56 protein-coding genes, 1 tRNA gene and 1 pseudogene (1 of these 58 running past the window's edge) are annotated in these 57671 nt (G+C 33.4%); 55 read left to right on the top strand and 3 right to left on the bottom strand.

The genetic code is table 11. From position 1 onward, the window contains the following. From J2Z80_RS04240 to thiI, 6 genes are all read left to right on the top strand, one after another. Positions 1-14 carry the 3' end of a (2Fe-2S) ferredoxin domain-containing protein gene (locus J2Z80_RS04240; protein WP_132775476.1) on the top strand. 232 nt of this gene lie to the left of the window's left edge, so the window shows 14 of its 246 coding nt (coding positions 233-246); its start codon lies off the left edge, out of view; the stop codon is at positions 12-14. Continuing rightward, positions 11-1729 (top strand): [Fe-Fe] hydrogenase large subunit C-terminal domain-containing protein, encoded by a 1719-nt coding sequence (locus tag J2Z80_RS04235; protein ID WP_209453282.1) that lies wholly within the window; start codon positions 11-13, stop codon positions 1727-1729. Before J2Z80_RS04240 ends, J2Z80_RS04235 begins: the two co-directional genes overlap by 4 nt. Beyond that, positions 1726-2886: a SpoIIE family protein phosphatase gene (locus J2Z80_RS04230; protein ID WP_209453281.1), complete on the top strand. Its 1161-nt coding sequence runs from the start codon at positions 1726-1728 to the stop codon at positions 2884-2886. Before J2Z80_RS04235 ends, J2Z80_RS04230 begins: the two co-directional genes overlap by 4 nt. Before the next feature lie 15 nt (positions 2887-2901). Next, positions 2902-4416: a 4Fe-4S dicluster domain-containing protein gene (locus J2Z80_RS04225; RefSeq protein ID WP_209453280.1), complete on the top strand. Its 1515-nt coding sequence runs from the start codon at positions 2902-2904 to the stop codon at positions 4414-4416. 118 nt (positions 4417-4534) lie between these two features. After that, positions 4535-5689: a cysteine desulfurase family protein gene (locus J2Z80_RS04220; protein ID WP_209453279.1), complete on the top strand. Its 1155-nt coding sequence runs from the start codon at positions 4535-4537 to the stop codon at positions 5687-5689. Between the two features lie 2 nt (positions 5690-5691). Continuing rightward, a complete protein-coding gene (thiI, locus tag J2Z80_RS04215; protein ID WP_209453278.1) occupies positions 5692-6843 on the top strand; it encodes a tRNA uracil 4-sulfurtransferase ThiI in 1152 nt (383 codons plus the stop codon). 35 nt (positions 6844-6878) lie between these two features. On the opposite strand, the gene ychF is transcribed toward thiI, so the two are convergent. Continuing rightward, positions 6879-7970 (bottom strand): redox-regulated ATPase YchF, encoded by a 1092-nt coding sequence (gene ychF / locus J2Z80_RS04210; protein ID WP_209453277.1) that lies wholly within the window; start codon positions 7968-7970, stop codon positions 6879-6881. Between the two features lie 177 nt (positions 7971-8147). Here ychF and J2Z80_RS04205 point away from each other — a divergent pair, with 177 nt between their 5' ends. From J2Z80_RS04205 to J2Z80_RS04005, 41 genes are all read left to right on the top strand, one after another. Beyond that, positions 8148-8690, top strand: a complete 543-nt coding sequence (locus J2Z80_RS04205) for a YhcN/YlaJ family sporulation lipoprotein (protein ID WP_209453276.1) — start codon at positions 8148-8150, stop codon at positions 8688-8690. Between the two features lie 100 nt (positions 8691-8790). Then, positions 8791-10047, top strand: coding sequence for an EF-P 5-aminopentanol modification-associated protein YfmF (gene yfmF, locus J2Z80_RS04200; protein ID WP_209453275.1), 1257 nt, complete (start codon positions 8791-8793; stop codon positions 10045-10047). Positions 10048-10060: 13 nt separating this feature from the next. Further along, positions 10061-11329 carry an EF-P 5-aminopentanol modification-associated protein YfmH gene (yfmH, locus tag J2Z80_RS04195; RefSeq protein ID WP_209453274.1) on the top strand — a complete coding sequence of 423 codons (1269 nt, stop codon included), beginning with the start codon at positions 10061-10063 and terminating at the stop codon, positions 11327-11329. 161 nt (positions 11330-11490) lie between these two features. Next, positions 11491-11922: a division/cell wall cluster transcriptional repressor MraZ gene (gene mraZ, locus J2Z80_RS04190; protein ID WP_209453319.1), complete on the top strand. Its 432-nt coding sequence runs from the start codon at positions 11491-11493 to the stop codon at positions 11920-11922. Positions 11923-11931: 9 nt separating this feature from the next. After that, on the top strand, positions 11932-12864 hold the full coding sequence (gene rsmH, locus J2Z80_RS04185; protein WP_209453273.1) for a 16S rRNA (cytosine(1402)-N(4))-methyltransferase RsmH: 933 nt from the start codon (positions 11932-11934) through the stop codon (positions 12862-12864). Positions 12865-12885: 21 nt separating this feature from the next. Beyond that, positions 12886-13317 carry a septum formation initiator family protein gene (locus J2Z80_RS04180; RefSeq protein WP_209453272.1) on the top strand — a complete coding sequence of 144 codons (432 nt, stop codon included), beginning with the start codon at positions 12886-12888 and terminating at the stop codon, positions 13315-13317. An 11-nt stretch (positions 13318-13328) separates the two neighbouring features. Continuing rightward, complete coding sequence (locus tag J2Z80_RS04175; RefSeq protein ID WP_489884377.1) at positions 13329-15404, top strand: stage V sporulation protein D; 2076 nt, start codon at positions 13329-13331, stop codon at positions 15402-15404. An 87-nt stretch (positions 15405-15491) separates the two neighbouring features. Beyond that, the gene (locus J2Z80_RS04170; RefSeq protein ID WP_209453270.1) at positions 15492-16946 is read left to right on the top strand and encodes a UDP-N-acetylmuramoyl-L-alanyl-D-glutamate--2,6-diaminopimelate ligase; all 1455 of its coding nucleotides are present in this window, start codon (positions 15492-15494) and stop codon (positions 16944-16946) included. Further along, positions 16943-18316: a UDP-N-acetylmuramoyl-tripeptide--D-alanyl-D-alanine ligase gene (locus J2Z80_RS04165; RefSeq protein WP_209453269.1), complete on the top strand. Its 1374-nt coding sequence runs from the start codon at positions 16943-16945 to the stop codon at positions 18314-18316. The genes J2Z80_RS04170 and J2Z80_RS04165 overlap by 4 nt, the downstream gene beginning before the upstream one ends. Next, positions 18313-19263: a phospho-N-acetylmuramoyl-pentapeptide-transferase gene (gene mraY / locus J2Z80_RS04160; RefSeq protein WP_209453268.1), complete on the top strand. Its 951-nt coding sequence runs from the start codon at positions 18313-18315 to the stop codon at positions 19261-19263. The genes J2Z80_RS04165 and mraY overlap by 4 nt, the downstream gene beginning before the upstream one ends. Positions 19264-19316: 53 nt before the next feature. Beyond that, positions 19317-20681 (top strand): UDP-N-acetylmuramoyl-L-alanine--D-glutamate ligase, encoded by a 1365-nt coding sequence (murD, locus tag J2Z80_RS04155; RefSeq protein WP_192401838.1) that lies wholly within the window; start codon positions 19317-19319, stop codon positions 20679-20681. A gap of 7 nt (positions 20682-20688) precedes the next feature. After that, positions 20689-21795, top strand: a complete 1107-nt coding sequence (gene spoVE, locus J2Z80_RS04150) for a stage V sporulation protein E (RefSeq protein ID WP_192401836.1) — start codon at positions 20689-20691, stop codon at positions 21793-21795. A 4-nt stretch (positions 21796-21799) separates the two neighbouring features. Further along, complete coding sequence (gene murG, locus J2Z80_RS04145) at positions 21800-22894, top strand: undecaprenyldiphospho-muramoylpentapeptide beta-N-acetylglucosaminyltransferase (RefSeq protein ID WP_192401834.1); 1095 nt, start codon at positions 21800-21802, stop codon at positions 22892-22894. A 71-nt stretch (positions 22895-22965) separates the two neighbouring features. Then, positions 22966-24216 (top strand): UDP-N-acetylglucosamine 1-carboxyvinyltransferase, encoded by a 1251-nt coding sequence (murA, locus tag J2Z80_RS04140; protein ID WP_209453267.1) that lies wholly within the window; start codon positions 22966-22968, stop codon positions 24214-24216. A 63-nt stretch (positions 24217-24279) separates the two neighbouring features. Then, the gene (locus J2Z80_RS04135; protein ID WP_209453266.1) at positions 24280-24999 is read left to right on the top strand and encodes a cell division protein FtsQ/DivIB; all 720 of its coding nucleotides are present in this window, start codon (positions 24280-24282) and stop codon (positions 24997-24999) included. Positions 25000-25016: 17 nt separating this feature from the next. Continuing rightward, a complete protein-coding gene (locus tag J2Z80_RS04130) occupies positions 25017-25736 on the top strand; it encodes a DUF881 domain-containing protein (RefSeq protein ID WP_209453265.1) in 720 nt (239 codons plus the stop codon). Continuing rightward, the gene (locus J2Z80_RS04125; protein ID WP_192401826.1) at positions 25736-26080 is read left to right on the top strand and encodes a small basic family protein; all 345 of its coding nucleotides are present in this window, start codon (positions 25736-25738) and stop codon (positions 26078-26080) included. The genes J2Z80_RS04130 and J2Z80_RS04125 overlap by 1 nt, the downstream gene beginning before the upstream one ends. A 22-nt stretch (positions 26081-26102) precedes the next feature. After that, a complete protein-coding gene (ftsA, locus tag J2Z80_RS04120; protein WP_192401824.1) occupies positions 26103-27332 on the top strand; it encodes a cell division protein FtsA in 1230 nt (409 codons plus the stop codon). A 12-nt stretch (positions 27333-27344) separates the two neighbouring features. Further along, on the top strand, positions 27345-28433 hold the full coding sequence (gene ftsZ, locus J2Z80_RS04115; RefSeq protein WP_192401822.1) for a cell division protein FtsZ: 1089 nt from the start codon (positions 27345-27347) through the stop codon (positions 28431-28433). Between the two features lie 216 nt (positions 28434-28649). Then, positions 28650-29507: a sigma-E processing peptidase SpoIIGA gene (spoIIGA, locus tag J2Z80_RS04110; protein WP_245301136.1), complete on the top strand. Its 858-nt coding sequence runs from the start codon at positions 28650-28652 to the stop codon at positions 29505-29507. A 14-nt stretch (positions 29508-29521) separates the two neighbouring features. Then, on the top strand, positions 29522-30247 hold the full coding sequence (sigE, locus tag J2Z80_RS04105) for an RNA polymerase sporulation sigma factor SigE (RefSeq protein ID WP_209453264.1): 726 nt from the start codon (positions 29522-29524) through the stop codon (positions 30245-30247). A 65-nt stretch (positions 30248-30312) separates the two neighbouring features. After that, on the top strand, positions 30313-31083 hold the full coding sequence (gene sigG / locus J2Z80_RS04100) for an RNA polymerase sporulation sigma factor SigG (protein ID WP_209453263.1): 771 nt from the start codon (positions 30313-30315) through the stop codon (positions 31081-31083). Between the two features lie 91 nt (positions 31084-31174). Next, positions 31175-31426, top strand: a complete 252-nt coding sequence (locus tag J2Z80_RS04095) for a YlmC/YmxH family sporulation protein (RefSeq protein ID WP_209453262.1) — start codon at positions 31175-31177, stop codon at positions 31424-31426. An 88-nt stretch (positions 31427-31514) separates the two neighbouring features. Beyond that, the gene (gene nrdR, locus J2Z80_RS04090; RefSeq protein ID WP_209453261.1) at positions 31515-31982 is read left to right on the top strand and encodes a transcriptional regulator NrdR; all 468 of its coding nucleotides are present in this window, start codon (positions 31515-31517) and stop codon (positions 31980-31982) included. Between the two features lie 42 nt (positions 31983-32024). Continuing rightward, entirely contained in the window at positions 32025-32732 is a 708-nt protein-coding gene (locus J2Z80_RS04085; protein ID WP_209453260.1) for a response regulator, read from the top strand. Continuing rightward, complete coding sequence (pnpS, locus tag J2Z80_RS04080; protein WP_209453259.1) at positions 32725-34086, top strand: two-component system histidine kinase PnpS; 1362 nt, start codon at positions 32725-32727, stop codon at positions 34084-34086. Before J2Z80_RS04085 ends, pnpS begins: the two co-directional genes overlap by 8 nt. A 93-nt stretch (positions 34087-34179) precedes the next feature. Beyond that, positions 34180-35085, top strand: a complete 906-nt coding sequence (locus J2Z80_RS04075) for a phosphate ABC transporter substrate-binding protein (protein ID WP_209453258.1) — start codon at positions 34180-34182, stop codon at positions 35083-35085. Between the two features lie 185 nt (positions 35086-35270). Then, the gene (pstC, locus tag J2Z80_RS04070) at positions 35271-36176 is read left to right on the top strand and encodes a phosphate ABC transporter permease subunit PstC (protein ID WP_209453257.1); all 906 of its coding nucleotides are present in this window, start codon (positions 35271-35273) and stop codon (positions 36174-36176) included. After that, complete coding sequence (gene pstA, locus J2Z80_RS04065) at positions 36173-37060, top strand: phosphate ABC transporter permease PstA (RefSeq protein ID WP_209453256.1); 888 nt, start codon at positions 36173-36175, stop codon at positions 37058-37060. Before pstC ends, pstA begins: the two co-directional genes overlap by 4 nt. Positions 37061-37099: 39 nt before the next feature. After that, positions 37100-37849 (top strand): phosphate ABC transporter ATP-binding protein PstB, encoded by a 750-nt coding sequence (pstB, locus tag J2Z80_RS04060; protein WP_209453255.1) that lies wholly within the window; start codon positions 37100-37102, stop codon positions 37847-37849. Positions 37850-37861: 12 nt separating this feature from the next. Then, positions 37862-38518 (top strand): phosphate signaling complex protein PhoU, encoded by a 657-nt coding sequence (gene phoU, locus J2Z80_RS04055; RefSeq protein ID WP_209453254.1) that lies wholly within the window; start codon positions 37862-37864, stop codon positions 38516-38518. A gap of 93 nt (positions 38519-38611) precedes the next feature. Beyond that, the gene (locus J2Z80_RS04050) at positions 38612-39325 is read left to right on the top strand and encodes a DUF1614 domain-containing protein (RefSeq protein WP_209453253.1); all 714 of its coding nucleotides are present in this window, start codon (positions 38612-38614) and stop codon (positions 39323-39325) included. Further along, complete coding sequence (gene spoIIP, locus J2Z80_RS04045; RefSeq protein ID WP_209453252.1) at positions 39309-40436, top strand: stage II sporulation protein P; 1128 nt, start codon at positions 39309-39311, stop codon at positions 40434-40436. The genes J2Z80_RS04050 and spoIIP overlap by 17 nt, the downstream gene beginning before the upstream one ends. A 47-nt stretch (positions 40437-40483) precedes the next feature. Next, the gene (locus J2Z80_RS04040) at positions 40484-40933 is read left to right on the top strand and encodes a DUF3189 family protein (RefSeq protein WP_349292574.1); all 450 of its coding nucleotides are present in this window, start codon (positions 40484-40486) and stop codon (positions 40931-40933) included. A gap of 8 nt (positions 40934-40941) precedes the next feature. After that, a complete protein-coding gene (locus J2Z80_RS04035) occupies positions 40942-41406 on the top strand; it encodes a DUF3189 family protein (RefSeq protein ID WP_209453250.1) in 465 nt (154 codons plus the stop codon). A 51-nt stretch (positions 41407-41457) separates the two neighbouring features. Next, complete coding sequence (locus J2Z80_RS04030; RefSeq protein WP_209453249.1) at positions 41458-42762, top strand: DUF512 domain-containing protein; 1305 nt, start codon at positions 41458-41460, stop codon at positions 42760-42762. Between the two features lie 4 nt (positions 42763-42766). After that, entirely contained in the window at positions 42767-44086 is a 1320-nt protein-coding gene (gene der / locus J2Z80_RS04025; RefSeq protein WP_209453248.1) for a ribosome biogenesis GTPase Der, read from the top strand. A gap of 12 nt (positions 44087-44098) precedes the next feature. Next, positions 44099-44698 carry a glycerol-3-phosphate 1-O-acyltransferase PlsY gene (gene plsY / locus J2Z80_RS04020; RefSeq protein ID WP_209453247.1) on the top strand — a complete coding sequence of 200 codons (600 nt, stop codon included), beginning with the start codon at positions 44099-44101 and terminating at the stop codon, positions 44696-44698. Positions 44699-44713: 15 nt separating this feature from the next. Next, on the top strand, positions 44714-45706 hold the full coding sequence (locus J2Z80_RS04015; RefSeq protein WP_209453246.1) for an NAD(P)H-dependent glycerol-3-phosphate dehydrogenase: 993 nt from the start codon (positions 44714-44716) through the stop codon (positions 45704-45706). Positions 45707-45809: 103 nt separating this feature from the next. Next, positions 45810-47288 carry a stage IV sporulation protein A gene (spoIVA, locus tag J2Z80_RS04010; protein WP_209453245.1) on the top strand — a complete coding sequence of 493 codons (1479 nt, stop codon included), beginning with the start codon at positions 45810-45812 and terminating at the stop codon, positions 47286-47288. Positions 47289-47336: 48 nt separating this feature from the next. Next, positions 47337-47412: transfer RNA gene (locus J2Z80_RS04005), tRNA-Pro, on the top strand. Between the two features lie 81 nt (positions 47413-47493). On the opposite strand, the gene J2Z80_RS04000 is transcribed toward J2Z80_RS04005, so the two are convergent. Together J2Z80_RS04000 and J2Z80_RS03995 are read right to left on the bottom strand one after the other, a co-directional pair. Further along, the gene (locus J2Z80_RS04000) at positions 47494-48651 is read right to left on the bottom strand and encodes an MFS transporter (protein WP_245301135.1); all 1158 of its coding nucleotides are present in this window, start codon (positions 48649-48651) and stop codon (positions 47494-47496) included. 88 nt (positions 48652-48739) lie between these two features. Next, the gene (locus tag J2Z80_RS03995) at positions 48740-49186 is read right to left on the bottom strand and encodes a MarR family winged helix-turn-helix transcriptional regulator (protein WP_209453243.1); all 447 of its coding nucleotides are present in this window, start codon (positions 49184-49186) and stop codon (positions 48740-48742) included. A 228-nt stretch (positions 49187-49414) separates the two neighbouring features. On the opposite strand from J2Z80_RS03995, the gene J2Z80_RS03990 reads away from it, so the two are divergent. The 8 genes and pseudogenes from J2Z80_RS03990 to J2Z80_RS03955 all read left to right on the top strand — a co-directional run bounded on the left by J2Z80_RS03990 (position 49415) and on the right by J2Z80_RS03955 (position 57457). Next, positions 49415-49987 carry a TetR/AcrR family transcriptional regulator gene (locus tag J2Z80_RS03990; RefSeq protein WP_209453242.1) on the top strand — a complete coding sequence of 191 codons (573 nt, stop codon included), beginning with the start codon at positions 49415-49417 and terminating at the stop codon, positions 49985-49987. Positions 49988-50007: 20 nt separating this feature from the next. Then, positions 50008-50619: a lysophospholipid acyltransferase family protein gene (locus tag J2Z80_RS03985; protein WP_209453241.1), complete on the top strand. Its 612-nt coding sequence runs from the start codon at positions 50008-50010 to the stop codon at positions 50617-50619. Next, on the top strand, positions 50616-51530 hold the full coding sequence (locus J2Z80_RS03980; protein ID WP_209453240.1) for a patatin-like phospholipase family protein: 915 nt from the start codon (positions 50616-50618) through the stop codon (positions 51528-51530). Before J2Z80_RS03985 ends, J2Z80_RS03980 begins: the two co-directional genes overlap by 4 nt. Positions 51531-51777: 247 nt before the next feature. After that, on the top strand, positions 51778-52677 hold the full coding sequence (locus J2Z80_RS03975; RefSeq protein ID WP_245301134.1) for a YidC/Oxa1 family membrane protein insertase: 900 nt from the start codon (positions 51778-51780) through the stop codon (positions 52675-52677). 18 nt (positions 52678-52695) lie between these two features. Beyond that, a pseudogene (locus J2Z80_RS15270) lies at positions 52696-53697 on the top strand (radical SAM/SPASM domain-containing protein); the annotation flags it as partial. Positions 53698-53788: 91 nt separating this feature from the next. Beyond that, positions 53789-54550 (top strand): undecaprenyl pyrophosphate synthase, encoded by a 762-nt coding sequence (gene uppS, locus J2Z80_RS03965; protein WP_209453239.1) that lies wholly within the window; start codon positions 53789-53791, stop codon positions 54548-54550. A 415-nt stretch (positions 54551-54965) separates the two neighbouring features. Continuing rightward, positions 54966-55673 (top strand): FadR/GntR family transcriptional regulator, encoded by a 708-nt coding sequence (locus J2Z80_RS03960; RefSeq protein WP_209453238.1) that lies wholly within the window; start codon positions 54966-54968, stop codon positions 55671-55673. A 191-nt stretch (positions 55674-55864) separates the two neighbouring features. Then, entirely contained in the window at positions 55865-57457 is a 1593-nt protein-coding gene (locus tag J2Z80_RS03955) for an L-lactate permease (RefSeq protein ID WP_209453237.1), read from the top strand. Positions 57458-57671 lie beyond the last annotated feature (214 nt).

Raw genomic sequence — 57671 nt, 5'->3', positions numbered from 1 at the left:
GCAATTTACAATGAGTGTCATAAATTTTAAAGAAGCAAATTGCAGAAACTGCTATAAGTGCATTAGATATTGCCCTGTAAAAGCTATAAAAGTTAATAATGAACAAGCTGAAATAGTTGATTACCTGTGCATTGCTTGTGGAAGATGTTTAAATGTGTGTCCACAAAATGCCAAAACCGTAAGGTCAGATGTAGAAAAAGTTAAAGCTTTTATAAAAAAATGTGATAAAGTTGTTTTTACAATAGCACCATCTTATCCCGCACTTGTAGGAAATGGCAGAGCCTTTAAATTCCTCAATGCTTTAAAAAATTTGGGCGCTGAAATGATAATAGAAACTTCAGTAGGAGCTAGGTTTATATCTAAAGAGTATGAAAGATATTATAATGATTTAAAATATGACAATCTTATTACTACTTCATGTCCATCTATAAATTATTTGATTGAAAAGTACTATCCTGATCTAATAAATTGCCTTGTTCCAGTTGTATCACCTATGATTGCTGTTGGTAGGGCTGTTAAAAAAGTTTATGGCAATGAAATAAAGGTAGTGTTTATAGGACCTTGTCTGGCAAAGAAAGTGGAAATGAATGATTTTAGCTGTGAAGGTGCAATAGATGCTGTATTGACATTTGAAGAGATTATAGAATGGTTAGATGAAGCTGGAATCAATATTGATTCCATGGAGGAATTTACAGATTGTGTTGATACAATGTTGCCGTTTAAACTATATCCTATTGAAGGTAAAACTATTGACTGCATGGATGTCGATTTAAATTTGAGAAAAGTTGTATCTGTGTCTTCGATTGACAATGTTAAGGAGCTTTTAAATGATATAAGGTCAGGCAACTTGCATGGATATTGGATAGAAGCAAATGCTTGTGATGGAGGGTGCATTAATGGACCAGCCTTTGGAAGGTTAAATAATAGTGTTGTTAAAAGAAAAGAAGAAGTGATTAATTATTCAAATATAAAGGCGAACTTTATTAATGATATTAACAATATGATTGATTGTTCAGTAGATTTTAGCAGGAAATTTATAAATTTAAGTGACAAATGGAAGATTCCTAGTGAGAAAGAAATAAAAGATATTTTATCAAAAATTGGAAAACTTACTAAAGAAGATGAACTAAATTGTGGTGCATGTGGCTATGATACATGCAGAGAGAAGGCTATAGCTGTTTTTAATGGAATGGCGGAACCATATATGTGCTTGCCATATATGAGAGGGAGAGCTGAAACTTTATCTAACATTATAATCAGTTCTACACCTAACGCTATAATTGCTGTTAATAACGAGTATGAGATACAAGAAATGAATAGAGCTTTTGAGAAGATGTTTTTAGTAAATTCATCAATGGTTAAAAACGAGAATCTATCCTTGATATTTGATATATCGGATTTTAAAGATGTGATTGAAAACAAAAAAAGTATTTTCAATAAAAAGGTATCATTTAAAAATTATGGAATTATTGCGTTAGAGAGCATTTATTATCTAGAAGAATATAAAATTGCAATTGGTATTTTTACAGATATTACAAAGATGGAAAAGCAGAAAGAGGCTTTTTCAAAGGTTAAAAAGGAAAACTATCAGTTGGCACAGCAAGTAATAGACAGGCAGATGAAAGTGGCGCAGGAGATTGCAAGTCTTTTAGGAGAGACAACTGCAGAGACAAAAGTTATATTGACTAGAATGAAGGATATGCTATTAAATCAAGGTGATGATGAATGAGCCATTACATTGATATTGCACATGCATCATTAAACAAATACGGTGAAGAACTGTGCGGTGATAGTGTTCAGATAATAAGAAAAAAAGACTATTTAATGGCGGTAATGGCAGATGGATTAGGCAGCGGTGTAAAAGCAAATATTTTATCAACTTTGACAACGCGAATTGTCTCAAAAATGCTTGATATGGGTTCTGAATTATCTGATGTTGTAGATACGATAGCGCAAACGCTGCCTATATGCAAAGAAAGAAATATTGCATATTCTACATTTACGGTTGTTTCGATAAATTCTGATAATGTTCATGTGGTAGAGTATGATAACCCATCTATATTTTATTTTAAAAATGGAATTTATAAAAAAATAGATAGAAAATGTGTAGAAATAGGCGATAAAAGAATTTACGAAAGCAGCTTCAAGTTGGAACTCAATGATGCTCTTGTAATTGTATCTGATGGGGTTATACATGCAGGTGTAGGTGGTATATTGAACCTTGGATGGCAATGGGAGAATGTGCAGCAATATCTTGAAAAGACATTAGAAGTTTATAGCGATGCATCTGATATTTGCTACCAGCTTATAACGACTTGCAACAATTTATACAAGAATAAACCTGGTGATGATACGACAGCAGTAGTTATAAAAGTGAACGAGTCAAAAAAAGTTACTGTAATGGTGGGGCCACCTATCTTAAAGAATATGGATGAATGGGTTGTAAGAAAACTCATGAAAAATGAAGGATTAAAGGTTGTATGTGGTGGCACGGCTGCGAAAATTGTAGGAAGAGTTTTAAATAAAAAGGTTATTACAACGACTGATTATATCGATCCTGACATACCACCACCTGCTTTTATAGATGGAATAGATTTGGTGACAGAAGGAGTTTTGACATTAAGAAAGACAGTTGAGATTTTTAAAGAATACATCGAAGATGGCAATTCAAATATACTAAGGTATTCAAAGAAGGATGCTGCAACCCGCCTATTTAAAATTTTAAATTATGCAACTGATGTAAATTTTTTAGTGGGTCAGGCCGTGAATAGTGCTCATCAAAATCCAGATTTTCCTGCGGATCTTAGAATAAAGGTTAAGATTGTTGAAGAACTTATTAGTTTATTAAAAAAATTAAACAAAAATGTTGAAGTAAATTATTTTTAGAAAGGATAGATTGCCTTGTTTAAGTTTAACACTGATGTTCAAATGTTAAAATATGAAGTGCTTTATAATGTTGCTAAACTAACATTGGAAGACAGATTAGAAGACGAATACGATGAAATACCTCATGAGATAATTCCGGGGACAAAACCTAGATTTAGATGCTGCGTATATAAAGAAAGGGCTATAATAGAGCAAAGAACGAAAGTGGCAATGGGGAAAAATTTAAAGCGGACAATGAGACATGCAGTAGATGGTGAGGAACCGATAATTCAAGTTTTGGATATTGCTTGCGAAGAGTGCCCTATAAAAAGGTATCGTGTCACAGAAGCGTGCAGAGGATGCATTACTCATAGATGCACTGAAGTATGTCCCAAAGGTGCAATATCGATAATCAATAAAAGAGCAAATATTGACTATGATAAGTGCATAGAATGTGGAAGATGCAAAGATGCTTGCCCATACAATGCCATATCTGATAACTTAAGGCCATGCATCAGGTCTTGTGCAGCAAAAGCTATAACAATGGATGAGGAATTAAAAGCTGCTATAAATTATGAAAAATGTACTTCTTGTGGTGCTTGTACTTTGGCTTGCCCATTTGGTGCAATAACAGACAAATCATATATTGTGGATATAATAAGGGCGATAAAAAGCGGTAAAAAAGTCTATGCTTTAGTAGCACCTGCAATAGCCTCTCAATTTAAAGATTCAACTGTAGGCCAAATAAAATCAGCTTTGAGAGAATTTGGCTTTACAGATGTAATAGAAGTAGCACTTGGAGCTGATTTTGTTGCAGTAGAAGAAGCCAAGGAGTTTGAAGAAAAAATAAAAGACTTGAAAGTAATGACGAGTTCTTGCTGTCCTGCATTTGTGGCACATATAAGAAAGAGCTATCCAGAATTATCTCGTAATATATCAACGACAGTGTCTCCAATGACAGCAATATCGAAGTACATTAAGAAGCATGATCCTATGGCAATGACGGTATTTATAGGACCGTGTACTGCAAAGAAATCAGAAGTGATGAGAGAAGATATAAAAGGCATAACAGACTATGCAATGACATTTGAAGAGATGGTTGCTATTCTGGATGCAGCAAAGATTGACATAAAAGAACAACAAGATGCTGAAGTGGATGATGCTACACTATTTGGAAGAAAATTTGCAAGATCTGGCGGTGTTTTAGAGGCGGTAAGTGAAGCGATAAAAGAAATTAATGCAGATACCAAAATCAATCCGATAATTTGTAATGGGCTTGAAGAGTGCAATAAGACATTGAAGATAATGAAAGCAGGTAAATTGCCAAATAATTTTGTAGAGGGTATGGCTTGTGTTGGTGGTTGCATCGGTGGTGCTGGTGTCATCAATAACAACGTAAATCAAGCAAAATTAGCTGTAAATAAATTTGGTGATGCTTCTTTGCATAAAAACATAAAAGAGAGAGTCAACCAGTTAGATACGGATGAAGTTGATTTTCATATTGGTCACAGTTCGGATGAGTCCAATAAGACTTCATGCAAAGAAGCATAATATTGATTTTAAAGAGAGGGTCCAATTTTAGGACCCTATTATTATTTACTTGAAATATCTGATGATATTAACATATAATATATTTATTAGTACAAAGACAATGTGAGGATTGGTAAAAATGGAGGTATATCTTGATAACAGTGCAACAACAAAAGTCCGCAAAGAAGTAATTGACAAGATGGTTGATGTTATGGAAAATGAGTACGGCAATCCCTCATCAGTCCATCTTAAAGGATATAAAGCTGAGAAGATATTATTAGAATCGAGGAGAAATGTTGCAAAATTATTAGGCTGTGAAACAGATGAGATAATTTTTACTTCTGGCGGCACAGAATCTAATAATTTTGCCATACGCGGAATAGCATACAGCATGAAGAGACTGGGAAACCATATAGTTACTTCAAAGATTGAACATCCATCTGTTTTAAATGTGATGAAGCAGCTGGAGGAAGAGGGGTATGATATTACATATCTTGATGTAGACAATCGAGGGAATATAGATTTGGATGAACTTGAAGGTGCCATAAATGATAAAACAATTTTAATATCTATTATGGCGGTAAACAATGAAATAGGGACCATTGAACCTATTGAAGACATTGCGAAATTAAAAGAAAAGGCCAAGAATGCATATTTTCACGTAGATGGGATACAGGCAGTGGGCAAGATTGAGTTGGATGTGAAGAGTCAAAAGATAGATCTTTTATCTTTAAGTGGTCATAAAATGCATGGTCCAAAAGGAATAGGTGCTATCTATATAAAAAGAGGTGTTAAAATAAAGCCTATATTATATGGCGGTGGGCAGGAAGGAAATTTAAGGTCAGGTACCGAAAATATGCCTGGTATTGCAGGATTGGGAGATGCTTGTCGGTTGATAAAGGAAAATATTCATGAATACGAGTCGAAACTTATACATTTGAAAAAAAGGCTGTACGACGGAATCAAAAGTGAAATATCTGATGTTCACTTAAATGGTCCTGATATAGATAGTGGCGCACCACAGATATTAAATGTTTCATTTTTGGGTGTAAGAGGCGAAGTTCTGCTTCACGCACTAGAAGAAAAGGGTATATATGTATCTACAGGTTCTGCTTGCTCGTCTCACAAAAATACAGAAAGCCATGTATTAAAGGCCATAGGATTAAGTCATGAATATATTGAAGGAGCGATTAGATTTTCATTTAGCATTTTTAATACAGATGAAGAGATAGATTACACAATAGATGCTTTGAAAGATAAAGTGAATTTCTTAAGAAAATACAAAAGGAGGTAAAAATGGATATAATTCTTATAAAGTATGGAGAATTAGCACTAAAAGGCGATAATAGAGCATTTTTTGAGAATAAACTTGTTAAAAATATCAAAGAAGCATTAAAAGGTTATGATGGAATAAAAGTAGAGAAGACCCATGGTAGAATATACGTAGAATGCGACGGAAATGTAAATGAGGTTATAGATAAGCTTAAAAAAGTTTTTGGCATAGTGGGTATGACTGTAGCGAAAAAGGTTGATTTGGATCTTGATGCAATATACAATGCAGCGATTGAGCTTATGAGAAGCTATTCAGGTAAGAGTTTTAAAGTAGAGACTAGGAGACCCAATAAATCATTTCCATATGAAAGTATGGAAATAAGCAGGATGATTGGAGGTAAAATCTTACAGAACGTAGAAGATGTTTATGTTGATGTGCATAATCCAGACATCGTCTTAAATATAGAAATACGGGAGAAGGCTTATTTGTATTCTGGTATAACAGATGGAATAGGTGGCATGCCGCTTGGGACAAATGGTAGGGCAGTTGTTCTTTTGTCAGGTGGAATAGACAGTCCTGTTGCTGCATGGATGATGATGAAAAGAGGAGTAGAAATAGAAGCTGTGTATTTTCACAGTCCGCCATATACACAGGAGAGAGCAAAAGACAAAGTTATAGATTTGTGCAAAAAACTTTCAGAATACGGACAAGATATATACTTGCATGTAGTTAATTTTACGGATTTTCAGCTTGCCATATATGATAAATGCCCTCCAAAGATGACCACCATAATAATGAGAAGGATGATGATGAGGATTGCTGAAAATATTGCCAATAAGTATGGAGCAAAAGCGCTTATAACAGGTGAAAGCCTAGGACAAGTAGCAAGCCAGACCATAGAAAGCTTATACTGTACAAATGCGGTAACACATATGCCTGTGTTCAGACCATTGATTGGAATGGATAAAAGTGAGATAGTGGAAATATCCCAAAAAATTGGGACATACGACATATCAATAAGACCTTATGAAGACTGCTGTACAATTTTTGTTCCTAAGCATCCTATAATAAAACCGGATTTAGAAGAAGTTATAGAAGGCGAAAAAAATATTGACTATGAAAAATTTATAGACAGTTTAGCGATAGACCAAATCAAGATAAAACAAGATAGTTAAAATAAATCCCATAGATTACCATCTATGGGATTTTCTCATACATTGAATCTAAATACAACTATGTCGCCGTCTTCTACGACGTAATCTTTTCCCTCAAGTCGCATTAGCCCTTTTTCTTTTGCAGCCACCTCTCCGCCAGATTCTATATAATCTTTGTAAGATATTACTTCAGCTCGTATAAAACCTTTTTCAAAATCTGTGTGTATTTTTCCAGCAGCTTGAGGTGCTTTTGTTCCTTTTTTTATAGTCCATGCTCTTACTTCTTTTGGACCAGCAGTAAAAAATGTGATAAGTCCTAAAAGTGAGTATCCATGGCGTATTATGTTATTAAGTCCCGGTTCTTTTAATCCGTATTCAGACAGCAATTCGTATTTTTCCTCATCGGGAAGTGATGAAAGCTCTTCTTCAATTTTTGCTGATATGACTATTACTTCTGATTTTTCTTTTTCAGCATATTCTTTAAGCTTTTTAACATACTCATTTTCTTTGCCAGATATAAGTTCGTCCTCAGAAATATTTGCAGCATACATAACTGGCTTTGACGTTAAAAGCATAAGCTGATTCACAAATGGAAGTTCATCTTCATCGAAATTCATGGTGCGTACAGGTTTTCCATCATCTAGAGTACTTTTGATTTTTTCTAGTATACTTAATTCAAATGCTGCAGATTTATCATTTTTTGCGTATTTAGAAGTTTTTGCAATTCGTTTTTCTATGACTTCTAGATCAGCAAGCACCAATTCTAATGTTATGATTTCAATGTCTCTAATTGGGTCAATATTGCCTTCAACATGAGTAATATTGCTATCTTCGAAACACCTTACCACATTTAAAATTGCATCAACTTCCCTTATATGCGATAAAAATTTATTGCCTAAACCTTCGCCTTTGCTGGCTCCTTTGACAAGTCCAGCTATGTCTACAAATTTTATTGTGGCTGGAATTATCTTTTGAGGATTTACTATTTTTGCAAGTTCATAAAGCCTATTGTCTGGTACAGAAACAATACCAACATTAGGTTCTATTGTGCAGAAAGGATAATTTGCACATTCAGCACCTGCTTGTGTTATTGCATTAAAGATTGTACTTTTACCAACATTAGGTAGACCAACTATGCCTATTTCCATTTATATTCCTCCGAATTGTTTTTAATTTTATGAAAAAATTTTTCTATTTTGCATCAAATAGAATTATATATGAAAAGAGGTAAAAGTTCAAATCTAATTGTAACTGACAATTATTAACATATTACATTATAATAAATTGTTTTTATGTGAGCAAAATATTGATTGGAGGTGTTTAAAATGAAAAAGACAAGAAATATTTTATTAATACTTTTGACATTGATAATGGCTTTGTCTATATCTTTGACAGGATGTAAGGCTACTAAGAAGCCATCTCCTACTAGATATACTCCCACAACACCTAGAACAACACCGGCTCCTTCACCAGGAATGACGACACCGGCACCTTCTAGGACACCGACAACACCAACTCCTGCAAAAAGACCGGTACCGCAAAGTACAAGAGCAGCAAAGATAGCAACAAATGTAGCAAAATTGCCTGAGGTAAATAAAGCTACAGTCGTAATTTCTGGAAATACTGCTATAGTAGGTATTGATATGAAGGCAAGTGTACAAGGTACTCACGAAACTCAAGTTAAGAAAAAGGTTGAAAAGACTGTTAGAGATACAGACAAGAGTATAAAAAATGTATCTGTGACGTCGGATCCTGATTTATATAAGAGAATAGAAAATATAGCAAAAGGAATTGCGGCTGGAAGACCATTATCAGAATTTACTAAGCAGATTACTGAGATATTAAAGAGAATTACACCAAGTGCATAAAATAAACCTGGGGAAACCCGGGTTTATGTTTTGTTGACATAGTAAAACATTTGAAATATAATTAAGGTCAATTGGATTATTATAGAAGGAGTGATAAAATATGTCCATTTTAAAAAGGAATATTGGAAATGGCATTAATCTGTATGTTAGCCAGATGGATAAGTTTAAGACCATTACGATTAATATTTACATAAATAACAGATTAAGCAATGAAACAGCAAAGTTTGCATTGTTGCCATCAGTATTAAAGAGAGGAAGTCTCAATTATAAAACATATAAAGAAATGACGAGACATCTTGAGGAGCTTTATGGAGCCACATTTGCTTTTTCAGTTTATAAAAAAGGTGAGAGGCAAATTGCACAATTTAGGTTAGAGATTGCAGACAGCAGCTATATAAAAGATGACATAACGGAAGATGGCGTAAAGTTTATTTCAGATGTACTTTTAAATCCATTAGTAGTAAACAATGGATTTGATTCGAAGTATGTTCAGCAGGAAAAAGAAAAACAGAAGAATTTGATTAATTCCCGAATAAATGAAAAGACAAAGTATGCTGTTGACAGGTGCATTGAAGAAATGTGTAAAGATGAAGATTTTTCAATATATGAGCTTGGCAGCATAGATGATGTTGATAAAATAGATGAAATAAATCTCTATGAATACTATAAGAAGGTCATAAAAACATTGCCTATAGATATATATGTTATTGGCAATGTGAGTGCAGATAAAATAAAAAGCTTGTTTGATAAGTATTTCAAAATAGACAGCAGAGACGTTGTTGATATACCTGACACACCAATATATAAAAAGGTGGATCAAGTCAAATACGTCCAAGACAAACTAGATGTCACTCAAGGAAAGCTTACATTGGGTTTTAGGACAAATGTAAAACCTGGTGATGATGAGTATTTTCCGCTTTTAGTATTGAGTGGTGTATTGGGAGGCGGTCCTTTTTCAAAATTATTCATGAATGTTAGGGAAAAAGCAAGTCTTGCATATTATGCACAGACAAGGCTTGAGAGATTTAAAGGATTAATGCTTATAATGTCAGGTATAGAGATTGAAAATTATCAAAAAGCATTGGATATAATACTTAAACAAGTTGAGGAAATAAGGGACGGAAACATTTCTGACTATGAATTTGATTCAACGATCAAAGCTTTAAATACGTCTATGAATTCATTAAAAGATAGTGCAACGCAAATTTCGGATTTTTATTTATCACAAAATCTTTCGCATACAAATTATAGCATAGACGATTTTATAAATAAGATAAATGAAGTAACAAAAGAAGATATTATTGATGTTTCTAAAAAGATACAATTAGATACTGTTTATTTTATGACTAAAAAATGAGGAGGGATAAAACATGAGAGAGATTTTTAATGAGACGATAAAAGAAAAGATGTACCATTATGAACATGAAAGTGGATTAAATGTCTATGTCATGCCAAAGAAAGGCTTTATCAAGCAATATGCAATGTTTGCAACACATTATGGGTCAAACGACAGCCAGTTTATTGTTCCCGGTGAAAAGAATAAAACGCTTGTACCTGATGGAATAGCGCACTTTTTGGAGCACAAGATGTTTGAAGAAGAAGAGGGCAGTATATTTGAAGAGTTCTCTAAAAATGGTGCTTCTGCTAATGCTTACACGAATTTTACAACTACAGCATATTTATTTTCCAGCACAGATAATTTCTACGACAATTTGAAACTTCTTCTAGACTTTGTGCAGAGGCCTTATTTTACAGACGAAAATGTAGAAAAGGAAAAGGGCATTATAGCACAGGAGATACGGATGTATGATGATGACCCATCTTGGAGGCTTTTTTTTAATATGTTAGGTGGACTGTACCACCTGCACCCTGTTAAAGTTGATATAGCGGGTACGATTGAATCTATATCAAAAATTGATAAAGATATATTGTATAAATGTTACAGAACATTTTACCATCCATCTAACATGGTGTTGTTTGCAGTGGGCGATGTAGATATCAATAAAGTTTTAGATATCGTAAATAATTCCGTAAAATCTGATAAAAGACAAGGAGAAATAAAAAGGATATATCCAAATGAACCTGAAACTATTAATAAAAACTATGTAGAGCAGAAAATGGCAGTTTCAATGCCACTTTTTAATATAGGTTTTAAAGATTATGATGTAGGATATGGCGGGAAAAAACTGCTTAAAAAAGACATTGTGACACAGATTTGCTTAGAGATTTTAGCAGGCAGAAGCTCTGATCTATATGAAGAGCTTTATAATGATGGGCTTATTGATTCAACATTTGATACAGAATACGTTGGCGAAATAGATCACGGATATTCTATTATAGGTGGTCAATCAAATGACCCTGAAGCTGTAAAACAAGCCGTTTTAGATAAGATATCGAAAGTTGATTCTATAGATGACAGTGACTTAAATAGAATAAAAAGAAAAATAACAGGACGTTTTTTAAAATCATTTAACTCTGTAGAAAGTATATCACACAATTTTATAACTTATTACATGAGAGGCATAAATATACTTGATTATACTACAACAATTGAAGAAATAACTAATGATGATGTGTTAGATAGATTTAAGACATTTTTTAATGAAAAAAATTGTGTTCTATCAGTCATAAAACCATAGAAAATTAAATTTCTTATAACGAGTTTAACTCGTTATTTTTTTATTTGTGAAAAAAATTTTTTATTTGTTGAAGGATTTTTGGATTTTGCATAGAATAAACATAATAAGTGGTTTAAAGTGGTGCAAAGTGGTTAAAAGTGTAATGGAAATGGGTGTTCGGTATGCTTATGGGTCAGTATGAACATACGATAGACCAGAAAGGAAGAGTTATCATACCAGCCAAATTCAGAGATGAACTTGGTGATAAGTTTGTGCTGACAAGAGGGCTTGACAATTGCCTTTTTGTATATTCATTGGCAGAGTGGTCAAATATCGAAACCAAGTTAAAAACATTACCACTTAATAGAAAAGATGCTAGGGCTTTTACAAGATTTTTTCTAGCAGGCGCCACTGAATGTGAAATAGACAAACAGGGAAGAGTATTAATACCGAATATTTTAAGGGAGCACGCTAAAATTGATAAAGAAGTCATAATAATAGGTGTTTCGTCTAGAGTAGAAATCTGGAGCAAAGAAGTTTGGCTAGAGTATTCAAATAATGTTGACGTGTCATTTGAGGGTGTTGCTGAACATTTGGATGACTTAAATATTTAAGGTGATTTTATGGAATTTAAACATGAAAGCGTACTATTAAATGAGACAATTGAATATTTAAAAGTAAAACCTGATGGAGTTTATGTTGATGGGACTTTAGGTGGAGGAGGTCATTCTTACGAAATATTAAGACGCCTTTCAACAGGAAGGTTAATTGCTATAGACAGGGATATGGATGCAATAAATGCAGCTTCTGTAAGGCTTAAGGATTTTAACAATGTTACCTACGTTCATGACAATTATAAAAATATAAAAAATATTTTAAAAAATCTTGGCATAGAACGGATTGATGGTGCTGTTTTAGACCTTGGTGTATCATCGTATCAGCTAGATGAGGTAAGAAGAGGTTTTTCTTATATGCATGATGCACCACTTGACATGAGAATGGATAAGAAAAGTGCTCTTACTGCTGAGCATGTTGTCAACAACTACTCTGAAGATGATATTGCAAAAATATTGTATGATTATGGTGAGGAAAAATGGGCTAAAAGAATTGCAAAGTTTATCGTTGAAGAAAGAAAGAAAAGGCCTATTAAGACAACATTTCAATTGGTAGATATAATAAAAAAGGCTGTTCCAGCATCGAAAAGGAGGACAGGACATCATCCTGCAAAAAGAACTTTTCAGGCTATAAGAATAGAAGTAAATGATGAGTTAAAGGGACTTGATAATGCAATAGATGATTTCATAGATGTCATGAATCCTAATGGTAGAATTGCTATTATAACATTTCATTCATTGGAAGATAGAATTGTAAAAAATATGTACAAAAAGTTAGAAAATCCCTGTACATGTCCTAAAAACTTGCCATGTACCTGTGGTAAGAAACCAGTTATAAAAATTATTACAAAAAAACCTGTAACACCGGATGAAGCAGAACTTGAGACTAATCCCAGATCACGCAGTGCAAAGTTAAGAGTTGCCGAAAAACTGCTGTTCTAAAGTATAAGGGGGAAGAATAAATTGGTATTAGAAAAGCGTAATTATGACTACGACCTAAAGCCGTATTATGAAGAAAATAAATCAAAAAAACCAAAGAAAAATAAAAAATTAAAAAACCTCATGTTAATAGTTTTTATAGGTTTTTTAAGCCTTACTGTACTGTTTAGATATGCTTTAATTTATCAAAAATCTGTCGCTCTTAGCAAAATGGAGGCGAAGGTCAGCGAAATAGAAAATTTAAACCAGCAGTTAGAAGTCAAAATTGCATCAATGAAGGATTTACAGAGGATAGAAGATATTGCAAAAAATCAGTTGGGAATGGTAGAACCTGAAAAGGGGCAAATAGTCTACATGAGTATCGGTAAAACAAATGAAGTTGCTCAGAAAAAAACAGATGATAATAATAAAAATAAAACTTTCTTTGGGAGGATTTTAGGACTGCTAGTGAGATAGGAGGGATTCACATATCACCAAGCATTTCGACTAAAAAGAGGATTTTATTTTTGCTGTTTTTTTCTATCTTTATTATAACTGTTCTCATTATCAGGCTATTTTGGATACAAATAGTTAAAAGTGAAGAATTTCAAAAATTAGCTGTGCCCCAGTGGACATTGGATGTTGCTGTGTCGCCTAAGCGAGGTTTAATACTAGACAGAAACAGCAAAGCACTTGCTGAGAGCGCTAGCTCAAATAAAGTCAGCATTATACCAAAAGAATTAAAAGATAATCAAAAAGATGAAGTTACTACAAAATTGGCAGAGATTTTAAAAATCAACAAAGAAGATATATTAAAGAAGATAAATAATAAAAATGTACAAGAGGTATTGATTGCAAGAAGAATTGACGATGATACGGCAAATAAAATCAGAAAATTGAATTTATCGTGTGTGATAATATCTGGCGATACAAAGAGATATTATCCAGAAAAAAATTTAGCTTCCCATATACTTGGGTTTACAGGTGTAGATAATCAAGGTTTGGATGGAATCGAGTCTGTATATGACAGCTATTTAAAAGGGATACCCGGCAGGATTTCGTCACCAGTGGATGCACTAGGGCGGAAAATGGGGAATGGAGAAGAAGAATATATTCCACCGATAGATGGCTACAATGTAGTTTTAACTATAGATTCAAATATACAGCATTTTACAGAAAAAGCACTTGATGAAGCTTACGCACATACAAAACCGACAAAAGGTGCTGTGGCAGTTGTGATGGATCCAAAGACTGGTGAGATATTAGCAATGGCTTCAAGACCTGATTATGATCCAAATAATCCTTTTGCTGGACCTCAAGATGAATGGTTTAAAAATTGGAGGAATAAAGCAATATCTGATGCATACGAACCTGGATCTGTTTTTAAGACAGTTACAGCGTCTGCAGCATTAGAAGAAGGAGTTGTTGGATTAAATGAGCAATTTTACGATCCCGGATATATCATGGTAGCCGGACAAAGGATTAATTGTTGGGCAACTCATTATAGTGAAACATTTGTACAAGGTGTTCAAAACTCCTGCAACGTAGTTTTTGCTACAATAGCTCAAAGGCTTGGAGTTAATAAATTATACAAATACATTCATGCATTTGGATTTGGCGAAACCACAGGTTTAACATTACCTGGTGAAGCACCAGGACTTTTAATGAAAGAAAAAGATGTAGGCCCTGTGGAGCTTGCCACAAACTCATTTGGACAGGGAATTGCAGTTACGCCACTTCAGATGATAAGAGCTGTTTCTGCAATAGTAAATGGTGGAAAGCTAATGGAGCCACATATTGTTAAAGCAATAGTGGATTCTGATGGCAAGACTATAAAAGAATTTAAGCCTACAGTAGTAAGGCAAGTAATATCTGAAAAGACTTCATCTACAATGAGAGAAATACTTAAAAGCGTTGTATCTGAAGGAACAGGAAAGGCAGGATATATAGAAGGGTATGATGTAGGAGGAAAAACAGGCACAACAGAAAAATATACGCCAGGTAAATATGTAGCATCATACATAGGATTTGCTCCTGCTGAAGATCCCAAGGTTATAGCATTAGTCGTAATTGACGAACCTAATGCTGAAACACACTTTGGAAGTGCATTGGCAGGACCTGTAGTAAAAAGTATATTGTACGACACTTTGACGTATTTAAATGTAAAACCAAAGGGTATTGAAGTAAAACCTCTTGTTAAAGTGCCAGATGTAAGAAATTTAAGCTTGTATGAGGCGCAAGATGCATTATTAAAAGAGAAACTGCAGTTTTCCATTGATGGAACAGGCAACACTGTCGTCGATCAGATGCCAAAGCCTGGTGCGATGGTAGAAGAAGATTCGCAAATTGTCTTGTATTTGAATGAATACAATAGCACTGAAAAAGTTGATGTGCCTGATTTAAAAGGAAAGTCTATTACAGAAGCTACTACAATTTTAAGTTCTTTGGGGTTAAAAATAAAAATTAATGGAGAAGGAATAGCTGTAAATCAAAAACCAGAAAAAGGCGAGAAAGTTGATAAAGGAACAACGGTTGAAGTCGACTTTAGGCCACTGGAAAATTAATTCAAGCACAATATGCAGTTTTTAATATATGCAAACTGCATAATTGTGCTATACTATTAATGTATATAATGGAATAGGAGGCCTATTATGAGACTTGCAGATATATTGAAAGATATTGAATATACAATTGTAAAAGGCAACGTCGATGTGGACATAAGGGGTATATGTTACGATTCGAGAAAATCAAAAGAAGGTTCTATGTTTGTAGCAATAAAAGGATTTAAATCTGATGGTGCAGATTACATATGTGATGCTGTAGAAAGAGGGGCAGTAGCTGTTCTGGTAGATAGCGAAATCAGTATTGATAAAGATATTACGGTGATAAAAGTTGAAAACACTAGGAAGTCATTAGCAAAGATTGCATCTAATTATTATGGTGATCCATCAAAGCAGCTTTTTTTGATAGGTGTAACAGGTACAAATGGTAAGACTTCTGTCACATACATGATAAAATCTATACTAGAAAGCCAAAACAACAAGGTAGGTTTAATAGGTACAATACAAAATATGATAGGCGATAAAGTCTATCCAACAGAGAGAACAACCCCCGAATCTTTAGATTTACAAAGGTATCTTAGACTGATGGTAGATGAAGGTGTTAAGTATGTAGTGATGGAAGTTTCATCACATTCATTGGCATTAAACAGGGTAGATGAGTGCGACTTTGATATTGCTGTTTTTACAAACTTGACACAAGACCATTTAGACTTTCATAAGACAATGGAAGACTACGCAAATGCAAAATCCAAACTTTTTAAAATGGCAAAGACAGCGTGTGTAATTAATATTGATGATGATTATTCTTCATTAATAATAGAAAACTCAAATGCCAAAGTTGTAACATACGGCATAAAAGATTATGCTTACATAATGGCGAAAGACATAAAAAATGGCATAAAAGGTGTAAAATATACTGTTCAAATAGAGGATATAAAAAGCGATATATCTTTAAAAATTCCCGGTTTATTTAGTGTGTACAATTCGCTGGCAGCAATAGCTGTGGCGTTTATACTGGGAATACCGCTTCAGACTGTAAGAATGGCGTTGAAAGATGTTAAAATAAAAGGAAGGTTTGAAGTTCTTGACATAGATGCCCCTTACAATGTAGTGATTGATTATGCTCATACACCTGACGGTTTAGAAAATTTAATGAAAGCATTTGATGAGTACGATACAGGAAGGAAGATATTATTATTTGGCTGCGGTGGCGACAGAGATAAAGGTAAAAGACCAAAAATGGGTGAAGTGGCAGGGAGATATGCAGATTTTGTCATTATAACATCAGATAATCCAAGGTCAGAAGACCCTATGGAGATAATAAGTGAAATTGAAGCAGGGATAAAAAATACAAAATGTCCTTACAAGATTGTTGAAAACAGAAGAGAAGCAATAAAATATGCTTTATCTACAGCAAAAGATAATGACATTGTTATTCTGGCAGGTAAAGGCCATGAAACGTATCAAGTTTTAAAAGATGGTGTTATAGATTTTGATGAAAGAGAGATAGTAAAAGAGATATTAGACGGAGATGAAAAAAGTTGATTTTAAGTTTAAAAGAAATAATTGATGCTACAGGTGGAAAATTACTATCAGGAGACATAAATTCGACTATAAGTGGCATAAGTACAGATTCTAGGACAATAAAAGAAGGTGAGCTTTTTATACCGCTTAAAGGTGAAAATTTTAATGGTGAAATGTTTGTTGAAGATGCCCTTAAAATAGGTTCTGCTTCACTTTCAGAATCAGTAAATAATGTTGGCAGGTACAATAAGCCAGTAATTTTTGTTGATAATACAAAAGAGGCTTTACACAAGATTGCAAAATATTATCGTGAAAAATTTCAAATACCTTTTATAGCTGTTACAGGAAGCAGCGGAAAAACTACTACAAAAGACATGATATACGATGTTTTGTCTATGAAATACAATGTTTTAAAGACTAAGGGAAACTTTAATAATGAGATAGGATTGCCTCTGACTATATTCAGGTTAAATAAAGACCATGACATGGCTGTTGTTGAAATGGGAATGAGCGGTTTTGGAGAAATTAGGAGACTTAAAAACATAGCTGAGCCTAATATTGCAGTGTACACAAATATCGGTGTTGCCCACATTGAAAAATTGGGTTCTCGTGAAAATATATTAAAGGCAAAGTCTGAGCTAGTGGAAGATTTTAAAGAAGGATGTACAGTTATACTTAATGCAGATGACGATATGCTTGTAAAATTGACAGATAAAAAAGGCCCTCAATACATTACGTATGGCATAGATAATGGAGATGTAAAAGCTTTTGATATAGTCTTAAAAGAGGAATCGATAAAATATAAAGTCATAATTGACGGATATACAATGGATATTGAACTAAATGTGCCTGGAAAACACAATGTATATAATTCTTTAGCGGCAATTTGTATAGGAATTAAATTTGGTGTCAATAAAGAAGATATGAGAAAAGCACTGGCTAATTTCCAACCAAGCGCCATGAGGCTAAATATCATAGATGTTTCAGGATTAAAAATAATAAATGATGCATATAATGCAAATCCGGCATCTATGAAGGCTGCTTTATCAGTTTTGAAAGGGTACAAAGATAGAAGAAAAATAGCTGTTCTTGGTAACATGTTAGAGCTTGGAGATTACTCTGATTTAGCTCATGAAGAAGTAGGAAAACATGTAAAAGATGAAGATATAGATGTACTTATAACGGTTGGAGATTTTGCATCTAAAATAGCTGAAGGAGCAATAAAAAACGGTATGGATGCAAAAAATGTAATGATGTGCAAAAATAATGTTGAAGCTATTGAGTTGATAAAAGAGATAAAGAATGACAATGATGTTTTTTTGATAAAAGGATCTAGAGGAATGAAAATGGAGGAAATCGTGAAATTTCTACAGGAGAGTGCTAATAAATGATTCAAAAGATGGTATTTGCAACAGTAATATCTTTTTTAATTTGTGTCTTGTTGGGACCTATAGTAATACCTTGGCTTTCGAAGCTTAAATTTGGACAGAGTGTAAGGAGTGATGGCCCTAAGACACATCTTAAAAAAGCCGGAACACCTACAATGGGCGGAATAATTATAATCATTTCCCTGTTGATTGCGGATTTGGTATTTTCAAAATGGGATAAGTATATGGCATTGGCAATCTTAATCACTCTCGGATATGGTTTGATTGGCTTTTTGGATGATTATATTAAAGTTCGCTATAAAAGATCATTGGGTCTTACTGCTCGCCAGAAACTTTTAGGTCAATTTGCTCTGGCGATAATACTTGCTTACTTTTCTAGGGATTTAGTAGGCACAGATGTAATAGTTCCATTTCTAAAGAAAGAAATTAATTTAGGATATTATTACATACCGTTTATTATGTTTGTGGCTGTAGGTACTGTCAACAGTGTGAATTTGACTGATGGATTAGATGGCCTTGCAACAGGTGTTTCATTTATGGTTACTGCTTTTTTTACATTGATAGGATTTTTTATGAACAATACATCATTAACTGTGTTTGGTGCTGCCATAACAGGTGCACTTTTAGGCTTTTTGAAGTTTAATAGATATCCTGCAGAAGTATTCATGGGGGATACGGGCTCATTGGCCATTGGTGGAGCTGTAGCCACACTTGCAACACTGACAAAGTTACCAGTGATTTTGATACTTGTTGGAATTATATATGTTGTTGAGGCTCTGTCTGTAATAATTCAAGTTATATATTTTAGACTTACAGGGAAAAGGGTATTCAAGATGAGTCCACTTCATCATCATTTTGAGCTTTCTGGGTGGTCTGAGACAAAGGTTGTATTTGTATTTTGGATTGTGACTTTAATCGCTGTTTTTCTAGCATTTTATGGCATCAGTTGATTTTTATGATAAAAGAAATGTTTGAGAAAATATAAGTGATTTAGGAGGAAAAAATGGATCTAAAAGGCAAAAAAGTAATTGTAGCAGGATTTGGGCTAAGTGGAAAATCATTGTGCAAAGTTTTAACAATGTTTGGGGCAAAGATATTTGTATATGATTCGAAATCAAAAGAAGAGCTTAAAGATGATATAAGCGAATTTAAAGATAGTTGTATAGCATTTTGTTTTGAAGGTGTTACAGATGAACTTTTAGATGGTGCAGAAATGGTAATTGTAAGCCCTGGAATTCCAATTGATTCAGAGATAGTTGCACTAGCAAAATCAAAAGGTATTGAAGTAATAGGTGAAGTGGAGTTTGCATATAGATTATCAAAAGCTCCTATATATGCTATTACGGGAACAAATGGAAAAACAACTACCACATCGCTGTTGGGGGAAATTTTTAAGAATTCTGGGATTAGGACATATGTGGCTGGAAATATAGGTTATCCACTTGTTGAAGCAGCAGTAAATGCTAACAGCGAAGATGTCATCGTTGCTGAGATAAGCAGTTTCCAATTGGAGACTATAAAAGAGTTTAAGCCTGTAATCAGTGCTATTATAAATATTACTCCAGATCACCTTAATAGACATAAAACACTTGAAAATTATGTAAACATAAAAGGTCGTATTTTTGAAAATCAAAGTTTTAATGAATATACTGTTTTAAATTGTGATGACAAAAACATGTCTTCATTGTTTGAGAAGGCAAAGTGCAAGGTGTTTCCATTTAGTAGTGTTAAAGTTTTAAATCAAGGGACTTACATTGAAGATGGAAAGATTGTCATATCTATAAATGATGTGAAGAATACCATCATAGATATTGATGACATATATATTCCTGGAAATCACAATGTGGAAAATGCAATGGTTGCATCAACGATGGCATTTTTAGCAGGTATTGATGTTAATATCATAAACACAACATTAAAAACATTCAAAGGTGTAGAGCACAGAATAGAATTTGTAAGAAGCATAAATGATGTCAAATACTACAATGATTCAAAGGGTACTAATCCAGACGCAGCTATGAAAGCTATAGAAGCCATGAAAGGACCTATCATTCTTATAGCTGGTGGATACGACAAAGGTGTAAGCTTTGATGAGTTTACCAAATCTTTCAGTGGGCGTGTGCGCAAATTAATATTGCTTGGCGAAACGAAAGATTTAATATATCAGTCTGCTGTTAAAAATGGTTTTTCTAGAGAAGATATAACTATAGTCAATAGTCTAGATGATGCTGTTTATGCTGCTTATAAGATGTCTATGCCTGGTGATAATGTGCTCTTGTCGCCTGCATGTGCCAGTTGGGATATGTTCAAAAACTTTGAGGAGAGAGGTAAACTCTTTAAGGATACGGTAAATTCTTTGAGGGGGTAGTACTATAGTGAATAGGAAGTATCCCGTTGATTACAACATATTGATATCTGTTTTAGTCCTTGTTTCGATAGGAGTTGTAATGGTGTTTAGCGCAAGTTCTGCCAATGCTTACTATCAGTATCATGATTCTTTCTATTTTTTAAAAAGACAACTTCTATGGGCTATAATAGGTTTTTTTGCCATGACTTTTATGATGAATTTTGATTATCATAATTTGAAGAAATTGTCTGGTGTTTTATTAATATTGTCGATAATTTTGTTGATAGTTATATTGCTACCTGGTGTAGGAAGCACAAGGTACAACTCAACGAGATGGATTGAAATAGGTGGATTTACACTTCAACCATCAGAAATCGCAAAATATGCGATAATATTATTTTTCGCGAAATATTTTGACAAAAACCCAAGTTATGCAAAAAGTTTTAAAAAGGGAGTGGTGCCGGTACTTTTCATCGCTGGGATTTTCTTTTTACTAATAATGAAAGAGCCTAATTTTAGCACGGCAGGAACGATATTTATTATATCTTTAATTATTTTGTTTGTAGCTGGTGCAAAATTATCTTTTATGGTGACACTATTTGGGCTTGGAGGTTCTGCAGCACTGATTGTGGTGACTACTGTAAAATACATTAGGCAGAGGGTGTTTACATTTTTAAATCCGTGGCAAGACATAAAAGAGCATGGATATCAGATTGTGCAGTCGTTGTATGCGTTAGGTTCTGGAGGACTTTTTGGAGTTGGTTTAGGTCGAAGCCGTCAGAAATTTATGTATTTGCCTATGCCGCAAAATGATTTTATTTTTTCAATAATAGGAGAAGAACTTGGGCTTATAGGGACAGCTTCAATATTGCTTTTGTTTTTGTATCTCATAATAAGGGGGCTTAGGGTTGCAGCAAAAGCGCCAGATGTCTTTGGATGTCTAACTGCTACTGGGATAATAGCTGTAATCGGTGTTCAAACTTTAATAAATGTTGCAGTTGTCACTTCATCAATGCCTGCTACAGGTGTGTCCCTGCCGTTTATAAGCTACGGTGGAACATCGACAGTATTTATGATGGCAGCAATGGGCATATTGCTTAATATTTCACGCTATGCAAACATGGATAGGAGCTGATAAAATGAGATATTTGCTGACAGGCGGAGGCACCGGTGGACATATTTATCCAGCAGTAGCAATTGCAGATGAAATTAAAAGAAATGAAAATGACGCAGAAATATTATTTGTTGGAACAGAGAAAGGACTTGAAAAAGAGTTAGTGCCGAAATCAGGATATAAGCTTAAAACTATAAGAGTGAAAGGCTTTAAAAGAAAATTATCATTAGACACTTTAAAGACAGTTAAAATTGCTTTTGATGGCTTAATAGATGCAAAGAAGATAATCGATGAATACAAGCCAGATATTGTAATTGGAACAGGAGGATATGTTTGTGGACCTGTTGTAATGATTGCAGCTCTTAAGCATATACCAACATTGATACACGAACAAAATGCCTTTCCTGGGCTTACAAACAGGATACTTTCAAGGTTTGTAGACATTATTGCAACTGCTTTTGCTGATTCAAAAAAATATTTTCGAGATAAAGACAATGTTTATGTAACTGGAAATCCTATAAGGATGGAGATATTAAATGCTAATAAAGTGCAAGCCCTTAAGAAACTTGGGTTAGAGCTGGGCAAAAAAGTGGTAGTTTCAGTTGGAGGTAGTAGAGGTGCTGCTAAAATAAACCAATATATGGTTGAATTAATAAAGCGTGCAGATGATGATTTTCAAATACTTATGATAACGGGAAAAAATCAATATGATACTGTAATAAAAATGATTAAAGATTACGATATAAAAATAGGAAAGAATATTAAGATAATTCCATATTGTTATGATATGGGTGATGTGTATGCAGTTGCGGATATAATGGTGTGCAGAGCCGGTGCTATAACACTTGCTGAGCTATTGGCAACATCAACAGCATCAATTTTGATACCTTCCCCAAATGTTACACATAACCATCAAGAATACAATGCAAGAGTTCTTGAAAAGAATGGTGCTGCATTAGTTATTCTTGAGAGAGAATTAAATGGAGATATTTTATATGACAAAATATCATCAATCTTAAAAGATCCAGTTGTGTTAGAAAGGATGAAATCAAATGCAAAAAAGCTTTCAAAAGTTGATGCTACAAAGGAAATATACAGGCTGATTAATGACTTAAAATAAGCTGTTGTAACCTCCTGTAGCTAGGATGCATATTATGAAGTGTACAGCTTAACAGGAGGTGATAAAATGGGATGAAATATGTAATTGAAGGAGGAAATAGATTAAAAGGTGAATTACGGATAAATGGTGCAAAGAATTCTGTATTGCCGATACTTGCTGCAACATTATTGAACAAAGGTGTAAGTGTTTTACATTCATGTCCTAAACTAAAAGATGTGCATTCTATGATAGAAATATTGAGGCATTTAGGCTGTACTGTGGAATTTAATGATTCAGATATTATCGTTGATTCCAGCGGCGTTATAGATTATCACATCCCTAATAAGCTTATGAGAGCTATGAGGTCATCAATTTTTTTGATGGGAGCTTTAGTAGCAAGAAATAATACTGCACAGATAAGTTTTCCAGGTGGATGCGATATCGGACATAGGCCGATTGATTTGCATTTAAAAAGCTTAAGAAAGCTAGGTATATCTATAGATGAATCATATGGTTATATTAACTGTAAATGTTCTTCAATAAGTGGCAGTGAGATACATTTGGATTTGCCCAGCGTTGGTGCTACAGAAAACATTATGCTGGCAGCGTCTATGGCAGATGGGACGACTGTGATAGGAAATGCGGCAAAAGAGCCAGAGATAGAGGATCTTCAAAACTTTTTAAATTCTATGGGTGCTAAGATTACTGGTGCAGGTACTAATACGATTGTTATACGTGGTGTTAAAGAATTACATGACACCGAATATACGATAATACCTGATAGAATAGTAGCTGGAACGTATCTTATTGCATCTGCTATCACAAAAGGAGAAGTAGTTCTCACAAATGTTGTAAAAAGACATATAGACTCACTTTTGTCTAAACTTAATGAATGTGGATTTAAGATAATATCCGGCAATGACTTTATAAAGTTAGAACCGTGTGAAAGAACAAAAGCAGTTGACATGATAATTACTCTTCCATATCCTGGATTTCCAACTGATTTACAGGCACAAATGGTTTCTCTCTTGTCGACGGCAGATGGGACATCAATAATTACAGAGACTATATTTGACAATAGGTTTAAGTACACAGAGGAACTGGTAAGAATGGGAGCAGATATAAAAGTGGATGGTCGTATTGCAGTAGTAAAAGGTGTCGAAAAGTTGACGGGGACAAATGTTTTAGCAAAGGATTTAAGAGGTGGAGCAGCATTAGTCTTAGCAGGATTGGGTGCAGTTGGAACTACAATTGTAGAAGACATAGAACATATTGATAGAGGATATGAGGATTTTAGTGAGAACTTAAAAAATCTTGGTGCTAGCATAGAGAGAACTATGTAAAACAGCAGTGGCTGTTTTACATCACCCTAAAATTTGTACAAGCATATGATAGAGGCGATGTGTATGATGGAAAAAAGACAGTTCAGAATAAAAAAGAGATTTGGGATTTTGATTTTTATTTTACTCATAATTGCAATTATATTATATATTATAGCTTTTAGATCATCTTTGTTTGATGTAAAAAAAATAGATGTCTACGGAACAAAAACGATAGATAAAGATGACATAATTAAAATGTCAGGTATTGCGACAGGCAGCAATATTTTTAAAATTAATAAATCAGTTGTCATTAAATCTATTATGAAAGACCCTTATGTAAAAGATGTATCGGTTAATATATTGTATCCATCGAAAGTGGAAATAAAAATTGATGAACGAAAAGTAGTTGCACAGTTAAACTACAAAAACAAGTATTTGTATATTGATACAGATTGTGTGGCAGTAGATCTGGGAGATTATAATGATAAACTTCCTCTGATAAAAGGCATCAATATAGAAAAATTTGAAATAGGTAGTAATGTTAGCAAGATAAGTAATAATAAGGATATAGCAAAACTTTTGCCGTTAATATATAATAAAAATATATACAAGGCTATCACTGTCAATGGCTCAAAGATAACATTGGAGACGAAATCAGGAATAAATATAGTATTAGAAAATGTCGACGATCTCAGCTATTATATAAAGTTTTCGGAAAAGATATTAGATGACTTAGAAAAAAAGGGCTATTACAGTGGAAATGTTCTTATAGTTAGCGATGGAAACCCAGTTTATATGCCATAGGAAATGGAGGAAATGCTGTGAAAAAGAACTTTTTTATTTCTATTGCATTTGTATGTATTGTTCTTGGGATAATGATGTCAACACAATTTAAAAACGTAAAAAATAGTGACAATCTCACTGTACAAAGAGCCGAAGAACTTACAAATAAATTAAAGCAGATCCAAAAGGAAAGGGATGAATTAAAAAAACAGATAAATGATTTAGAATCTAAGATATCAAGTTATGAAAATTCTGCGGCAAAAACTAGTACAGTTACAAAATCACTTAAAGATGACCTTGACAAATATAAAGAACTAGCCGGATTATCTGATGTTGAAGGTCCAGGAGTTATAGTTACTATAAATGATAGTGATAAACAGTTGCAGCCAGGCGATGATCAAAATGCTTTTCTAGTTCATGATGAAGATTTACTGAATATAGTAAATGAATTGAGGGCTGCAGGAGCTGAAGCAATATCTATTAATGATCAGAGGTTAGTTGCAACGTCAGAAATTAGGATGATTGGAACTACTATGAATATAAATTCAGCCAGATTTACTGCTCCATATGTTGTAAAAGCTATTGGAAATCCAGATACACTTGAGGCTGCATTGAAACTAAAAGGTGGTATTGTTGATACATTGTTAAATTGGGGAATTCAAGTTAGCATAAAAAGGTCTGATAAATTGTTAGTAAAAAAGTATGATGGAGTTTTGACGTATAAATATGCAAAACCATACGAAGGAGGGAATAATTAATGGCACTTATCATAGTTTTAAGTTTAGCTTTAGGACTTGCTATTGGATTTTTCCTGCCCATCAACTTACCTCCTGCTTATACATCGTATCTTTCTGTTGCTATATTAGCTGCGCTGGATTCCGTGTTTGGAGGAATTCGAGCCAGCCTTGAAAATAAATTTGATAATGCAATTTTTATATCAGGTTTTTTTGGGAATGCGATATTAGCAGCAGTTTTGGCATATATAGGCGATGTATTAGGTGTACCAATTTATTTAGCTGCTATATTTGCTTTTGGTAGCAGGTTATTTACCAATTTTGCGTACATAAGGAGATATATTTTGAATAACATTTCAAAAAAATAAGCTCCGAGGGGAGGAGAATTAATTGAATGAAATCATAACAGGGATTGATATTGGGACATCAAAGGTATGTACTATCATTGGACAATGTGATAAAAATGGTGAGCTTAGTATAATCGGTATTGGCATGTATCCATGTAATGGGATGAAAAAAGGAGTTGTTGTTGATATTGAGACAACTGCATTTTCCATCAAAAAATCGATTGAGCAGGCTGAAAGAATGGCTAATCAAAAAGTTACATCTGTGTATATAAAAATACCTGGTGGACTTACTGAAATATACAGAAATAGAGGTCTTGTTGCCGTAACTAGAGATGATAAAGAAATAACAAATCAAGATGTGGAAAGGGTTTTACAAGCAGCTAAGATAATGGCTTTACCATCTGATAAGCAGATAATAGAGCTTATTCCAATTGAGTACATAGTAGATGGTTATGGTGAAATAAAAGATCCTGTAGGTATGGCGGGAATTAGACTGGAAGTCGATGCGGCCATTGTAACAGGAAGTTTGACTGCTGTTCAGAATATGGAAAAGTGTGTTAAAAAAGCAGGATACAATATGTCTGGCATAATTGTAGAGCCACTGGCAACTGCAGAGGCCATAATGACGAAAGACGAAAAAGAGCTTGGTGCTGCATTGGTTGACATAGGAGCAGGAGTAACTGATATAGCCGTATTTAAATCAGGTAATTTGGTATATACAGGCATGATACCTGTTGGTGGGAATCATATAACAAATGACTTGTCAATAGGGTTAAAGATTTCTTTTGAAGAAGCCGAAATTATAAAGAAAAAATACGGCTCTGTCGTGAAGATAGAGGACAATGACGAAACAGTGAAAATAGCAAATATTGCAAATCATAGTTCTCAAGATACTAGATTAAATGATATAATAGATATTATAGAAGCGAGAGTAAGTGAAATATTGACTATGGTATATGAGGAAATGAAAAATTCAAATGTTATTAACCTTGTGTCGACAAATATTGTAATAACAGGAGGGGGAATAACTTTTATAAAAGGTACTTTAGATTTAGCAGAAAGTATTTTAGGGAAAAATGTAAGATTAGGTTTGCCAAATGCAATCGGAGTATCCACACCAATTTATTCTGCATCAGTCGGAATTGTGAAATATGTCTATGCAAATCGGAGGTATCTATATAAAAAACAAGGTGAGACGCCAAAAGAAAAAAACAAAAGGAAAAATGGAGTATTCTTAAGAATAAAAGAATGGTTTAATGATTTTTGGATATGAGGAGGGTCTAATATGATAGGCATTGAAACAGATATGGAGCAATTTGCAAATATCAAAGTAATTGGCGTTGGTGGCGGTGGTGGAAATGCTGTAAACAGAATGATTGAGGCAGGGCTTAGAGGTGTCGAATTTATAGCAATTAATACAGATAAACAGGCACTTTACATGTCAAAAGCAGAGACAAAGATTCAGATAGGTGATAAACTGACTAAAGGACTTGGCGCAGGAGCAAACCCTGAAATTGGTAAAAAGGCAGCAGAAGAGACAAAAGACGAAATAGAAAAGATTATAAGTGGTGCAGATATGGTTTTTATAACCGCCGGCATGGGTGGTGGAACAGGGACAGGTGCTGCCCCTGTAGTTGCTGAAATAACGAAAGAATTGGGAATACTGACCGTTGGGGTAGTCACAAAGCCATTTACATTTGAAGGCAGAAAAAGAATGGCACATGCGGAAATGGGAATCGGTGAGCTAAAAAAACATGTAGATGCACTTGTTACGATACCAAATGACAGGCTTCTGCAAGTAGCTGAGAAAAAGACTTCTATGTTAGATGCATTTAAAATAGCTGATGATGTGTTAAGACAAGGTGTCCAAGGTATTTCAGATTTGATTGCTGTACCTGGACTTGTAAATGTTGATTTTGCAGATGTTAAGACAATAATGATGGAGACGGGTCTTGCTCATATGGGAATTGGCATAGCGTCTGGTGAAAATAAAGCTACTGAAGCTGCAAAGCAAGCAGTTCAAAGTCCTCTTTTAGAGACATCTATTGAAGGGGCAAGGGGAATATTGTTAAATATTGCAGGTGGATCTAATCTTAGCATATTTGAAGTAAATGAAGCTGCAAACTACATATACGAAACTGCTGATCCTGATGCAAACATAATATTTGGTGCAGTAATCGATGAAAGTTTAGAAGATCAGATTAGAATTACTGTAATTGCAACAGGATTTGAAAAGAAATTTGAAGCAGAAAAGAAGCCTAAAATCGAAAAAGAAATTAAACAGCAAAATGAGGTAAAAGAGATAAATGAGGCTATTAAGTTTGACAATGATGACCTTGATATACCTACATTTTTAAGAAGAGGGAAAAAATAAAAAGATATACACCTTAATTGACTACAGATTAAGGTGTTTTTTTATGTCTAGACAATTACAATATATAACATTAAATGTTAAAATTCAATAAAAAAATATACATCAACGTAGATAACAGATGCCAAATTGTAACATTTTTATCGATAATTTTTTATTATAATAAGAATAAAGGGTTATTATTTGAATATATATAATTTAGATGGTTTATAATGTCAATTGGAGCTGGTCTACATGTACGTTGATGTTATTTTTCTTGAAAACTTAATTATAAATTACATTATTTTATACCTTACAAAGAGATTTTCAAAATCGGAAGCCAGAAATATTTATTTGTTTTTTTCATCTTTATTAGGTGCATTATACGTTATTTTGATATTTTTTTCTCTACCTAATATAATTTATTCACTTCCTTTTAAAATAATTATATCGATTTTAATGATTATAATCACTTTTGGTTATAAAAAGTTGTACGAGTTCATAAAGATTATGAGCATTTTTTATCTGATTTCATTTATTGTCGGAGGAGCAGCATTTGCATTAATATATCTTGTCAATTTTGATTTAAAACAAATCATAATTGGAGCACTATTTATATCAATTTTGTTAATCTATATTGGATGGGGGCATATCTCAAAAAAGAATTTAGAAAGCGATATTATTCATGTTGTTCAAATTAATATAAACAATATAAAAAAGGATGTAAAAGCAATTTTAGATACTGGCAACACATTGCACGATCCTCTGTCAAGTTATCCAGTTGTGATAGTTGAGTACAGTGCATTAAAAGATTTACTACCAGAGGGAGTAAAAAACTTATTTGACAGAGGGAATATAAATGATATTTTTGAAATACCAAAAGTTGTTGATGACGACAGATGGCTTAAAAGATTTAGATTAGTGCCATACAATTCAATTGGAACTGATAGTGGCATGATGGTAGGATTTATACCTGATAATCTGATAATTGATGATAACAAAAAATCTTTTAAAAATGTGATTATAGGAATCTATTTAAAAAGGTTAAATACGACAGGTGATTATGAAGCACTTATTGGTTCTGAATTACTAATTTAATGGAGGGATATTAGGTGAAACTTAGAACTAAGATAAAAATAACTGTACAGCTAACTATAATAAAAATATTGACAAAACTAAAAATAAGAGAATCAATTTTTTATGTTGGCGGCAGTGAGGCGTTGCCTCCACCTCTTTCGACAGAAGAAGAAATGTTTTTAATAGATAAAATGGAATCGGGAGATAATGCTGCAAAAACAATGCTTATTGAAAGAAATTTGAGATTGGTTGTGTACATTGCTAAAAAGTTTGAAAATACTGGTGTAGGCATAGAAGATTTGATATCAATTGGGACAATTGGACTTATTAAAGCAATAAATACTTTTAATCCTCATAAAAAGATAAAACTTGCCACTTACGCATCTAGGTGTATTGAAAATGAAATACTAATGTATCTTAGGAGGAACAGCAAGACCAGGATGGAAGTTTCATTTGACGAGCCGTTAAATATCGATTGGGATGGCAATGAACTTCTCCTTTCAGACATACTAGGAACAGATAATGAAGTAGTATATAAAATGATAGAAGATGAAGTGGATAAACAATTGTTGAAGGCAGCACTAAAGAGGCTTTCAGAAAGGGAAAAAAAGATAATAGGTTTAAGATTTGGCCTTGGTGGTGGAGTAGAAATGACACAGAAAGAAGTTGCCGATATGCTTGGTATATCTCAATCGTATATTTCACGTCTTGAAAAAAGGATTTTAAAAAGGTTAAAAAAAGAAATCAACAGACTTGTTTAATATTGAATAAAATTTGCTCTGCAGGTAATACTTAAAATTAACCAATACATTTGGAGGATGGGCATATGAACAACAAAGTAGAAATCTGCGGAGTAAATACTTCCAAATTACCTGTATTAAAAGGTGCAAAGCAAAAAGAACTGTTAATAAGAATGAAAAATGGCGATAAAAATGCTAGAGAAGAATTTATAAATGGGAATTTAAGACTTGTATTAAGCGTTATTCAAAGATTTAATAATCGTGGAGAATATGTAGATGACTTGTTTCAAGTTGGTTGTATAGGTTTGATTAAGGCTATTGATAATTTTGACCTTAATCAAAATGTAAAATTCTCAACATATGCAGTACCAATGATTATTGGTGAAATAAGGCGATATTTAAGAGACAATAATTCAATAAGGGTTAGCAGATCATTAAGGGATGTAGCATATAAAGCATTACAGATTAGAGATAAGCTGGTTAACGAAAATTCTAAAGAACCAACAGTAGGTGATATAGCGAAAGAACTTAATATACCTAGAGAAGAAGTTGTATTTGCTCTTGATGCAATACAGGATCCTGTTTCACTATTTGAGCCAATATATCACGATGGTGGTGACGCAATATACGTAATGGACCAAATCGGCGATGATAAAAATGTAGACGAAGTGTGGCTAGAACAAATAGCACTGAAGGAAGCAATAAAGAAATTAAATGACCGTGAAAAAATGATTTTAACAATGCGATTTTTTGAAGGAAAAACTCAGATGGAAGTTGCAAAAGAAATCGGTATTTCACAAGCACAAGTATCAAGACTTGAAAAATCAGCATTGACACATATGAGAAAATATATATGACTTGCCTTATGGCAAGTTTTTTCCATATGTAATTTAATAAAAATAAGCACATATATATTATAATAATGTAAAAAGAATGAGGGGGATCTATATGTTTAAGACATCAGATTTAAGAGATAAAGATGTAATTGATATTAATACTGGTAAAAGACTTGGCAATATTATTGACGTAGAAGTCAACTTGGAAGAGGGAAAAGTTGAAGGATTTATACTGCCTGGCGAAAGCAAAGGATTTAGACTTTTCGTAAAAGACGTTGATATATACATACCATGGAAATCTGTAAAAAAAATTGGAGAAGATGTGATATTAGTTAGTATTGATGAAAATGTAACACAAGTTTGACTATTTACATCAATTTTATTATAATTTTGTTAGCAAATGTCGATATAAAAAGTTTTTTGAGCGGTTGTGACGAAAGGAATGATTATATTTGAAATGTCCTTTTTGTGGTTATTTAGATTCAAAAGTTATTGATTCTCGCCCTACAGATGATTCTGCATCTATAAGGAGAAGAAGAGAATGCATAAAGTGCGGTAAAAGATTTACAACCTATGAGAAAGTTGAGCAAGTCCCGATTTTAGTTATAAAAAAAGATTTAAGCAGAGAAGCTTATGATAGAGATAAAATTTTAAAAGGTATGATAAAGGCATGTGAAAAAAGACCTGTTCCAATCAAAAAATTAGAAGATTTGGCGGATGAAATTGAAAGAGATATTTATAATTCTTATGAAAAGGAAATCACTTCGGCTCAAATTGGGGAGATGGTAATGGAAAAGCTAAAGAATGTTGATGAAGTGGCATATGTCAGGTTTGCATCAGTCTATAGACAATTTAAAGATATTAATACATTCATGGATGAGCTGAAAAAATTGCTAAATGATAACGAAGAGAGGAAATAATCTTTCATTTTTGTACATGTTTTGTACTTAGGAGGTGCAATTTTGGCACATACAATTCTTGTAATCGAAGATGAAGCACATATTTTAGAACTTTTAAGGTACAATCTAGAGGCACAAGGATATAATGTAATACTTACTGATAACGGCAAAGAAGGACTTGAAAAATGCAGAGAACTAAGTCCTGATCTGGTTCTTTTAGATTTAATGCTTCCTGATATAGATGGCATTGATATCTGTAAAAAGATAAAATCTGATGAACATCTTAAAAATATTCCGATTATAATGTTAACCGCAAAAAGTGAAGAATTTGATAAAATACTGGGCTTAGAGCTTGGAGCAGATGATTACATTACAAAACCATTTAGCATAAGAGAATTGCTGGCTAGGATAAAGGTTGTTTTAAGAAGGTCAAAAAGTGAAGCAGAAGATAATGAGATAATAAAATTCGGAGATATTACTATAGACACAGAAAAACACATAGTATATAAAGGTAATGAAATTCTTGACCTCACTTTGAAGGAGTTTGAACTGCTTAAACTTTTATCGAAAAACAAAGGGAAAGTTTTAACGCGTGATTATTTATTGGACAAGGTTTGGGGTTATGAATACGCTGGGGAGACAAGAACGGTGGATGTCCATATAAGACATTTAAGAAAGAAAATAGAAGATGATGATAAGATGCCTGTGTACATCGAAACTGTTAGAGGTATAGGCTATAAATTAAAAGATACAGGTGAAGGCAATGCTTAAAAAGCTTTATTATAGTTATTTCATAATAAGTTTTCTTGGTATTTTGGCTACATCGTTTTTTTTTATTGAAAAAATAACAACCTTAAGGTTTTGGTGTGGAATAATTTTAGGACTTATTGTCAGCAATTTTTTTGGATATAGGTTTATAAAAGGCATTGTACAACCTATAAATGAGATAACAGATGTTGCTAAAGAGATAACAATGGGCAACTATGAGCACAGGATGGAAATCAAGTCAATCGATGAAATTGGACAGTTATCTTCAGCAATAAACATTATGTCGGACAAGCTTCAAGAGACCATCGATGAGCTGTACGATAGAAATGCAAAACTTGAAGCTATTTTGAAAAGTCTTATAAACGGTGTTATAGCCTTTGACGAAAATGAAAAAATTTTATTAATAAATGATTCAGCAAGAGCAATATTAGATATAAAAGAAAGTTCTGTTGTTGGGAAGCACATATTAGACGTTGTAAGAAATACAAAATTTCATGATATTTTGGAAAAGATTATAAAAAATAAAGGATATAATGTAGATAATTTAGAAATCAACACATTTAATAAATTTCTCAAAATATATTCTAGTCCTATTGTTCACCAAGTCACATGCAAAAAGCTAGGATTCGTTGTAATAATAAATGACATAACAGAGGTTAGAAAGCTTGAAAAAATCAGAAGTGATTTTGTCGCAAATGTTTCACATGAGCTTAGGACACCTCTTACATCTATAAGAGGATTTATAGAAACTTTAAGAGAAGGAGCCATTGACAACGTAGAAGAGAGGGATAAATTTCTTGAAATTATTGAGTTTGAAGCTGAAAGGCTGACGAGACTTATAAATGATATATTGACATTGTCAGAAATAGAAAATTTAAAAGATGGATTTGTAAAAGAAGATATTACAATTGATGACGAAGTGAATGAAATTTTTTACATAATGGAAAAAACTGCAAATGATAAAAGCATAAAGCTTGTAAAAGATTTAAACTGCAAAGGTGTGGTTATAAAAACCAGCAAAGATAGGCTAAGGCAGATGATAATTAATCTCGTCGATAATGGGATAAAATATACTCCAGAAGGCGGATACGTAAAAGTTACGACAATTAACAGAAAAGACTATGTGTTGATAGAAGTTAAAGACAGCGGGATAGGCATCTCAAAGGAGAATATTCCTAGACTGTTTGAGAGGTTTTACCGTGTTGATAAAGGAAGGTCAAGAAAATTAGGTGGTACTGGTCTTGGACTTGCAATAGTAAAGCATATAGTTGAATCAATGAAAGGATCTATTTCAGTAGAAAGCGAAATGGGAAAAGGTACAAAATTTACTATTGTTTTGCCTAAAGATCAAAAATAATCTATAATTTAACATGTTTTTAACACAAGCTTAATATAGGCTTTACAATAGACTGTTATACTAAACTTGTAAAAAAAATACGGAGGTGCAATTATGTCAAAGAGTAAAATAGCAAAAGTTCTGTTGTCTGTACTGATGGTTTTAAGCGTGTTTTTATTTTCTGCATGTGGTCCAAATACTAATGATTCTGGGTCATCTAATCAATCAAATAGCAATCAAAACAGCAGTCAAGATATTTCTGGTACTGCAACAGCAGTCGGTTCTACGGCTTTACAGCCTTTGGTAGAACAAGCAGCAACATTATTTCACCAAAAATATCCTAATGCCACTATCAATGTCCAAGGCGGCGGTAGTGGTACAGGTTTAACACAAGTATCACAAGGTGCAGCAGATATAGGTAATTCAGATATATTTGCAGAAGAAAAATCAGGAATCGATGCTAAGTCATTAGTTGATCACAAGGTAGCAGTCGTTGGTTTTGCTGTCGTAGTCAATAAAGATGTGACTGTAGATAGTCTGACGCAGCAGCAATTAGTTGATATATTCACAGGGAAAATAAAAAATTGGAAAGATGTAGGCGGACAAGATGAACCGATAGTAGTAATTAATAGGCCTACAAGTTCAGGCACAAGAGCTACTTTTAAGAAAATCGTATTAGGCGGTCAAGATGAGGTACAAGGTTTAGCATTGACAGAAGATGCATCAGGTACTGTTAGAAAGACAGTTGCTGAAAAGAAAGGTGCAATAAGTTATCTTGCATTCTCATATGTTGATGATTCTGTAAAGGCATTAAAATACAATGGCGTCGCACCAACAAAGGAAAATGTCATAAATGGCACGTATCCAATAGCATCCTATGAGCATATGTACACTAAAGGTGAGCCCACTGGTGTTGTTAAAGCATTCTTAGACTTTATGATGTCTGACGAAGTCCAGAAAGGACCTGCAGAGAAACTTGGTTTTATAAACATAAATGACATGAAAGTAACTTTAAAATGAAATAAGATACAAAAGAATAAGAATATTTGATAAGAGCTGGTATTTATACTAGCTCTTATGTTAATTTAAAGTTTTAAAATTTAACATAAAATTAACACAAATTTTACATTACCTTAATGAATATTTTTTTTTATTTTGCTACTATAATTAGAGTATTGTCGAAAATTTATAGTAGGAGGTAAAAAATGTCTGAAAACTATGACAAAAGACGAAAAGTATTTGATATGATAGGTAGAACGTATGCTTTTATTTGTGCTTTTTTATTGATAGTTATAACTGTATCGATTTTTTACTTTGTTGCTACGAAAGGCTTGTCTACGTTTATAATAGATAAGCGTTCGATTAAAGAATTTTTGTTTGGTACACTTTGGAAGCCTGATAGACCAAATGATCAAGGAGGTCCAGCTATAGGTTCTTTGCAATTTATACTGGGATCTGTTTTTGTCTCTGTTTTCGCAATATTGATAAGTACACCTCTCAGTATATCTGCTGCAATTTTTATGGTAGAAATAGCGAAAAAATTTGGGAGAAATTTATTACAGCCAGCGATGGAGATATTTGTAGGCATTCCATCCGTCGTCTACGGGTGGATAGGACTTACTGTTTTAGTTCCTTTTATAAGCAAATACTTCGGCGGGTTAGGGTTCAGCATGTTAGCCGGCATATTAGTGCTTACGATAATGGTACTGCCAACAATAACAAGTGTTAGCACTGATGCCATAAAATCATTGCCATGGGAAATTAGAGAAGCTTCATATGCACTTGGTGCAACTAGGTGGCAGACAATACGAAAAGTTGTATTACCTGCTGCTAAACCTGGCATACTAACAGCAGTAGTATTAGGACTAGCTCGCGCTTTTGGTGAGGCTTTAGCAGTTCAGATGGTTATTGGAAATAGCCCTTCACTTCCTTTTTCGTTCCTGCAGCCTATGTCGACGATTACATCTATTATCACAATGGATATGGCTAACACAGTTACTGGTTCAACGTGGAACAATGCACTGTGGTCATTAGCTTTGCTGTTACTCCTTATATCTTTTGGATTTATTTTAATAATAAGGCTTGTTGGTAGGAGGAGTATGTATAAATGAAATCAAAATTTTATGATAAATTAGCGACGATTTATTTTTACTTAGTTGCTGTATTAATTGTATTGTTTTTGGTAGCTCTAATAGGTTATATTTTGTATCAAGGCAGAAGCGAACTAAACTTGCATTTTATATTGACACCTCCAAAATTTATGGAAAAGGGTGGGGGCATAGCACCGCAGATATTTAATTCACTGCTGCTTTTAGTTATTACATTGATTATTTCAGTTCCAATAGGTATTGGAGCAGGGCTGTATATGGCAGAGTATGCCAGGCCCGGCAAGATAACAGAGCTAATAAGATTGTCAACGGAAACTTTATCGTCACTGCCATCAATTGTAGTAGGTCTTTTTGGACTTTTAATTTTTGTAAATATGCTTCATTGGGGATATTCATTGATATCTGGTGCTTTAGCATTGACAGTTTTGAATTTACCTGTGATGGCCCGTGTCAGCGAAGATTCAATAAGGAGCGTTTCAGCATCATTGAAAGAAGCCAGCTTTGCATTAGGCTCTACTAAATGGCAGACGATAGTGAGAGTATTAATTCCATCTGCTTTACCAGGGCTTATAACAGGTATAATACTAACTTCCGGCAGAATTTTTGGCGAAGCTGCAGCCCTTTTGTACACAGCAGGCATGAGTACTCCACCGCTTAATTTTAATGTTTTAAACCCTGCAAATCCTGCATCTCCTTTTTATCCTTTCAGAGCAGCTGAAACTTTAGCTGTGTACATTTGGAAGGTAAATAGTGAGGGGCTTGCACCAGATGCTAGGCAGATTGCCGATGGCTCTGCAGCCGTTCTTCTTATAATAGTTCTTCTTTTTAATATTTTAGCACGTTGGCTAGGAAATACTTTATATAAAAAAATGACAGGCGGGAAATAATGTGATATAATTCATAAAAAGAAAGGGGAAACCTTATTCATGAAAAAGATTGAAGTAAGGGATCTTGATTTATATTATGGGCAAATGCAGGCTCTTAAGAAGGTAAATATAGATGTTGAAGAAAACAGCGTAATGGCCTTAATTGGTCCATCAGGATGTGGAAAATCTACGTTTTTAAGGACTTTAAACAGGATGAATGACCTTATAGATGGTGTTACAATAAAAGGAACTGTTATGATTGACAATCAAAATATATATAAGGATGTAGATGCTATAGAGCTCAGGAAGCGTGTAGGAATGGTGTTTCAGAAGCCTAATCCATTCCCTATGACGATATACGACAATATTGCATATGGTCCACGAATACACGGTCAAAAAAATAAAAAAATATTAAACGAAATAGTTGAAAAAAGTTTAAAAGATGCAGCACTTTGGGATGAAGTAAAAGATAGATTAAATGATTCTGCATTAGGATTATCAGGCGGGCAGCAGCAGAGATTGTGTATTGCAAGGACACTGGCGATTGAGCCTGAGATTATATTGATGGATGAGCCGACGTCAGCACTTGATCCTATTTCAACTATGAAAATTGAGGAATTAATTGACCAATTAAAAAATAAATATACTATTGTCATAGTAACACACAACATGCAACAGGCAGGAAGAATATCTGACTCAACATCATTTTTCTTAAACGGCGAAATAATAGAAACAGGAAAGACAGAAGATATCTTCTATAATCCACGTGATAAGAGAACAGAGGATTATATAACAGGAAGATTTGGTTAAGGAGGTGTTATTGTGAACAGAACTCATTTTGAAAAAGAGTTAGAGGATTTACATTATGATATCCTAAAAATGGGGGCTCTTGTGGAAGAAGCTATTGGTAATTCTATTTTATCATTGATAAACCATGATGCTGAATTAGCGAGAAAGGTTATTGAGCAAGATGATAGAATAGATAAAAAAGAGGTTGAAATTGATGACAGATGTTCAAGGATTATTTTAACACAGCAGCCATTAGCAAAGGACTTGAGAATTGTTTTAACAGGGTTAAAAATAAATACTGATTTAGAAAGAATGGCGGATCACGCAGTAGATATTGCTAAAACAACAATTAGAATAGCAGATCAGACATATATAAAGCCTCTTATTGATATTCCGAGAATGAGTGATGTTGTCAGAGAAATGGTTAAACTATCGCTTGATTCGTATGTAAATCAGGATACGGAGCTAGCTAGGACTATTAATCAAAAAGATGATATTGTAGATGGTCTATATAAGCAAATTTTTAGAGAGCTCCTTACGTACATGATAGAAGATCACAAAAATATAGATCAAGCGACACAATTTTTGTTCGTAGCCCGCTACTTAGAAAGGATAGCAGATCATGCTACAAACATATGCGAATGGGTAATCTATTTAGAAAGCGGTCAGCATATAGATTTAAATGAATAAAAATCTAAAGCACTTTTATAACACCTTTTTAGGTGTTTTTTTTGTATACTTTTTTTTAAACTGCAAAAGATATTGTAAAAAGAGGTGATTTAAATGCCACTTGCTTATATAATATTATCAATTACGGGTTTATTTGTATTGTTTGGCTTTGCACACAGAGTCCTTGACAGAATGAAGATGACTGATACATGGGCATTAATCATAATAATCGGTATGATCATTGGTACTTTTTTACCAGCGATACCACTTGGCAAAAAGATGTCTATAAATATTGGCGGTGCTATCATACCTGCAGCTGTAGCAGTTTATCTATTCATAAAAGCAGAAAGAGGTGCTGAGAGAACAAATGCCTTAGTATCGTCAATATTGGCGGGAACAGCGGTGTTTTTAGCAGGAAGATTATTGCCCAGCGAGCCTGAAGCTATGTTCATTGAGCCAAATTATGTTTATGGTATTGTCAGTGGCCTGATTGCATACTTATTTAGCAGGTCAAGAAGATGTGCATTTATTGCTGGTGTTATGGGAGTTATTTTAAGCGATGTTGCGCAAGGCTTGATAAATATTGTTTTGGCAAGACCGGGAACTATTTCTGTTGGTGGTGCAGGTGCTTTTGATACAGTTGTCATATCCATGATAGTTGCTGTTTTCTTCTCAGAGATATTAGGCGAAACGAGAGAGAAGATACAAGGAGGAACTGCAAAAAAGAACACAGAGCCCCATTTAACAAGTAGCCTATTAAGTGAAGATGAAATAAAGGCGATAAAAGAAAAATATCGCAAAAAGGACAGTGATGATGATGAGAAATAAAAAAGCAATCATATTGCTAATAATGTTTGCTTTAATGTTTTTACCATTTGTAAAAGTAAACGCAGATGATTGGAGTGGCAAAGAAGGTGGTTACTATACAGTCTATCTAGACAATTCAAACAAAGTGCTTTTCAGGATTTCATGGGACTTAAATGTAAATGATCAATATTTGTCACATGATAATAAGATGTACAAAATAATTAAAGTTGATAAAAAAAATGATAAAGCGTATGCAAAATATATTGAAACAGTAAAGTTGCCTAATATAGATATAGAAAAAGTATCGCAAGTGATGGCTCAAAAAACAGGTGAAAGAAAAATAGCAATGTATTCAACTCACAGCGATGAATCATATATACCAACAGATGGTGCAGCTAGTATTTATGGACACGGTGGCATATACAAAGTGGATGCTTCATTAAGCAATGCCTTATCAAATAAAGGCATCAAGACATATGTTGATCAAACATTGTATTTGCCTCATGATGCTATGGCATACAGAAGGTCAAGAGTTGGGGCGTTAAAAATCTTAAAAAATGACAAACCGGATTTGCTTCTTGATATTCACAGAGATGCTGCGCCATATCAAGATTATATAAGAAAAATAGCTGGCACAAATGCTACAGGCGTGAGGCTAGTCCTCGGCAGGACAAATGCAAATCTGAAGGCTAATCAGGATTTGGCTTTTAGAATAAAAGCCATAGCTGATAAAGAATACCCCAATCTAGTGAAAGATATTTTTTACGGAAGCGGTGATTACAACCAGGATTTAACTCCTAATTCATTGCTTTTGGAATTTGGAACAGATACACACACGAGGCAAAGAGCAGAAGAGTCTGCAAAATTTATGGCAGATGTATTGACAAAAGCAGTATACGGCACTGACGAAAAAAAGCAGGTTGGAGCTCTTACCAATACACAAAAAGGCACACCATCACAGAACAATTCTGCCGGATGGGGAATATGGATTCTAATTGGGGTTGCTGTTTTTTCAATCGTCGGATTCATGTTTTTAAGTACAGGCGGACGGGAAATGATGTCGAAGTTAAAAGATGCAACAAAGAAGGAGTTTAGCAGTTTTTTAGGAAAGTTTAACAAAGACAAAAAGTAATATCAATTGGTGCGCATGCACCAATTTTAAATATATAAGATTATGTGGTGGTTAGGTTGAAAGTAATTTATTACAGCTATTTTGGATGCTATTCGTCAGTTATTGCAGCATACATTCATACGAAAATTATAAAAGATAAAGTTGGTAAGGATGTATTTTTTAGTATTCCAGAGATTTTAAAAACAGACTACGGTGAATTAAAATATATCGGAATTGATGAAAACTACCATGAAATATATGCAATCGGAATGAAAAATTATAGCGATAATATAAAGAAAACCCTTGAGGGATTTAGGAAAATATTTAATATGGAATATGATAAGCTGATATTTGTAGATACAAGTAAATTTGAACCTAAATGTATGAAACTATTTTTATATCTCAGGAAAACATCAATTTTCAGAAATCTTGTAGAGTGTATTTTGTACTATTTATTTGTTAAAAAATTAGATAGAATGAAAAATTTTGTCTTAGATTTGAAACTTAATTATATGTGAGGGTAAATATGATTGTAGCGTATATTTGTTATGGAAGTGCCCATTCGTCTATTGTCGCTGCGTCTATCCATGTTGGATTGCTTCCAAATGATAGGATTCCCACGTTTGATGAAATTTTGTCTTTACCTCATTATGATTTGACAGAAGGCAATCAAATAGGAATTCCATTTTACATGGGAATCGATGAGTACGACAATGACGTCTATGCAATAGGTGCTAAAAGCGGAAGAAAAATAATGATGAAAGCTGTAAGAAGTTTTTTAAAAGAATCTGGAATTGGTGAAAATGAAATACTGCTGATAGATACACTACCTGCTATTGGATTATTGACAAAACTGGGTGGCATGACATCTAGAAGATTTAAAATCATATCTGTGGGACGACCGTTTACTGTATATGGAATAATTAAAAAGTACAATAATTTTTTGGACATAGTAAATAAAGTAAAATCAAGACTAAAAGAGCTTGACTAACTTCTCCTATTAATTCATAATATTATTGGATATTTTATAGGAGGAAACTAAATGGCATATCATAAAATAAAAGATGTAGTTAAAGATAGCATTGCGGATGAATTGGGCATAAAAAGTGGTGATACATTAGTATCGATAAATGGAAGCGAAATAATTGACTTAATTGATTATAAATTTCAAATAGCAAATGAGCATATAGATCTTTTGATAAAAAAAGAAAATGGTGAGGAATATATTTATGACATAGAGAAAGATTATGATGAGGATTTAGGATTAGTATTTGAGACAGGAATTATAGATAAGCTAAAGCAATGTAGGAATAAATGCGTTTTTTGTTTTGTTGATCAGTTGCCTAAAAATGTTAGAAAAACTTTGGCTTTTAAAGACGATGATTATCGATTATCTTTTTTACAAGGTAACTTTGTAACACTTACAAATGTAAGTGATTCTGAGTTTTCAAGAATAATTAAATACAGAATGTCTCCAATATATTTATCTGTCCATGCAACAGATGACAATGTTCGAAAAGAATTAATGCGAAATCCCCATGCTGATGGGATTTTAGATAAAATAAAAGAATTAACTGAAAACAAAATAGAAGTACACTGCCAGATAGTCTTATGCCCAGGACTTAACGATGGAAGTATTCTCGATAAAACAATCGATGATTTATCAAAACTGTATCCTGGAGTAAAATCGGCAGCAGCAGTTCCCGTTGGGCTTACAGATCACAGGGAAGGACTTTTTAAACTCGATTCGTACGATAAAGAAGGGGCAGAAAAAGTACTATCTCAAATATCAATGTGGCAGAAAAAATTAAAAAAAGAGAAAGGAACATCTTTTATATTTGCTGCTGATGAGTTTTATGTGTTGGCGAATAAGGATATACCTGACTACAATAGTTATGAAGGTTTTCCACAAATTGAAAATGGCGTCGGACTTATGGCAATGTTTAAGAAACAGTTTGAGGATTATTATAAAAAAATCGGCAATATAAAGCCATCGAATAAAACTTATTGTGTTATAACAGGTGTGTCTGCATATAAATTTATTAAGGACCATGTTGATATGTTAGTGAAGAAAGGTATAAACATTAAAGTTGTTCCAATTATAAATAATTTTTTTGGACATAAGATAACTGTAGCAGGACTTATAACAGGTAGAGATATAATCACTCAATTAAAGGGAAAATTAAACGGTGAAATATTAGTAATACCGGATAGTATGATAAAAGAAGGTACAGATTCTTTTTTGGATGATGTAACTATTGATGATATAGAAAAAGAATTAAATGCGAAAGTAATAGTATCTGAAGTTAACGGTAAAAATTTCATACAAAAGATAACTGGAAGGTGATATTGTGGCATATCCTATGGTTGGCATAGTAGGCAGACCAAATGTAGGCAAATCAACTTTATTTAACAAAATAACAGGTCAGAGAATTTCTATAGTAGAAGATAAACCTGGTGTTACTCGTGATAGAATTTACTTTGAGACAGAGTGGCTGGGGAAAAAATTTATACTTGTTGATACAGGTGGATTAGAACCAGATTCTGAAGACGAGTTTTTTTCAAAAATAAGGATGCAGGTAGAGGTGGCTTTAAAAACTGTTGACTTGATATTGTTTGTTATAGATGCTAAGGATGGCTTAAGCCCGGTGGATGAAGATGTAGCAAATATGCTTAGAAAATCTCGTAAGAAAGTGATACTTGTTTTAAACAAAGTAGATAATTTTAAAGAGATGCCTATTTCATATTACGATTCAATGAGACTTGGCTTTGGAGAGCCTATAGCAATATCTGCGTCAAATGGGCTCGGTATAGGAGATTTACTTGATGAAGTTATTAAAAATATTCCTGAGCATATAGATGACTATGACGAAGAAACTATAAAGATTTGCTTTATTGGGAAACCGAATGTAGGCAAGTCATCTCTTGTGAATAAGATATTGGGGGAAGAAAGGGCAATTGTTAGCGATATACCAGGTACCACAAGAGATGCACTTGATACGTATTTTGAAAAAGATGATAAAAAGTACGTTATAATTGATACTGCAGGTATGAGGAAAAAAGGCAGAATAGAAGATAAAATTGAGAGGTACAGTGTATTAAGAGCATTGTCGGCTATAGACAGATCTGATATATGTATCTTAGTAATAGATGCTACTGAAGGTCCAACAGAGCAGGACACGAAAATAGCAGGTTATGCATTTGAGCAGAATAAAGCAATTATTATTGCAGTTAATAAATGGGATTTGATTGAAAAAGACAACAATACTGTCAACGAGTATTTAAAAGCCATAAAAGAAAAATTTTCTTTTATGAGCTTTGCATCTACAATATTTATATCAGCCAAAACAGGACAAAGGCTTAATAAACTGTTTGAGGAAATAAATAGCGTTTGGGAAGAGTACAATAAGAGGATTTCAACAGGGCTTTTAAATAATGTTATAAGTGAAGCATTACTTATAAATCCACCACCTGCTGAAAAAGGTCGTTTATTAAAGATTTATTATGTAACACAGTTTGGCATCAAACCGCCATCATTTGCGGTATTTGTCAATGATCCGGAAATAATGCATTTTTCATATGTGAGGTTTTTAGAAAACACTATAAGGGATAATTTTGGATTTCAGGGTGTGCCATTAAAAATTGAAATAAGAAAAAAAGGTGAAAAGTAAGGAGGTGAACTCATGTTAAAAATAGCTATTGCAGCGATACTGTCTTATTTAATTGGATCTTTCAATAGCGCTTATTTTTTTACTAATTACATAAAAAGAGCTGATATAAGAAAATACGGTAGTGGCAATGCTGGAGCCACAAACGTTATGAGGGTTTTGGGATTTAAAGTTGCCTTTTTAGTATTTTTGTCTGATGCTTTAAAAGGAGTTTTAGCAGTTTTATTAGGCAGATTGATAGCTGGAGATTTAGGTGGACTTATGGCTGGAATTGCTGTCGTTTGTGGACATAATTGGCCTGTTTTTTTAGGATTCAAAGGTGGAAAGGGTATTGCCACAAGCTTTGGCGCAATAATAAGTATAAATCCAGCTATTGCCATTTTATCGTTGATAATAGGAATTGCAATTATCTCGATAAGTAAATATGTTTCATTGGGTTCAATCTTGGGAGCTATATCTTTTCTTTTATTAAATATTATTTATTATAGATCACCTAATATGCTAGTATTTGCGATAATAATTACATCACTGGCTGTATTTCAGCATAGAGCCAATATAAAACGATTACTTAATGGAACTGAATCGAAGCTGGGTCAAAAGACTAATATTAAGTAAAGAGGGATATCTGATATGGACATAGCAGTATTAGGTGCCGGCAGTTGGGGAACGGCAATGGCAATTCATTTGAATTCGATGAGACATAATGTATGTATTTGGACAAAAGATCAAGAACAGTTAGAAGAAATTCAAGATACTCACTACAACAAAAAATATCTTGATGTAAGGTTGCCTGAAAGCATTGGCATAACAACTGATATAGAGTATGCGCTGGAAAATAAGAAGATTGTAGTGATGGCAGTACCGTCACATGCAGTAAGAAGTGTTGTAGAAAGAATAAGCGGTGTAATAGATAAAGAATCGATAATTGTAAATTTGGCAAAAGGCCTAGAGACTTCAAGCTTAAAAAGAATGTCTCAAGTTATAAAAGAGATGATAGATAATCCAGTTGTTGTGCTTTCGGGTCCAAGCCATGCAGAAGAAGTATGCAAGCACATACCTACGGTATGTGTTATATCATCAGATGACATAAACGCATGTGAATATGTACAGGATGTGATGATGGATGAGAATTTCAGGCTGTATATAAATAAAGATTTGATTGGTGTTGAATTGGGAGGTTCTCTTAAAAATATAATTGCCCTTGGCGCAGGTATTTCAGATGGCCTTGGATTTGGTGACAATACGAAAGCTGCACTTATGACAAGGGGACTTGCTGAAATTACACGTCTTGGCGTAGCCCTTGGTTCAGATCCATTGACATTTTTGGGGTTAACTGGCATGGGGGATCTTATTGTAACATGTACAAGTATGTATTCACGTAACAGGAGAGCCGGCATAAAAATTGGACAAGGCAAATCCTTGAATGAGACGCTAGATGAAATTGGAATGGTTGTTGAAGGAGTCAACACTACTAAGTCAGCCTATAAGCTCTCGAAAATGCACAATATAGAAATGCCTATAACATGTGAAATTTACTCAATATTGTTTGAAGGAAAAGATCCGCGAGAAGCAGTTTATTCGCTAATGACGAGAAATAAAAAACACGAGATGGAGGATATATAATTTATGTCCTCTTTTTTATTCATATTTGTTCATTTCCCTCATATATATGTAGTGTTAAAGTATAAAAAACAATATTTTATTGCACAAAAAGGAGGGAAATGATGTGGACAATTACGATATTTATAAGGATATAGCTGAAAGAACTGAAGGTGACATCTATATCGGTGTAGTAGGGCCTGTCCGTACGGGAAAATCGACGTTTATAAAAAGATTCATGGATATTTTAGTATTGCCTAATATTGATAATGCCAACCTTAAAGAAAGAGTTCAAGACGAATTACCTCAAAGTGCAGCAGGCAAAACGATTATGACTACAGAGCCTAAGTTTGTACCAGAAAAGGCTGTCGAAATATCTTTGAATGAAAAAACCAGATTCAGCGTGAGATTAGTTGACTGTGTAGGATATATGGTTAAAGGGGCAATGGGATACTTAGAAGGTGATAAGCCTAGAATGATTACTACTCCTTGGTATGATTATGAAATACCTTTTGAAGAAGCTGCAGAAATTGGCACTAAAAAAGTTATAAACGATCACTCTACAATTGGTCTTGTTGTAACTACGGATGGAAGCATTACGGATATACCAAGAGATAATTATGTTGAACCGGAAGAAAGAGTTGTGAAAGAATTAAAAGACATACAAAAGCCATTTATTATACTGTTAAATACGACCCATCCTGAAGATGCTGACACAATAAAATTGGAAGAAGAGTTGGAAACAAAGTACGACGTACCTGTTGTAGCAGTAAATGTACTTAAAATGGGAACTGACGACACTAAAGAAATACTTGAAAAAGTGTTGTACGAATTCCCTATAACTGAGCTTAACATTGATCTTCCTAGGTGGGTCGATGTACTTGAAAATGACCACTGGCTGAAACAAAGCATTATGAATTCTATAAAGCAAAGCATCAATGATTTATTTAGGCTGAGGGATATAAAGAAGACGGCTGATATTATAAAATCAAATGAAAACATGTCAGAAGTAATAGTTAGAAAAATCGATCCAGGCGAAGGAATTGCAGATATAGAAGCAAAGACAAAAGAAGGCCTTTTCTTTAAAATATTAAGTGATGAATGTGGTCTTGAGATTCGCGGAGATAGAGATCTCATGAAAATGATGAAAGAATTATCATATGCAAAATCAGAGTACGATAAATTAAAAGATGCTATAGAAGATGCAAAAAAGAAAGGTGTAGGAGTAGTTCCTGCAAGTATTGACAATATGGAGTTTGAAAAACCGGAGATAGTGCGACAAGGTGGAAGCTTTGCGGTGAGGCTAAGAGCATCTGCACCATCTTTACACATATTTAGGACAGATGTGACAACAGAAGTATCTCCAATCGTAGGTACGGAAAAGCAAAGCGAAGATTTTGTAAAATACATTACAGAGCAATTTGAAAATGATCCAGACAAGATATGGGAGTCAAATATATTTGGTAAATCTTTAAGCGACCTTGTAAAAGAAGGTATGCAGAATAAACTTGGTAAGATTCCAGACAATGTAAGCATGAGGCTGAGGGATACACTTGAGCGAATTGTCAATGACGGAGGTGGCGGTATAATCTGCATCATATTGTGATACTTGATTTTTTGAGCATTACGTTTTATAATATCTATTGTAAGATGTCTGGGTGTGGCGCAGTTGGTAGCGCGCCAGAATGGGGTTCTGGAGGTCGCTGGTTCAAATCCAGTCACTCAGACCATTCAAAAGTCAGTAGCCGCAAGCATTTGCGGTTTTTTGTTTTTATAAAAATAGCTAAACAAAAACATTATCAAATTCATTTCTAAAATTCCTTCTTTTTGTAAATCAAAAAATGAGTAATTATCGCAGCAAATTGAAATGCAAGTCCTACCATGCAGACACCGTACCACCCGTAGTGCTGCCAACAAAGGGTGCCAAGAAATGAACCTATTGCACCACCGATAAAATACGAAAACATGAACACAGTATTATTGCGACTGCGTGCTGAATCGCCAAGTGCTTGGACCCTTGCCTGATTGGAGACTTGCCCACACTGATTTCCAAGATCAAGTATGATAACACCTGCGATAAGGCCCCAAATATGATATCCGAATAAACTAAAGCAAAGATAGGCAAGCATAGATAGGATGACACCGACGCCTACTGTGAAGCGGGGGCTTTTTATGTCAGATCCTTTTCCTATCAAAGGTGCAGCAAGAGCACCTGCTATACCTGCTAGTCCAAATAAGCCAGCTTCTTTTGTTCCCATGTGATAGACTGGTGTTTCAAGTAAAAAAATAAGAGAAGTCCAGAATGCACTGAATGAACCAAACATGAAAAAACCGTTGATCGCTGATTCACGCAATGTTCGCTCATTTTTTATAAGATGTGGTATAGATTTAAGCAATTCTCCCCACGACATTTGGGAGGAAGGTTGATCTTTTGGAAAATAGTTTCTAATCAAAATCATAAGGATCATAATTAATCCTGTTGCAAATAAATAAACAGCTCGCCATGTTAAAACTGCACCAATAAGTCCACTAAATATTCTTGATGTCAAGATTCCAATCAATAGACCGCTCATAACGTCTCCAATGACTTTACCTTGCTCTTCTGGAGGTGAAAGATGTGCTGCATATGGCACGATAATCTGTGGAACAATTGTCGTCATCCCCATGGTAAACATGGCAAAGAGCAGTAATAAATAACAAGGCGATAGTGCAGCCGTAAGTAGTGATATATCAACAAAAAGAAGCATACGTAAAATAAGTGAACGGCGTTCATATATATCGCCTAGGGGAACAAAAAGTAAAAGACCGCATGCATAACCAATTTGTGTCATCATGGCTGCAATTCCTGCTGATCCTTGTGAAACATGAAATGTAGCTGCAATTTGTGCTTCCAATGGCTGAATATAATAAAGATTTGCAACGGAAACACCGCAAACAATTGCCATTAAAATTATAAACGATCTTGTCATTACAAATTGTTTTTCATTGGATTGATTGTTCAATTTTGGAGACCTCCTGTGAATATTGTATATATACTATACACTTTTTGCATAAAAATCAATTCTCCTTTAATGCTTTTTCAAACTGCAAAAGAAAATCTGAAAGAAACTTTAATTGCTCTTCATTTGATCCAGTTAGAATTTCGGATATGATTGTGTTGTACTTTTCGTGTGCACACTTATGGTTAAAACAAGCTATTTCACCCTTGGGAGTGAGGTGCATGACGACTTTAGATCCTCTGGTCTGGTTCATCTCCTTTACAATCATTTGCTTTCTTTCAAGTCTTTTAGCAGTTTGTGATGCCGCACCCCTTGTGATACCTAATTTACGTGCAATAGCAGAAATATGCAAACCTGGATTATCTTGAATACACTGAAGCATATGTATTTCAGAATGATAAAGCTCTGTATCTGTGCCAAAAGTACGAGCCTTGCTATCATATTCGTAAAATTCGCATATTAAGTTTAAAAATAATTCACTTATTTTTTCAATCTTTTTTTCCATGACTTAATTGTATAGTATGTATACAGTCATGTCAAGTATAGAAAAAATTTCCTCGAGTTTTTGTTTTAGAGAAAATTGTTAAAATATCAGGGATTTCGCATTTGAAAATTTTTAGAATGATAAACCAATTGCTCTGCATAGTTTAATGAAGTGCTTGACTTTAGAATCTTTTAATAATATAATATGCATAGGACGGATGTCTGAATTAATTTTAAAGGGAGAATTTATATGGAAGAAAAAACAAACCAATCACAAAAAATATTGGATGCTGCATATAAATGTATTTCAACAAAAGGATATGCTAATGTATCATTGAGGGATATTGCAAATGAAGCAGGTGTTGTATTAAGCCAATTAAATTATTATTTTGGAAATAAAGAAGGCCTTTTTGCTGAAGTTATAAAAATGATGATAAATAAGTATTTACATGAAATAAATGAAGCTTTGGATATAGGAGAAACAGCTCGTGACAAAATGTCATCTCTTATTAAATTTTTTAAAGAAATGCTTAATAATAATCCTGAATTATTCAGATTATTATACGACTTAACCGGACTGGCTATATGGTCATCTTCTTTTAATACCTTATTGAGAAATTTATTTAATGAATTATCAAATATGATAGAAGAAAAAATTTTAAATAAAAGCAATTTAAAAGATAATTTAGTAAATTATTCTTCAAAATCGGTGGCGAGGATGATACTTGGAGCAATGTTCGGTACGGCAATACAAGTAATTTTGAACTCTGATGAAGGAGATATATCAGATGCGCTTAATGCTGTTCAGATTATTTTTGAGTAGAAAAATATGCTGGAGGAAATATGAAGGGATCTAATTTTTACAATTTAGCAAGAAGTGTATTGCGTATATTATTTAAATATATATGGAAGATGCGAATAATCGGTGTTGAAAATATTCCAGTTAATGGACCGTTTATCATTGTTGCTAATCATTCCAGTCTGTTGGATGGATTTGTTGCAATTGCAGCTTTTGAATATACATTGACATTTTTTTCAGCAGCATATTTATTTGACATTCCAGTTGTAGGATTTGTATTAAAAAAAATAAGAGCTATTCCTGTAAGTACATCTAGAAAGACAGTTAGCTCAAGAAGAACCGTAAAAGACGCATTGGATGTGTTAAAAAATAATGGCATTTTAATGATTTTTCCTGAAGGTGGCTTGTCCAAGACAGATGAAATTGCAACTATAAAGTCTGGAGCATCATTTTTATCTGTAAAAGCAAAAGTACCTGTATTACCTATTAATATAAATGGAACTAAAAATATTTTACCTAAAGGAAGCATTATTCCACGTACAGGGAGAATTATAATAAATGTTGGTCGCATTATATATCCCTTGGATGATATTGAAAGCATGACATTTTCAATTGTAGATAGTTTAAATAAATTGATGATTGGTGATGTGAAATGAGACCAAAAGTCGGCTTAATATTAGGTGGAGGGGCTGCTAGAGGATATGCACATCTTGGCGTGTTGAAAAAACTTGAAGAAGAAAATATTCCAATTGATTTTATTATAGGCACAAGTATAGGCGCTTTGATTGGCGCAATATATGCTTCAGGAAATGATTTGGAAAAGATAATTAAAGATGTGAGAGATATTAATTTTTTAAAGCTTATTAAAATGTTAGATTTAAATATTCCACAAAAAGGATTTATAAAAGGTGATAAAATAGAAAAATTTTTATCTAATTATATTAAAAATGATTTTGATGAACTCAAAATACCTCTTTATGCGATTGCAACAGACATTAAACACGGCAGAGAAATAATATTTTCTAATGGGCCGGTTATAAAGGCAGTAAGAGCAAGCATATCTATACCTGTTGTATTTGAACCAGTAGAATTTCAAAATACCAAATTAGTTGATGGTTCAATTATTGATTTTGATGCAGTAGATTTGGCTATCAAATTAGGGGCAGATATAGTTATAATTTCAGATGTTAGCTCAAATATTGATATTAGAATATTTAATAGGTCATTTTATAATTTTGTTAATAAAATCAATAGAATTTTACAAAACAATAGTAGAACGATATATTTTGAAAGATACTTTAATTCAAAAAAGATACTACCAGAAATTATAACTATTACAGCAACAACTATGAAATTATTAAACAACGATTTATATGAAGATAACGAAGGGGAAAAATTCAATAAGAAAGTTTATGTAATAAAACCGAAAGTAAATGGTATCCGATGGTATAGATTTGATCATGCGGAAAAATGCATAAATTTGGGCTTAAAAGCTGCCGAGCCTGTTATTCAGGAAGTATACAAAGATTTTTACAAGCCGGAGATATTTTATAGAGAGAAGCAATAAAGAAAAAGCAGATAATAAGACATATACATTTGTGATGATTAATCAGTATAAGAACTTTATATTTATCTTGTTTAAGACGAACGTCCGATTTAAATTTAAACCTATATTATCTTTTATAGATAGATATTGTGCTATTGTGTAATCAAATAAAGTAAATAATTAAGAGTTAATTAAAAATATATTAAGGCAGTTATAATCCGTTTAAGATCAAAATATGCCATTATGATATTTAAGAAGGGAGAATATAATGTTAGATTTTATTGCAGTTCCAATAGGCTATCTTTTGAAATATATATATGAAGATTTAGCATTTAAAAATTATGGATTAGCTATCATTTTTTTAACTATTATTGTAAGAACATTTTTGTTACCTTTATACATTAAACAGTATAAAGCTATATCAAAAATAAATGAAATTCAGCCACAAATACAGAAAATACAAAAAAAATATAAAAATGATAATGAAAAACTAAATCAAGAAATAATGAAGTTGTATTATGAAAATAAAATTAATCCTGTAAGTGGATTTTTGCCATTACTAATACAAATGCCCATTTTATTTTCGTTATATTTTGTAATATCTCAACCATTAAAATATATGTTTAGAAAAACACCCGATGTTATTCAAAAGTTGTTTGAAGGTATTCCACTGGGTCCAGATAAGATAGCAAATATGCCTGATTTAAGCATAATAAATTACTATAGTAAACATCTTGATAAGTTGCCAAATGTGAGCCAGATGCTGAATAGAGATGATCTACTGAATATGAATTTTTTCGGAATAAATTTGGGATTAGTGCCAGGCCCAAATCTTCATCACATAAGTGCTGAAAATGCAGCTTTATTATTAATACCAGTGTTATCTGCCATTACTACATATATATCCATAAAATATTCAGTGAAGGAATCTCAAGAGACTAATGAAAATCAAATGCAAAATTCTATGCAGTTGAGTATGAATTTATTTACTCCAATTATGACAGGAATTATCTCTTTTACTGTACCTGCTGGTCTAGGATTGTATTGGATAGTAGGTAACGTATATCAAACATTACAACAATTGTTCATGGATAAATTTATTATTAAAAATAGTTCAAAGATAGAAAAAGATAAAGATGAGAAAAGATTACAAAAAATAACAGGATAGGCATAAAAGCGTAAAATTTGCGTTGGATGCTGGGCTGGTCAGTACAAACCACATAATCTTTCTTTTGAAGTGATGGACAGAGTATGCAGAGAAGCTGAAGAGTTAGGTATATATTTTATAGTTTTATCTGGCGGAGAGCCTACTGTTAGAATGAAAGATATTGTAAAACTTGCTGAAAGACATAAAAACCAAGTATTCCTTTTATTTACGAATGGTACACTTATTGATGAAGAGATGGTAAAAGAAGTTAAAAGAGTTGGTAATATTACTTTTGCAATAAGCATAAATGGATTTAAAGAAAATAATGATGCAATACGTGGAGAAGGAACTTTTGACAAGATTGTGAAAGCAATGGATTTGATGAGAGAAAATGGGGTGTTATTTGGTTATTCAGCTACATATACCAGGGCAAATGTAGAAGAAATATCTAGTGATGAATTTATAGATATGATGATAGATAAGGGTGCATATTTTGCCTGGTATTTTACGTATATTCCTATTGGTAGAGATCCCGACGTAAAATTTATGGTTACACCAAAACAAAGAAAGTATATGTATGAAAGGATAAATTATATAAGGGCTACTAAAGAACTTTTTGCCATAGATTTCTGGAATGACGGAGAATTCAGCGGAGGATGCATAGCAGGAGGCAGAAGATATTTGCACATAAATGCCGCAGGAGAAGTAGAGCCTTGCGCATTTATCCATTATTCAAATGTAAATATAAATGAGGTAAGTTTGAAAGAAGCATTACAGTCCCCTATTATGAAAGCATATAGAAAAAGACAACCTTTTAATCAAAACATGCTAAGGCCTTGCCCTCTAATTGATAATCCAGAAAAGCTTTTAGAGATTGTTGAGGAGTCAGGTGCTAAACATACAGAAGCTAGTGAGGCCTCTCACATTAAGAATCTTTATAATGATTTAAGAGTAGTAGCAGATAGTTGGGGAGAAGTAGCGGATGATATCTGGGAGAAAAAAGTAAATCTGTCTATCCATCAATCTGATGAAGCACAGTAAACGAAATAAGCAATAGGTTTAAAATTTCTAGTTGAGGTTTGCAACCTTAACTAGAAATTTTGTTACAATTATGTTATAAGGAGGAAAATTAATGAGTTTTATCAAAAAACGACAAAGAAATATTGCTGAAGAATTAGAGAAGAAACTTGATGCAGATAATATTCCAAAGCATGTGGCAATAATAATGGATGGCAATGGCAGATGGGCGAAAAGAAGAGGATTTGTAAGGACACTTGGTCATAGAGCTGGAATGGAAGCAGTAAAAAGAGTAGTTAAAGCATCATCTGAAATTGGCATCAAGTATCTGACATTGTATGCATTTTCAACGGAAAATTGGAAAAGACCTGCAGAAGAGGTAAATGGATTAATGAACCTATTGATTGAATATTTAGGCCGTGAAATAAATGAATTGAATGAAAATGATGTAAAATTAAATTTCATTGGCGATTTGTCAAAAATACCTGAGAAATGTAAAATCAAGGTTAAAGAATCAGAAGAAATAACAAAAAATAATAAAGGACTTATTTTAAACATAGCTTTAAACTATGGGGGGAGAAATGAAATAGTCAATGCTGTTAAAAAGATAGGCAAATCATTGTTAGATGGCAAAATAAAATTAAATGATATAGATGAACAAATTATTGCTGATAACTTGTATACAGCAGGACAGCCTGATCCAGATTTAATCATAAGGCCTAGCGGTGAATTGAGAATCAGCAATTTTATGTTATGGCAATCTGCATATTCAGAATTGTGGTTTTCTGATATATTATGGCCTGATTTTGATAAAAATCACCTCATAGAAGCTATAATTGATTATCAAAAGCGAAACAGACGGTTTGGCGGTATATAAATTAAGGAGTTGAATTTATGTTAAAAAAAGGATATCAAGTGCAATAATTGGCCTTCCTTTGGTTTTTGCAACATTAATACTATGATGTACCCATCTTTAAGACAGCTTTTTTAAAAGTAAAGTTAGATTCTCTTTTTTTCATCGTATAATTATTATCATTAAAGATTATAAATACTAAAAGAAAATTGAACAAATAAGTGTCAGTGCTGATAAGAAAGTGAATTAAATTAATTCAAAAAGCGTATAGTCCAATGCAAAAGGTGCGGTATGTAACTTGTTTTCCATCTACTACCTTTTTAGTTTTTTGCCATCCGTTGTAGTTACTTGAATTTCCTTGGAGGTAAAATTGATAAAAAAATAACTAATATTGCAAAACAAATATATATATGATATGATAAAACAAAGGAGAATAAAGATGGACTTCAAGCCAGTTAAATCTGAAAGAGTTTTTGAAAATATTATAGAACAGATAAAAGTCAATATTTATAATGGCAATCTATCAAAAGGGAGTAAACTACCATCCGAAAGAGATTTATCAGATATATTAAATGTTAGCAGAGCATCAATTAGAGAGGCATTATCAGCGCTTGAAATACTAGGAATTTTGGAAACAAAACCAGGTGGAGGTACATATATTGTAAATAATGTATCAAATGCCATTGTTGAGACTATGTCGTTAGCTTTAGCACTTGAAAATGATGAGACAGAATTCATCGAGCTAAGAAAAATACTTGAAAGCGAAAGCGCATATATTGCGGCACAAAAGCGGGATGAAGAATCAATATCAGAAATGAAAAAATATTTTGAAATGATGGGAAAAGATTTTGATGAAGATCAAAATACATATGCAGATGAAAATTTTCATAGGGCATTATGTAGAGCTACCAAGAACAAACTACTTTATGATATAGTCGAAGCATTGTCAATTGGAGTAGATAATTATATAGTAAATTCACGAAAAAGACTTATGAGTAACCCTAAAAATTTAGAACTTCTTTATCAACAGCATAAAAATATATTAGTAAGTATAAAAAATGGCAAAGCAGATGATGCAAGAGAATATGTTATAGCGCACATAAATTTTGTGCAGGAAGAGCTTAGAAAGCTAAAACTTGAGAAATGATGGCTGTAATTAATTATTGAATATTGAATAAAATTTTAGAAAGCGAAAGCTTTCTTTATTAAATAACTACATTGGTAAGGCCATCATACAATCAGATGATAAGTGGGGTGATAGAAAAAGAGATGTGGGGTACGCTTGAAGTAAACGATAACATCAAGAAAACTGGTTAAAACATTTAAGGAGGGAAAATAATGCTAGGCTCAGTTCAAGGACCGTTTTCAAATGTTCTGCTTTCAGCAATTGTTGCATTTATACCGCTTTTGTGGCTTTTAATAAGCCTCGGTTGGTTTAAAATGAAGGCGTATATTGCGGCACTAATATCATTGGCATTGGCGATTTTGCTGAGTATAACTACATGGGGTATGCCTGTAAAATTTGCTTCACAATCTGTTTTAGAAGGTGTTGCAACGGGCTTATGGCCGATTGTGTGGGTAATTATTGCAGCAATATACACTTACAATGTAACAGTTGAGACAGGTAACATGAATATCATCAATGAAACATTGGCTAAAATATCTCCTGATAGAAGGATACAGGCATTAATTCTCGCATTTTCCTTTGGTGGTTTTTTAGAGGCTGCAGCAGGTTTTGGTACAGCTGTTGCAATACCAGCAAGTTTATTGGCAGGTATTGGTTTTGATCCGTTATTTGCTGCGGTCATATGTCTTATTGCAAATACAGTACCCGTTGCCTTTGGCGGTATTGGAATACCTATAATAACACTTTCACAGGTAACAGGTATTGAAGAGAGCCTGCTTACAACGTATACGGCATATCAGCTCATACCGTTTATAATTATTTTACCCATAGTTCTTGTTATAATAATGACGAAATCCTTTAAATATTTGAAAGAAGTTTTAGGTGCCTGCATAGTCAGTGGAATATCATTTGCCCTATTTCAAACAGCCGTTGCAGTATTCGTAGGACCGGAAGTTGCAGCAATTGTCGGTTCATTGGCATCGCTTTTGTCTATTATCATCTATGTTAAGATAAAACCAGTGAAAAAAATCTGGCTTTTCCCTGATGAAAAAGCAAGTGGCGAAATAGCCTCGACAAATGCAGTAAATGATCATGATAAAAGAATAAGCGGTAAGAAGCAGCTTATCGCCTGGACACCATATATTGTTTTGTTTGTCCTTATAATGGCAGTAAATCTTATACCTGATCTTAAATTCTTAGGAGATGTAGCAACAAAAGTACAAATATATTTTGGACCAAATGGAAAACCATCATCATTTCAGTGGATAACGACACCTGGTACTATTATGTTTATATCCGCAATAATCGGCGGATTTGTCCAAGGAAGCAGCATAAAGGGACTTTTAAAGATATTTGGAAAAACGATAAAACAGTTAGTACCTACAATAGTCGTCGTTTCATCAATTGTTGCGATGGCAAAAGTCATGGGCTATAGTGGGATGATATCTGTTATCGCAGTAGCCTTAGCTGACACGACAGGAAAAGTATATCCGTTTATTTCACCTTTGATTGGTGCACTTGGGACATTTATAACAGGCAGTGATACATCTTCAAATATCCTTTTTGGCGCATTGCAAAAGCAAACGGCATTGCAGATACATGCTAATGCTGCATGGATTGCCGCTGCAAATACTGTTGGTGCATCGGCAGGGAAGATGATATCACCTCAGAGCATAGCTGTTGCTGCATCTGCAACAGGTTTAGTGGGTAAAGAAGGGCGTATTCTCAATTCGACATTGCTGTATTGTTTGGGATATGCCATTTTGCTAGGCATTTTGATATTTGCAGTAGGTAATATGCTTTAACAGAAATTTAACAATATTAATAAAATAAAGACTTGCAAAAATATAATACTTGATGTAAAATATAAATAAAGAAACTGGTCAGACCAGTTGAGCATGATTTAAAATGTGGAGAGGAGTGTAAGGTTGAAATTAAAAGTACAAATTGCAATAAGAATAAAATGGCATAGCAAACAAGCCATCTTTTGATGACTTTTTAAAAATTAAATATCGAAGT

The sequence above is a fragment of the Thermoanaerobacterium butyriciformans genome (assembly GCF_017874545.1).
Taxonomy (GTDB): Bacteria; Bacillota; Thermoanaerobacteria; order Thermoanaerobacterales; family Thermoanaerobacteraceae; genus Thermoanaerobacterium; species Thermoanaerobacterium butyriciformans.
This window is presented reverse-complemented; position numbering and strand designations above follow the sequence as displayed.

Bases quoted from the DNA above. Each gene is read 5' to 3' on its own strand.
- J2Z80_RS04235 (WP_209453282.1), top strand. From the start codon at position 11: ATGAGTGTCATAAATTTTAAAGAAGCAAATTGCAGAAACTGCTATAAG.
- J2Z80_RS04230 (WP_209453281.1), top strand. From the start codon at position 1,726: ATGAGCCATTACATTGATATTGCACATGCATCATTAAACAAATACGGT.
- J2Z80_RS04220 (WP_209453279.1), top strand. From the start codon at position 4,535: ATGGAGGTATATCTTGATAACAGTGCAACAACAAAAGTCCGCAAAGAA.
- thiI (WP_209453278.1), top strand. From the start codon at position 5,692: ATGGATATAATTCTTATAAAGTATGGAGAATTAGCACTAAAAGGCGAT.
- ychF (WP_209453277.1), bottom strand. From the start codon at position 7,970: ATGGAAATAGGCATAGTTGGTCTACCTAATGTTGGTAAAAGTACAATC.
- J2Z80_RS04205 (WP_209453276.1), top strand. From the start codon at position 8,148: ATGAAAAAGACAAGAAATATTTTATTAATACTTTTGACATTGATAATG.
- yfmF (WP_209453275.1), top strand. From the start codon at position 8,791: ATGTCCATTTTAAAAAGGAATATTGGAAATGGCATTAATCTGTATGTT.
- yfmH (WP_209453274.1), top strand. From the start codon at position 10,061: ATGAGAGAGATTTTTAATGAGACGATAAAAGAAAAGATGTACCATTAT.
- mraZ (WP_209453319.1), top strand. From the start codon at position 11,491: ATGCTTATGGGTCAGTATGAACATACGATAGACCAGAAAGGAAGAGTT.
- rsmH (WP_209453273.1), top strand. From the start codon at position 11,932: ATGGAATTTAAACATGAAAGCGTACTATTAAATGAGACAATTGAATAT.
- J2Z80_RS04170 (WP_209453270.1), top strand. From the start codon at position 15,492: ATGAGACTTGCAGATATATTGAAAGATATTGAATATACAATTGTAAAA.
- mraY (WP_209453268.1), top strand. From the start codon at position 18,313: ATGATTCAAAAGATGGTATTTGCAACAGTAATATCTTTTTTAATTTGT.
- murD (WP_192401838.1), top strand. From the start codon at position 19,317: ATGGATCTAAAAGGCAAAAAAGTAATTGTAGCAGGATTTGGGCTAAGT.
- murG (WP_192401834.1), top strand. From the start codon at position 21,800: ATGAGATATTTGCTGACAGGCGGAGGCACCGGTGGACATATTTATCCA.
- murA (WP_209453267.1), top strand. From the start codon at position 22,966: ATGAAATATGTAATTGAAGGAGGAAATAGATTAAAAGGTGAATTACGG.
- J2Z80_RS04135 (WP_209453266.1), top strand. From the start codon at position 24,280: ATGATGGAAAAAAGACAGTTCAGAATAAAAAAGAGATTTGGGATTTTG.
- J2Z80_RS04125 (WP_192401826.1), top strand. From the start codon at position 25,736: ATGGCACTTATCATAGTTTTAAGTTTAGCTTTAGGACTTGCTATTGGA.
- ftsZ (WP_192401822.1), top strand. From the start codon at position 27,345: ATGATAGGCATTGAAACAGATATGGAGCAATTTGCAAATATCAAAGTA.
- sigG (WP_209453263.1), top strand. From the start codon at position 30,313: ATGAACAACAAAGTAGAAATCTGCGGAGTAAATACTTCCAAATTACCT.
- J2Z80_RS04095 (WP_209453262.1), top strand. From the start codon at position 31,175: ATGTTTAAGACATCAGATTTAAGAGATAAAGATGTAATTGATATTAAT.
- pnpS (WP_209453259.1), top strand. From the start codon at position 32,725: ATGCTTAAAAAGCTTTATTATAGTTATTTCATAATAAGTTTTCTTGGT.
- J2Z80_RS04075 (WP_209453258.1), top strand. From the start codon at position 34,180: ATGTCAAAGAGTAAAATAGCAAAAGTTCTGTTGTCTGTACTGATGGTT.
- pstC (WP_209453257.1), top strand. From the start codon at position 35,271: ATGTCTGAAAACTATGACAAAAGACGAAAAGTATTTGATATGATAGGT.
- pstA (WP_209453256.1), top strand. From the start codon at position 36,173: ATGAAATCAAAATTTTATGATAAATTAGCGACGATTTATTTTTACTTA.
- pstB (WP_209453255.1), top strand. From the start codon at position 37,100: ATGAAAAAGATTGAAGTAAGGGATCTTGATTTATATTATGGGCAAATG.
- J2Z80_RS04050 (WP_209453253.1), top strand. From the start codon at position 38,612: ATGCCACTTGCTTATATAATATTATCAATTACGGGTTTATTTGTATTG.
- spoIIP (WP_209453252.1), top strand. From the start codon at position 39,309: ATGATGATGAGAAATAAAAAAGCAATCATATTGCTAATAATGTTTGCT.
- J2Z80_RS04035 (WP_209453250.1), top strand. From the start codon at position 40,942: ATGATTGTAGCGTATATTTGTTATGGAAGTGCCCATTCGTCTATTGTC.
- J2Z80_RS04030 (WP_209453249.1), top strand. From the start codon at position 41,458: ATGGCATATCATAAAATAAAAGATGTAGTTAAAGATAGCATTGCGGAT.
- plsY (WP_209453247.1), top strand. From the start codon at position 44,099: ATGTTAAAAATAGCTATTGCAGCGATACTGTCTTATTTAATTGGATCT.
- J2Z80_RS04015 (WP_209453246.1), top strand. From the start codon at position 44,714: ATGGACATAGCAGTATTAGGTGCCGGCAGTTGGGGAACGGCAATGGCA.
- J2Z80_RS04000 (WP_245301135.1), bottom strand. From the start codon at position 48,651: ATGACAAGATCGTTTATAATTTTAATGGCAATTGTTTGCGGTGTTTCC.
- J2Z80_RS03995 (WP_209453243.1), bottom strand. From the start codon at position 49,186: ATGGAAAAAAAGATTGAAAAAATAAGTGAATTATTTTTAAACTTAATA.
- J2Z80_RS03990 (WP_209453242.1), top strand. From the start codon at position 49,415: ATGGAAGAAAAAACAAACCAATCACAAAAAATATTGGATGCTGCATAT.
- J2Z80_RS03985 (WP_209453241.1), top strand. From the start codon at position 50,008: ATGAAGGGATCTAATTTTTACAATTTAGCAAGAAGTGTATTGCGTATA.
- J2Z80_RS03980 (WP_209453240.1), top strand. From the start codon at position 50,616: ATGAGACCAAAAGTCGGCTTAATATTAGGTGGAGGGGCTGCTAGAGGA.
- J2Z80_RS03975 (WP_245301134.1), top strand. From the start codon at position 51,778: ATGTTAGATTTTATTGCAGTTCCAATAGGCTATCTTTTGAAATATATA.
- uppS (WP_209453239.1), top strand. From the start codon at position 53,789: ATGAGTTTTATCAAAAAACGACAAAGAAATATTGCTGAAGAATTAGAG.
- J2Z80_RS03960 (WP_209453238.1), top strand. From the start codon at position 54,966: ATGGACTTCAAGCCAGTTAAATCTGAAAGAGTTTTTGAAAATATTATA.
- J2Z80_RS03955 (WP_209453237.1), top strand. From the start codon at position 55,865: ATGCTAGGCTCAGTTCAAGGACCGTTTTCAAATGTTCTGCTTTCAGCA.